Origin of the sequence: Thauera sp., assembly GCF_047601425.1 — a bacterium.
In the GTDB taxonomy this organism is placed as follows: Bacteria; Pseudomonadota; Gammaproteobacteria; order Burkholderiales; family Rhodocyclaceae; genus Thauera.
The window spans coordinates 3,113,869-3,171,539 of the sequence record NZ_JASGJL010000001.1; the positions used below are offsets into that span (position 1 = coordinate 3,113,869).

At 63.7% G+C, this 57,671-nt stretch carries 47 protein-coding genes and 2 pseudogenes (2 of these 49 only partly in view); 14 read left to right on the forward strand and 35 right to left on the reverse strand.

Annotated features, from left to right (window positions below):
• Nucleotides 1–445: the 3' portion of a methionine biosynthesis protein MetW gene (gene metW / locus QM748_RS15090; RefSeq protein ID WP_415247730.1), read on the forward strand. 146 nt of this gene lie to the left of the window's left edge; 445 of the gene's 591 nt are visible here — the last part of the coding sequence; the start codon falls outside the window, past its left edge; it ends in the stop codon at nt 443–445.
• 121 nt (nt 446–566) lie between these two features.
• Here the strand turns inward: metW and QM748_RS15095 are convergent, their stop codons facing one another.
• Complete coding sequence (locus tag QM748_RS15095; RefSeq protein WP_415247731.1) at nt 567–884, reverse strand: hypothetical protein; 318 nt, start codon at nt 882–884, stop codon at nt 567–569.
• Nucleotides 885–1,077: 193 nt separating this feature from the next.
• Here QM748_RS15095 and QM748_RS15100 point away from each other — a divergent pair, with 193 nt between their 5' ends.
• The 3 genes and pseudogenes from QM748_RS15100 (at nt 1,078) to QM748_RS15110 (ending at nt 3,485) form a co-directional block, all read left to right on the forward strand.
• Entirely contained in the window at nt 1,078–2,607 is a 1,530-nt protein-coding gene (locus QM748_RS15100) for an AmpG family muropeptide MFS transporter (RefSeq protein ID WP_415247732.1), read from the forward strand.
• Between the two features lie 29 nt (nt 2,608–2,636).
• Nucleotides 2,637–2,759, forward strand: coding sequence for a hypothetical protein (locus tag QM748_RS15105; RefSeq protein WP_415247733.1), 123 nt, complete (start codon nt 2,637–2,639; stop codon nt 2,757–2,759).
• Nucleotides 2,756–3,485, forward strand: a pseudogene (locus tag QM748_RS15110) (uracil-DNA glycosylase family protein). The gene QM748_RS15105 and the pseudogene QM748_RS15110 overlap by 4 nt, the downstream one beginning before the upstream one ends.
• A 119-nt stretch (nt 3,486–3,604) precedes the next feature.
• Here QM748_RS15110 and QM748_RS15115 read toward each other — a convergent pair.
• The 8 genes from QM748_RS15115 to QM748_RS15150 form a co-directional block, all read right to left on the reverse strand.
• Nucleotides 3,605–5,503 carry a DUF3857 domain-containing transglutaminase family protein gene (locus QM748_RS15115; protein WP_415247734.1) on the reverse strand — a complete coding sequence of 633 codons (1,899 nt, stop codon included), beginning with the start codon at nt 5,501–5,503 and terminating at the stop codon, nt 3,605–3,607.
• Nucleotides 5,504–5,567: 64 nt separating this feature from the next.
• Nucleotides 5,568–7,658 carry a peptidase domain-containing ABC transporter gene (locus QM748_RS15120; protein ID WP_415247735.1) on the reverse strand — a complete coding sequence of 697 codons (2,091 nt, stop codon included), beginning with the start codon at nt 7,656–7,658 and terminating at the stop codon, nt 5,568–5,570.
• 2 nt (nt 7,659–7,660) lie between these two features.
• Nucleotides 7,661–8,752 (reverse strand): JmjC domain-containing protein, encoded by a 1,092-nt coding sequence (locus tag QM748_RS15125; RefSeq protein WP_415247736.1) that lies wholly within the window; start codon nt 8,750–8,752, stop codon nt 7,661–7,663.
• A gap of 137 nt (nt 8,753–8,889) precedes the next feature.
• A complete protein-coding gene (locus QM748_RS15130) occupies nt 8,890–9,231 on the reverse strand; it encodes a hypothetical protein (RefSeq protein ID WP_415247737.1) in 342 nt (113 codons plus the stop codon).
• Between the two features lie 434 nt (nt 9,232–9,665).
• Nucleotides 9,666–9,866, reverse strand: a complete 201-nt coding sequence (locus QM748_RS15135) for a response regulator transcription factor (RefSeq protein ID WP_415247738.1) — start codon at nt 9,864–9,866, stop codon at nt 9,666–9,668.
• A 34-nt stretch (nt 9,867–9,900) separates the two neighbouring features.
• On the reverse strand, nt 9,901–11,196 hold the full coding sequence (locus tag QM748_RS15140; protein ID WP_415247739.1) for an HlyD family secretion protein: 1,296 nt from the start codon (nt 11,194–11,196) through the stop codon (nt 9,901–9,903).
• A 241-nt stretch (nt 11,197–11,437) separates the two neighbouring features.
• The gene (locus QM748_RS15145) at nt 11,438–13,438 is read right to left on the reverse strand and encodes a DUF3857 domain-containing protein (protein ID WP_415247740.1); all 2,001 of its coding nucleotides are present in this window, start codon (nt 13,436–13,438) and stop codon (nt 11,438–11,440) included.
• Nucleotides 13,439–13,604: 166 nt separating this feature from the next.
• Nucleotides 13,605–13,736, reverse strand: coding sequence for a hypothetical protein (locus QM748_RS15150; RefSeq protein ID WP_415247741.1), 132 nt, complete (start codon nt 13,734–13,736; stop codon nt 13,605–13,607).
• On the opposite strand from QM748_RS15150, the gene can reads away from it, so the two are divergent.
• The 6 genes from can (at nt 13,735) to QM748_RS15180 (ending at nt 24,640) form a co-directional block, all read left to right on the forward strand.
• Nucleotides 13,735–14,382, forward strand: coding sequence for a carbonate dehydratase (can, locus tag QM748_RS15155; RefSeq protein ID WP_415247742.1), 648 nt, complete (start codon nt 13,735–13,737; stop codon nt 14,380–14,382). The genes QM748_RS15150 and can overlap by 2 nt on opposite strands.
• A 12-nt stretch (nt 14,383–14,394) precedes the next feature.
• Entirely contained in the window at nt 14,395–15,288 is an 894-nt protein-coding gene (locus tag QM748_RS15160) for an ROK family protein (protein ID WP_415247743.1), read from the forward strand.
• A gap of 227 nt (nt 15,289–15,515) precedes the next feature.
• Nucleotides 15,516–16,871: an MdtA/MuxA family multidrug efflux RND transporter periplasmic adaptor subunit gene (locus QM748_RS15165; protein WP_415247744.1), complete on the forward strand. Its 1,356-nt coding sequence runs from the start codon at nt 15,516–15,518 to the stop codon at nt 16,869–16,871.
• Between the two features lie 14 nt (nt 16,872–16,885).
• Entirely contained in the window at nt 16,886–20,011 is a 3,126-nt protein-coding gene (locus tag QM748_RS15170; protein ID WP_415247745.1) for an efflux RND transporter permease subunit, read from the forward strand.
• Nucleotides 20,008–23,097, forward strand: coding sequence for an efflux RND transporter permease subunit (locus tag QM748_RS15175; protein ID WP_415247746.1), 3,090 nt, complete (start codon nt 20,008–20,010; stop codon nt 23,095–23,097). The genes QM748_RS15170 and QM748_RS15175 overlap by 4 nt, the downstream gene beginning before the upstream one ends.
• Nucleotides 23,098–23,233: 136 nt before the next feature.
• Nucleotides 23,234–24,640: an efflux transporter outer membrane subunit gene (locus QM748_RS15180; protein ID WP_415247747.1), complete on the forward strand. Its 1,407-nt coding sequence runs from the start codon at nt 23,234–23,236 to the stop codon at nt 24,638–24,640.
• 6 nt (nt 24,641–24,646) lie between these two features.
• On the opposite strand, the gene QM748_RS15185 is transcribed toward QM748_RS15180, so the two are convergent.
• From QM748_RS15185 to QM748_RS15235, 11 genes are all read right to left on the reverse strand, one after another.
• Nucleotides 24,647–24,928, reverse strand: coding sequence for a hypothetical protein (locus tag QM748_RS15185; protein ID WP_415247748.1), 282 nt, complete (start codon nt 24,926–24,928; stop codon nt 24,647–24,649).
• A gap of 127 nt (nt 24,929–25,055) precedes the next feature.
• Nucleotides 25,056–27,233, reverse strand: a complete 2,178-nt coding sequence (locus QM748_RS15190; RefSeq protein ID WP_415247749.1) for a primosomal protein N' — start codon at nt 27,231–27,233, stop codon at nt 25,056–25,058.
• A 406-nt stretch (nt 27,234–27,639) separates the two neighbouring features.
• Nucleotides 27,640–28,710: a uroporphyrinogen decarboxylase gene (gene hemE / locus QM748_RS15195; protein ID WP_415247750.1), complete on the reverse strand. Its 1,071-nt coding sequence runs from the start codon at nt 28,708–28,710 to the stop codon at nt 27,640–27,642.
• A 99-nt stretch (nt 28,711–28,809) separates the two neighbouring features.
• Nucleotides 28,810–30,267 carry a TrkH family potassium uptake protein gene (locus QM748_RS15200; protein ID WP_415247751.1) on the reverse strand — a complete coding sequence of 486 codons (1,458 nt, stop codon included), beginning with the start codon at nt 30,265–30,267 and terminating at the stop codon, nt 28,810–28,812.
• 15 nt (nt 30,268–30,282) lie between these two features.
• The gene (gene trkA, locus QM748_RS15205) at nt 30,283–31,686 is read right to left on the reverse strand and encodes a Trk system potassium transporter TrkA (RefSeq protein ID WP_415247752.1); all 1,404 of its coding nucleotides are present in this window, start codon (nt 31,684–31,686) and stop codon (nt 30,283–30,285) included.
• Nucleotides 31,687–31,779: 93 nt separating this feature from the next.
• On the reverse strand, nt 31,780–33,027 hold the full coding sequence (locus QM748_RS15210) for a sigma-54-dependent transcriptional regulator (protein ID WP_415247753.1): 1,248 nt from the start codon (nt 33,025–33,027) through the stop codon (nt 31,780–31,782).
• 5 nt (nt 33,028–33,032) lie between these two features.
• A complete protein-coding gene (locus QM748_RS15215) occupies nt 33,033–35,153 on the reverse strand; it encodes an ATP-binding protein (protein WP_415248081.1) in 2,121 nt (706 codons plus the stop codon).
• Nucleotides 35,154–35,182: 29 nt separating this feature from the next.
• Nucleotides 35,183–35,764: a DUF4390 domain-containing protein gene (locus tag QM748_RS15220; protein WP_415247754.1), complete on the reverse strand. Its 582-nt coding sequence runs from the start codon at nt 35,762–35,764 to the stop codon at nt 35,183–35,185.
• On the reverse strand, nt 35,715–36,965 hold the full coding sequence (rsmB, locus tag QM748_RS15225; RefSeq protein WP_415247755.1) for a 16S rRNA (cytosine(967)-C(5))-methyltransferase RsmB: 1,251 nt from the start codon (nt 36,963–36,965) through the stop codon (nt 35,715–35,717). The genes QM748_RS15220 and rsmB overlap by 50 nt, the downstream gene beginning before the upstream one ends.
• Before the next feature lie 186 nt (nt 36,966–37,151).
• The gene (speE, locus tag QM748_RS15230) at nt 37,152–38,036 is read right to left on the reverse strand and encodes a polyamine aminopropyltransferase (RefSeq protein WP_415247756.1); all 885 of its coding nucleotides are present in this window, start codon (nt 38,034–38,036) and stop codon (nt 37,152–37,154) included.
• 115 nt (nt 38,037–38,151) lie between these two features.
• Nucleotides 38,152–38,922 carry a sulfite exporter TauE/SafE family protein gene (locus QM748_RS15235; RefSeq protein ID WP_415248082.1) on the reverse strand — a complete coding sequence of 257 codons (771 nt, stop codon included), beginning with the start codon at nt 38,920–38,922 and terminating at the stop codon, nt 38,152–38,154.
• A 518-nt stretch (nt 38,923–39,440) separates the two neighbouring features.
• Here QM748_RS15235 and QM748_RS15240 point away from each other — a divergent pair.
• A complete protein-coding gene (locus tag QM748_RS15240) occupies nt 39,441–40,610 on the forward strand; it encodes a carboxynorspermidine decarboxylase (protein ID WP_415247757.1) in 1,170 nt (389 codons plus the stop codon).
• A 36-nt stretch (nt 40,611–40,646) separates the two neighbouring features.
• Complete coding sequence (locus QM748_RS15245; RefSeq protein WP_415247758.1) at nt 40,647–41,906, forward strand: saccharopine dehydrogenase family protein; 1,260 nt, start codon at nt 40,647–40,649, stop codon at nt 41,904–41,906.
• 77 nt (nt 41,907–41,983) lie between these two features.
• Here the strand turns inward: QM748_RS15245 and QM748_RS15250 are convergent, their stop codons facing one another.
• Nucleotides 41,984–43,090 carry a Fic family protein gene (locus QM748_RS15250; protein ID WP_415247759.1) on the reverse strand — a complete coding sequence of 369 codons (1,107 nt, stop codon included), beginning with the start codon at nt 43,088–43,090 and terminating at the stop codon, nt 41,984–41,986.
• Nucleotides 43,091–43,452: 362 nt separating this feature from the next.
• Here QM748_RS15250 and QM748_RS15255 point away from each other — a divergent pair.
• A pseudogene (locus tag QM748_RS15255) lies at nt 43,453–43,647 on the forward strand (ATP-binding protein); the annotation flags it as partial.
• A gap of 84 nt (nt 43,648–43,731) precedes the next feature.
• Here the strand turns inward: QM748_RS15255 and QM748_RS15260 are convergent.
• The 14 genes from QM748_RS15260 to rpmH all read right to left on the reverse strand — a co-directional run bounded on the left by QM748_RS15260 (nt 43,732) and on the right by rpmH (nt 56,773).
• On the reverse strand, nt 43,732–46,830 hold the full coding sequence (locus QM748_RS15260) for a type I restriction endonuclease subunit R (protein WP_415247760.1): 3,099 nt from the start codon (nt 46,828–46,830) through the stop codon (nt 43,732–43,734).
• A complete protein-coding gene (locus QM748_RS15265; protein ID WP_415247761.1) occupies nt 46,827–47,867 on the reverse strand; it encodes a virulence RhuM family protein in 1,041 nt (346 codons plus the stop codon). The genes QM748_RS15260 and QM748_RS15265 overlap by 4 nt, the downstream gene beginning before the upstream one ends.
• A gap of 16 nt (nt 47,868–47,883) precedes the next feature.
• Nucleotides 47,884–49,011: a hypothetical protein gene (locus QM748_RS15270; RefSeq protein WP_415247762.1), complete on the reverse strand. Its 1,128-nt coding sequence runs from the start codon at nt 49,009–49,011 to the stop codon at nt 47,884–47,886.
• A 1-nt stretch (nt 49,012) separates the two neighbouring features.
• Complete coding sequence (locus QM748_RS15275; protein WP_415247763.1) at nt 49,013–50,224, reverse strand: restriction endonuclease subunit S; 1,212 nt, start codon at nt 50,222–50,224, stop codon at nt 49,013–49,015.
• On the reverse strand, nt 50,221–51,771 hold the full coding sequence (locus QM748_RS15280; protein ID WP_415247764.1) for a type I restriction-modification system subunit M: 1,551 nt from the start codon (nt 51,769–51,771) through the stop codon (nt 50,221–50,223). Before QM748_RS15280 ends, QM748_RS15275 begins: the two co-directional genes overlap by 4 nt.
• The gene (locus QM748_RS15285) at nt 51,768–52,091 is read right to left on the reverse strand and encodes a hypothetical protein (protein ID WP_415247765.1); all 324 of its coding nucleotides are present in this window, start codon (nt 52,089–52,091) and stop codon (nt 51,768–51,770) included. Before QM748_RS15285 ends, QM748_RS15280 begins: the two co-directional genes overlap by 4 nt.
• Nucleotides 52,088–52,237, reverse strand: a complete 150-nt coding sequence (locus tag QM748_RS15290) for an ATP-binding protein (protein WP_415247766.1) — start codon at nt 52,235–52,237, stop codon at nt 52,088–52,090. The genes QM748_RS15285 and QM748_RS15290 overlap by 4 nt, the downstream gene beginning before the upstream one ends.
• A gap of 28 nt (nt 52,238–52,265) precedes the next feature.
• The gene (locus QM748_RS15295; RefSeq protein ID WP_415247767.1) at nt 52,266–52,598 is read right to left on the reverse strand and encodes a helix-turn-helix domain-containing protein; all 333 of its coding nucleotides are present in this window, start codon (nt 52,596–52,598) and stop codon (nt 52,266–52,268) included.
• Between the two features lie 220 nt (nt 52,599–52,818).
• Entirely contained in the window at nt 52,819–52,950 is a 132-nt protein-coding gene (locus QM748_RS15300) for a hypothetical protein (protein ID WP_415247768.1), read from the reverse strand.
• A 106-nt stretch (nt 52,951–53,056) separates the two neighbouring features.
• A complete protein-coding gene (gene mnmE / locus QM748_RS15305; protein ID WP_415247769.1) occupies nt 53,057–54,418 on the reverse strand; it encodes a tRNA uridine-5-carboxymethylaminomethyl(34) synthesis GTPase MnmE in 1,362 nt (453 codons plus the stop codon).
• Nucleotides 54,390–56,048, reverse strand: a complete 1,659-nt coding sequence (yidC, locus tag QM748_RS15310) for a membrane protein insertase YidC (protein WP_415247770.1) — start codon at nt 56,046–56,048, stop codon at nt 54,390–54,392. The genes mnmE and yidC overlap by 29 nt, the downstream gene beginning before the upstream one ends.
• 20 nt (nt 56,049–56,068) lie before the next feature.
• Nucleotides 56,069–56,278: a membrane protein insertion efficiency factor YidD gene (gene yidD / locus QM748_RS15315; RefSeq protein WP_004350463.1), complete on the reverse strand. Its 210-nt coding sequence runs from the start codon at nt 56,276–56,278 to the stop codon at nt 56,069–56,071.
• Entirely contained in the window at nt 56,275–56,700 is a 426-nt protein-coding gene (rnpA, locus tag QM748_RS15320; protein WP_415247771.1) for a ribonuclease P protein component, read from the reverse strand. Before rnpA ends, yidD begins: the two co-directional genes overlap by 4 nt.
• A complete protein-coding gene (rpmH, locus tag QM748_RS15325; protein ID WP_002926183.1) occupies nt 56,639–56,773 on the reverse strand; it encodes a 50S ribosomal protein L34 in 135 nt (44 codons plus the stop codon). Before rpmH ends, rnpA begins: the two co-directional genes overlap by 62 nt.
• A 236-nt stretch (nt 56,774–57,009) precedes the next feature.
• On the opposite strand from rpmH, the gene dnaA reads away from it, so the two are divergent.
• Nucleotides 57,010–57,671, forward strand: the 5' end (the start) of a protein-coding gene (gene dnaA / locus QM748_RS15330) for a chromosomal replication initiator protein DnaA (protein WP_415247772.1). 865 nt of this gene lie beyond the right edge of the window; 662 of the gene's 1,527 nt are visible here — the first part of the coding sequence; its start codon is at nt 57,010–57,012; the stop codon falls past the right edge of the window.

Sequence of the window (57,671 nt, forward strand, 5' to 3'; positions counted from 1 at the left end):
CCCCGACAAGCTGCAGGCCAGCGTCCGGAACGGCATCAACGTGATCCAGATGGACCTGGAGAAAGGCCTCGTCGGCCTGGAAGACGGCTTCTTCGACCACGTCATCATGAGCCTGTCGCTGCAGGCCATGCACAACACCCAGGGCATCCTGCACGAGATGCTGCGGGTGGGCCGCGAGGCGGTGGTGAGCTTCCCGAACTTCGGCTACTGGCGCCACCGCCAGAGCATCCTGAATGGCCGCATGCCGGTGTCCGAGAGCCTGCCGCACCAGTGGTACAACACCCCCAACGTGCGCTTCTTCACCATCGCCGACTTCGACGTGCTGTGCGAGATGAACGGCATCGCGGTACGCGAGCGGCTGGCGTTCGACGAAGGCAAGCTGGTGCTGGAAGAACCGAACTTCCTCGCCAGCGTGGCGGTGTATCGGCTCGGTCGGGCCACTTAGGCGAACTACCTCTCGCGCAGCAGCGGCTTTAGCTGGGGGCGCCTAGCTGGGGGCGCCTAGCCGCGACCACCGCGGCTAGAGCCGCTCCTACGGTACGGCAGTCCCCGCCAGGTAATGGAACTCAGCCGACAGTGAAACCCGCCACGTCGACCCGGACAGCCGGGCGATCGAGCGCGGCCGCCGTCACCAGGGCGAACTTCTTCGCCCATTCGGTCGCCTGCTCGAAGCGGCTTTCGCCGCCGTACTTGGCAACATTGAGGACCATGTCCAGCACCAGCACCTTGCCCATCGGGTTGGTCGGGGTGCATTCCAGCTCCTCGAACTCCTTCGCCAGCCAGCCGCGCGCCTGATCCTTGGTCATTCCCGTCACTTCGGAATCGTGCAGCGCAAAATCGTATTCGCGATTGCCACCGAACACCACGGTCACTGTGTACGACATGAAGGACTTCCTCCTCGAAGCTGGAAATTCTGGGGCCGAACTTGGCTGAATGGCGGCATTGTTGAGGCATCCGCCCGCAGACGCAAGCAACGTATCGAATTGTGAAGACCTCCCATACCGCAGCGTATCCACCGGCGGGGCCTTGCCGATCTGCGATAATGCGCCGCTCCGCCACGCCGCCCGCCCTCGTCTCTTGCCCGCCTCCGCTCCTCCCGCTCTCGCCCGCGCCTGGCGCCTGTCCGCCATCCTGGTGCTCGGTTTCGCCTCCGGCCTGCCGCTGGCGCTGACCGGCCAGGCGATGCAGGCCTGGCTGACGGTCGACGGCGCCGATCTCGCCACCATCGGCTTCTTCGGCCTGGTCGGCGTGCCCTACACCTTCAAGTTCCTGTGGGCGCCGCTGATGGACCGCTTCGAGCCGCCCTGGCTCGGCCGCCGCCGCGGCTGGCTGGCGCTGACCCAGCTCGCGCTCGCCGCGCTGCTGTGGTGGATGGCGAGCCTGTCGCCGACCGCCACGCCCGGCCTGTTCGCCGCCGCCGCGGTGCTGGCCGCCTTCCTGTCGGCCTCGCAGGACGTGGTCGTCGACGCCTACCGCACCGACCTGCTGCCCGAGGACGAACGCGGCCTGGGCGCCTCGGTGCACGTCTTCGCCTACCGCCTGGCGATGATCCTGTCCGGCGGCATCGCGCTGATCTGGGCCGGCCAGTGGGCCTCGTGGCCGCGGGTGTACCAGACCATGTCGCTGCTGATGCTGGGCTGCGGCATCGTCTCGCTGCTGGCGCTGCCGCGGGTGTCGGCAGCGCTGAAGCCGCTCGATTCCGACCCCAGGCGCGAACTGATCGGCTTCGCCGCGATGCTGTGCGGCGTTGCCGCCGGCTACTGGATCGCCCGCCAGGCGCTGATCCTGCTCGGGCTCGACCCCAATGACGCCAACCGCTGGATCCAGTTGCTGTTCGTCCTCGCCGAGATCGCGCTGGCGCTGCCGCTGGCCTGGTGGGCCGCGCGCCGCGCCGGCTTCGAAACCCTGAACCGCTCGCTGTCGAGCTATTTCGCCCAGCAGGGCGCGGCCGCCTTCCTGGCGCTGATCATCCTGTACAAGCTCGGCGACGCCTTCGCCGGCAGCCTGACCACGCCCTTCCTGATCAAGGGCATGGGCTTCTCGCAGGAAGAGGTCGGCATCGCCAACAAGATCATCGGCATCTGGCTGACCATCCTCGGCGCCTTCATCGGCGGCCTGATCATGACCCGGCTGGCGCTGTACCGCTCGCTGCTGCTGTTCGGCGTGCTGCAGCTGGTGTCGAACTTCGGCTTCTACCTGCTGGCGCAGCTCGGCAAGGGCGCCTGGGGCGCGGTGATGGTGCCGGCCTTCGACTGGGGCATCGTCTCGCTCGACGCCCCCGCCGCGCTCGACCTGCTGCTGCTGGCGGTGATCGCCGGCGAGAACATCAGCGGCGGCATGGGCACGGTGGCCTTCGTCGCGCTGCTGATGGGCCTGTGCAACCAGCATTTCAGCGCCACCCACTACGCCATGCTGTCGGCCTTCGCCGCGGTCGGCCGCATCTACGTCAGCCCGCTGTCGGGCGTGCTGTCGCAAAGCATCGGCTGGCCGGCCTTCTTCATCTTCTCCATCGTCGTCGCCGTGCCCGGCGTGGTCATGGTGTGGTGGCTGCGCGACGCGCTCCAGCGCCTGGGGCGGCCGAAGGTCGATCCGGCCATGGACGACTGACGGCGGGCAAGGCAAGCATCGCCGCCGGCATGGCGACGCCGTATCTGCCGGAATTCCTGTTCTTCCAAATCGCCCGCCGCCCATGTCACGCCGGCACGGGCGATCCGGCTAAACTCGACCTCTCCACCGCATTCCTGCTCCAGCCGCCATGACTTCCACCGCCCCCATCCTCATCGACGCCGCTCGCAAGCTGTCGGCCGAAGTTGAACGCGATGCGCTTCTCCGCGCCCGTCACCCACGTCTACAACCCGCTCGACTACGCCTGGGAAGTGCATCGCCGCTACCTGGAACGCTACGGCGAAGGAAGAAAGCGCGTGGTCTTCGTCGGCATGAACCCCGGCCCCTTCGGCATGGCCCAGATCGGCGTGCCCTTCGGCGAAATCGCCAGCGCCCGCGACTGGCTGAAGCTGGAAGGCCCTGTCGGCCAGCCGCGCGAAACCAATCCCAAGCGCCCGGTCGAAGGTTTCGCCTGCACCCGCTCCGAAGTCAGCGGCCAACGCCTGTGGGGCCTGTTCCGCGAACGCTTCGGCACACCCGAAGCCTTCTTCGCCGAACACTTCGTCGCCAACTACTGCCCGCTGATGTTCTTCGAAGGCGGCCGCAACCTCACGCCGGACAAGATTCTCGCCGCCGAGCAGCGGCCGCTGCTGGCCGTCTGCGACGTCCATCTGCGCACGCTGGTCGAAGCCTTGCAGCCGGAATGGGTGATCGGGATTGGCAACTGGGCGGAGAAGCGCGCCATGGAAGCGCTGGGCGGCACGACGAATGTCAAGTTCGGGCGTGTGCTGCACCCGAGTCCGGCTAGTCCGGCAGCGAATCGGGGTTGGGCCGAGGCGGCGACGAAGCAGTTGGTGGAACTTGGGGTTTGGACGGGTTAAGAAGCTCAAAACTCGATTTGCGTTGTCGGCTCAGGGACGTCTGAACACACAGGTACGCCACTTGGCCAGCAACCACTCCATCAGCACCACCGACCGCTTGTTCTACGATGGACACCGCCTCAGCGCGGCGCGTAGCTCAGCGCCGCGTCATACTCGAACGCGATCTCGCGCGCCAGCGCCTGCAAGGCCGCATTGCTGGCCGGTGGGCAGACCGGGCTGGCCGTCTCCACCACCAGCTTGCGGCGGATGACGACTTCGCCCTTGCCTTCCAACGCATAGTTGGAGGTGAAGATGTAGGGCAACGCAGCATCTTCCGACACCAGGCGGCGGTTCGGCGGCAAGGCGCCAAGCTTGATGCTGTCCGGCCAGGTTATGCGCTGTTCCTCGATCATCGTTGTTGCCGGGCACATGAAGGGCGCACGCCGGGTTGAATCCATGATGGCCCTGCCGTACGCGTGAATGCCGCCGAAACCCACGCCCCGGGTGACCGAAAAATGGCCCGGCACTCTCAGGTCGAGCCCACGCGTCAGGTCGTAGCTAAGGCCGCTCTCCGCCACCTCGCCCAGTGCCAGGTTGGTAGGCCGGCGGAATTGCGCCTGCCCGTGTTCACCTGCATTGGTAAGGACTGCTGCGGCGATCTGGGCATCGGGCACGGCGGCGGCCTGGGCCATCATCGCGCGATCGATCTGTGCGGCAAAGCCGGACGAACGGATCGTGGTGTCGCCCTGCAGATGTCCATCGGCATCGACCGTCATCCGCTGCACGATGCTCGCCCCCGTATCCTGCGCCCGCACGGCCGGCGTCTGCACCACGCGGCCATCGACAACGATCAGCGCTGGCTTGGCCGCCGACTCGAAGGGCAGGAGGCCGAAATCGACGTAGCGCGCAGTCGAATCGACATAGAGATCGAGCGTCGGCAGATAAAGCAGCGCATGGTTGAACGAAGCCAGCGTGGGGTATTGCGGCAGCCAATAGCTATTGCCGGCGTTGAGCAGCACCGGCGAACTGTCGATGCCCCTGGCCCGCAGCAGCGCGGCCAACAAGGTGACGTGGTCCTTGCAGTCGCCGTAACGGCGCGACAGCACTTCGCTGGCCGCGTGCGGCACCCAGCCGCCACGGCCCATGTGGATGGCCACGTAACGGATGTTGCCCGCCACCCATTCGTACAGCGCACGCGCCTGCTCGCGTGGCGTTTCCTTGCCGGCAGTCAGCTCGTCGGCCAGCGCCTGGATTTCCGGCGTCACCGCATCACGGCCGGCGATCATGTCGCGGTAGGCGGCAGCGAAAGTGCCATAGTCGGCAACGGTGCTCACCGCCACGCGCGGGCCGTAGTCGACGGCCGCAACGCTGCCCGGCTCCGAGGGCCATGGCTGCTCGACCGACTTCAGCTTCACCGTCCACGTCACCTTGTCGCCATTGGCCTCGCGGCTGACTTCGGCATCGTGCGCATCGACGTGCAGCGGCATGTCGGCCGGCACCGTGAAGCGGATACGCGTGTCCAGCGAGCCGAAATGAGGCGAACGCCATTCCAGTGTCGAGAACTGGCCCGGAATCACCGCCTCGAGCTGCTGCGAGCGTGTGGTCGCAATTGCCTTGCTGCCAGGCTGCAGGTCGGGAAACACCAGGGTCATGCGCTTGCGATCGGTAAAGACCGCCGCCTCGGGAAAGGAATAAGCCTCCTGCAGGTGAACGTCATCCGGACGCAGCACGATCTCACGGCCATCCGGCTGCACCACCCTGGCATCGATGAACTCCGCCTTCTCGATACCGCTCTGGAATGCCATTTGCGCCTTGCCCTCTTTCTCGATGCCCTGGGCATTTTCCAGGCGCTTGACGATTTCGGCCGTGCGCACATAGGTGCCGTCGCGTGCAACTTCGTAATCGACGTGGACACGCTCGAAGACAACACCCGCGGTGTAGGGCTGGGTCGCCCACGCAGTAGGTGTCAACAGGGTCAACACGAGGGTGGCCGGCACAATGCGCGGTGAGCAGGATTTCAGCAGGAAGGAGAAGGACATGGGTCAATAAGCTCTATTGGAAAAAATACAGGACAAGAAAGTGGTCTGCATCATGCAATTACCCTCATGCAGCAAGCACCGGGCGTTCAATGCGTACATCTTCGACCACCACTCCGCCATCCAGCCGCACGATGCGATCGGCCAGCGTCACTGTTTCGGGGCGGTGCGCAATGGTAATACGCGTTGCCTTCACCTGCTGCAGGGCACGAACCACATGCTGTTCGCTATGCAGGTCGAGATGACTTGTTGCCTCGTCGAGAGCGATGATACTTGGCATCCGGTACAGCAGGCGCGCCAGCAGAAGGCGCTGTTTCTGCCCGCCGGACAATCCGCTGCCAAGCTCCGCCACAAGGGTTTCATAACCCATCGGCATTTTCATGATGGCATGGTGAATATGCGCCTTGCGCGCCGCTTCTTCGATCCGCTCCCGGTTGGCCTCGGGATCGAAACAGGCAATATTCTCCGCCAGCGTACCGGCCAACAGCCTGTCTTCCTGCATGACGACGCCCACAAGATTCCTCACCGCCGCTGGGCCGAGCTGCCGTACCGACACACCACCAATCAACACTTCACCTTCGGCCGGCCGCAACAGCCCCAGCAGCAACTTGAATACCGTCGACTTCCCGCACCCGGACTGGCCGACCATGGCAACGGATTCCCCTGCCTCGATCGTCAGCGAGAAGTTGCGCAATATCCACGGCTCGCCGTCCCCATAACGAAAGGAGACATTCCGAAACTCCACACGCACATCCGTCACGGCCGGAACGGCGACACTTGTCGTTTCGTCGGGTTCCGGCATCTCCAACGCAATATCGGCGATGCGCTCGGCGTGCAGCGACAGCATTCGCACCTCGATCGCCAAATCGATCAATCTGCTGGCCCGGCTGGTGAACTGGCTCTTGTAGGCAATGAACGCCAACAGCATGCCCAGCGACAAACCTCGGTCGAGAACGGCCAGGCCGCCGATGTAAAGCAGCAGCATGCCCTCCATGCCGAAGATCAAGGTATTAGCGCTTGAAAACGCCAATAACATGCGCTGCGTCTTTACGTCACGATTCTGGACATCGGCCACCATGTTCTGCCAGGTCGCAACCCGCAGCGGCGCAGCACCGAACAGCTTGAGCGGCAGTGCAGCCCGGATCGATTCGAGGAAGTAAGCATTTTCCTTCGCGGCAAGCACAATCCGTTCTTCCGACGCATTGCGCAGCGGTTGATAGAAAGCCCAGCGGAGCAAGCCGTAAAACAGCAAGGCCGCCAGCACCACGGCACTGAGCGTGGTGCTGTACAGAAACATCATGCCCAACGTAACGAGGGTAACGAGGCCATCGAGCACGGCCGTGATCGCGCCATTGGCCAATACGTTGCGGATCGCCCCCAAGGACTGAAAGCGTGCGGCGATGTCGCCAAGCGAGCGCTTTTCGAAGAAGCCCCAGGGCAGGCGCATCAAATGGCTGAAGAGATTGGCGGACCATTGGATGGAGAGCTGCTGGTTCAAGCGTAACCCGATCCAGCCCCGGGCCATGCGCAGAACGAAATCGAACACCATCAGCAGCCCGCCGCCAAGCACCGCGATGAGCAACAGATCGCGATCGGCGGATACCAGCGCGCCATCAACCACCCATTGCGTCACCTGTGGTATGAGCAGGCCCACGATCTCGATCGCCAGCGCCAAAACCAGGATATTGGCCAAGGCGCGCTTGAGCCCGAATATCTGCCCGGTGAGCTCTCGCAGCCGTATACGGGGCGCTTGCGCAACCGGCTTGAACGTGGTGCCGGGCGTCAGTTCCAATCCGACGCCAGTGAAGTGTGGCGACGCCGCATCCGCATCGATCACGCGCCGCCCATGGGCCGGGTCCAGAATCGTCAGACGCCGCCCTGCAACCTTGGTCAACACCACGAAATGATTCATGTCCCAATGGAGTATGCAAGGCAGGCGCAGCTTGCCGAACTCCTCGGGCTCAAGGCGCAAGGGACGACAGGAGAAACCCAGTTGCTGCGCCAAGCGCATCAACTGGGCCAATGTCGTACCCCGCATCGACACAGGGAAGCGCCGTCGCAGATCAGCCAGACGGAGATCCATCCCATGTGCTGACGCGATCATCGCCAGACATGCCAGGCCACATTCCTGGTTTTCGGCCTGTAATACGGGCTGCAAGTTCAGGCTGCCTCCGTACAGACCTGCAGCACGTCGTTGCGGCAGAGTTCAGTCACCAGCCGCCGCAGCTTGTCTCCGTCCACAGCGGGCGACTGGCCGAGAAGGTCTTTCAACCGGATGCCGGGTTTGTCCACGATATGGCGAATCAAACTGACGCCTTGCAGGTCGAGATTCAGCTTCGTACCGTTGGCGATGATGTAGCCATCCCGCAGGCCGTGCGGCGCATTGGCGCTCACCCGAAGGCCAGCATCATCACCAAGGGCCTGACATGCCGGATTGCCGAACAGGTCGATCGCCAATGGAGATTCAACACGTGTCGCACCAATGAACTCATCCATGAAACGCGCGTAATTGGCCGGGTCGTTGATGAAAGCGTCCAGATGACGCCCCACCTCGGCAAGTCGGCCCTTATCGTCTTTCCATTGGCTCATGGACTGGCGGGCAGGGAGAAAATCCTGCATGTGCCGCATTGCCCAATCCAAGTAATCCACTGTATAGGCGGGAAAGGTGCCAAGCGCCAGATGAAAGGTTTCCTCCCCGAGCGGCAAGGGGTTGTGCCACCAGCCACGAGGCAGGTAGAAGACATCGCCCGCTTCGAGAATGAAGTCCATATAAGGCTCTTTCGGACACGGGTAGAGATGCTCATAGTCCTTGCTTTGCTGGGTGTACAACGGCGCCTCGAACGAGGGCTCGTAAACGATCCAGCGTTTGCGGCCAATGAGCTGGATGGCGAATACGTCGCGGGTATCCCAATGGCAGCGGAACGAATCCCGGTCGCCGAACGCCGCATAGGCGCTGCTGACGACCTGCCGGCCGGTAAATTCCGCAACCTGTCGGGCAAACCGGCTCACCAACGGCTCATTGTTGATCTTGTTGGTAATCAGCGTGGCGCCCTTGCGCATGTAATCGTAAACGACGGGCTTGATCAACCGATGGCGGAGGGTGCCGATGTCCAGATAGCTTTCGACGTATTCGTGCTTGGGGCGGATGCCTTCATAGGAGAGTTTGAAATCGTCCGACGCCACGTCGCTCCGTTCGAAAATTTCGTTCGCATCACTCCACGTAAACATGCAACACGAAAGCGCCCCCTTCATGAGAAGGGGGCGCCTTTCCTGAAAATTCTCAATAAAAGCGGAAGCGGAAATCTCAAACTCAATACCCAATTTTCTTCACCCACATAAATTAATAAGACAACACCTCATACATCCTATGAATTACCTCCACCAAGGAATCATTTCTGATAATTAAGGCCCGCCGGATCAGGGTAATTTGTTCCAGCCTCGTTGACCATCCTCGCAGCCGATCCTGTTGAAACTCCAGTGTAGTACCCAACCAGAGTGCCAACGACTCCCTGTGAAATTGAACGTACCGCACCGCCGCCAACACCACCAGTAAATAAACCCACCACTGCTCCACCAGCAGTATACAGAATAAAATCAGAAATACTGCCTTCGCCGCTTGTCGTAGCATGACCAATGTATGAAGCAGCTGAAGTTACAGCCCCAACAACTGCACCTGCAGGCCCGAATCCTCCAGCAACCACTTCAAGGTCACGCAATGAAATCTCACGCATATCAATCCCCTACCTATAAGATCAAGTCTTTTATCAACATACCTGCCGAAAAAGAAAAACTAAGAAGCACAACAAAAACGATGGAATTCATTCTCCAAGGAAAACTAACCCCAAGGGCACGCCTAACAGCCCAGTGCAATATATACACAAAAACCCATACCCCTAACTGAATTAACACCATCATCAAGGCGTCAGACCACGAACCAATAGTCCACTTCACCCCGAGAAAATCCGCACTCCATTCACCTTGAGACGATAAAGAAAATCCATTATCCATTCCAGGGCCTATCCCTTTTTAAACTATCCACAGTATCCAACTATTCTCACACCTCAATTTCTCTCAGAACACTCAACTTGCTGGCATCCTGGATCACTGCGCAGCGCAGCTTACGATTATTGAGAACAGACGCACACCCTATGCATGTAGGATTAAATTACGATGCTTGCATCCCTACTGCGTATTTCGACGCAAGCTCTGTTCTATTCTTGGCACCCAGTTTTCGCAGTAGCGAAGACACGTGATCCCGCACCGTAAAATCGCTGATTCCCAGCCCGACCGCAATCTCCTTGTTCATTTTTCCTTGTGCGATGTGTTCGAGAACTTCCATTTCACGCACAGTAGGCTGCATGTCCATGTTTATCTCCCTGTGATCGGCCTTGTTTGTCCGCTTATTTTTCCGGCTCGGTGTTGCGGGTAATTAATTTCCCCGTGACCGAATAAATCGGCTCCAGCGCCCATTCATACAGCCGCCGGGCGTCCTGCACAATGTCGGCTTCGAGCACCATGCCCGCCCTCAGCGGGTTCTCCCGCCCTTCCGTCGAGATCGCCTGGTTGTCCAGCTCCACCGTGACGCGGTAATACAGCGCCGGGCCGGACGTTTCCGACTGGACGGCCATAGCCACGTGTTGCGGTAGTTCGGCGAGCGCGTAGGGGCTTTGCGCGACGCTGACGACAGTGCCATTAGCCATACCGTATTTCTGGTAGGGAAATGCGGCGTAGCGGATGCGCACTTGCTGCCCGACCTCGAGAAAACCAGACTTCTGCTCCGAGGCGTAAAGATGCGCAACCAGCTTGGCGGTATCGGGAATGATGCTGGCAAGCAATGCACCGGCCGAGACAATGCTGCCTTCGTGCACATGGACACCCGTCACCATTCCGGAGAAAGGCGCGGTACTGATCAGCTCACGGCGCGCATCCAGCTCGGCAAGCTCCTGGCGCAGGATGGCCAGTGTGGTCTCGGCTTCGGTCGATTGAGCCTGATGACGCGCTTTGATTTCTTCCTGTGCGGCAAAAAGTGTGGCGCGATCGCGCTCAAGCGTGGACCGCGTGCGCTGCACCGCGTGCTTCTGCTGCCGAATCGTCAACAAGTCACTTTCGGCCTGTTCAAGCTGGGCCTGGGAGACAAACCCGGACTCCGCCTGGCGGCGAATGCGTTCCCTCTGGATCTGGGCCAATTCTTCGCGCCGCGCGATAAGAACAAGCTCACGCTCGATCTGAGCGAATTCGACATCGAGCGCATCGAGACGCCGCACGGTGAGCTCGAGATCACGTGCTTGACGCTCCCGAGAGTAGGCCGCGCTGCTCCGCGCCAATTCCAGGCGCTGTTGCAGTTGATCCCTGACCAGGAGGTGCGTTGGCCCGGAACTCGTCACTTGGGCGGTGGTAAGGGTGAACAGCGCCTGATCAGCTTCGACCTGCTGACCCTCGCGGGCCTTGACTGCAGCGATCTGCCCGCCACTGGGGGCAACCAGCCTGAACAGGCCTTGCTCTGGCATCAGCAGCCCGCGTACGGTCGCCTTGCGCGTGTAGGTGCCGAAGTAGGCATAAGCCACGGCAATGGCGATCAAGGCGCCAGCCATCAGCGCAGTCAAGGTGTAACCCAGGGGCTGGTGGATCAGCACGCGCCCCATGCGTGCGCTGCCGCGTGCCTCCAGAACCTCGGGCCTGAACAACGGCTCACTCATGGGCAGCCTTCTCCAAGAACGCCCGCACAACCATTACCAGCCGATGCAGGCTCACAGAGTAAGCCCGCCATATGGGTGTCCCGGAAGAAGCAACAGGAAAAGAGGTGAAGGGCTTTCAGTAGCACAAAGCTATAAATGATATTGATTTGTATTTATATAATCGATTATCAGCCAGCACCCCTGCATAGTCAATACGCTTATGCGAATCGAGCAGCTCAATGTGAGCGCAATCCATCCAGCATCAGCGCGGCGTGTATCTCAACAGCGTGTCGTATTCGAGCGCGATTTCACGCAGCAGAGCCTGCAGGGCGGTATTGCTGGATGGCGGGCAGCTCCTGCTGGCGGGGGCCACCACCAGCTTGCGCTGGATGACGACTTCGTTGCCTTCCAGCCTGTAGTCGGACGTGAAGGTGTAAGGCAGCGCCGCATCCTCCGACACCAGGCTGCGCCCGGGCGGCAGTGCGCCAGGCCGCACCGTGTCCGGCCAGGTGATGCGCTGCTCTTCCTCCATCGTCGCTGCCAGGCAATCGAATGGCGCGCGGCGGGGGATGTCCATAACCGACCTACCGAACATCTCGATGCCGTGGAAACGCACCCCACGCTTCACCGGCAACACTCCCGGTGCACTCAGATCGAGCCCGCGTGTCAGCGTGTAGCTCAGCTCAGCCTCCAGCGGCTCGCCCGGCGACGCGCTGTCCGGCCGCCGGAGCCGGGCCTGCCCGTGCTCGCCCGCGCTGACCAGCATCGACCTGGCGATCTGATCGGCGCTCAACTGCTTCGTCCGTGCCAAGGCCCCCCGGAAGGACTGCGCCATGCCCCCTCGGAGCTGCACCGTGGTATCGCCCCGCAGCTGCCCTTGGTGATCGAGCATCATCCGCTGCATGACACGGCTGCTGGAATCCTCTGCGGACGCGACCGGCGTCTGCGCCACGCGGCCGTCGGCAACGATCAGTGCAGATTTGCCGGCCAGACGCTGCTGCAGGCGCCCGAATTCGACCAAGGGCGAGGTCGAGTCGAGGTACAGATCCAGCGCGGGCACATGGAGCATCACATGATTGAACGATTCCAGCGTGGGATATCGCGGTAGCCAGTAATTGCCATCGGCATCGAGCAGCACCAGCGAGCTGTCGATGTTCCTGGCTTTCAGCAGCGCGGCCAGCAATACGGCGTGATCCTTGCTGTCGCCCTGGCGGAGTGACAGCACGATACCCGCCGGATTCGGTACCCAGGCACCGTGGCCGAGAGGAACGGCGACGTAGCGGATGTTGCCCACCACCCAGTCGTACAGTGCCCGCGCCTGCTCACGCGGCGTCTTCAAGTCGGCGCTCAGGGAATCGGCCAGCGCCTGAATGGCGGGCGTCACCGCATCGCGGTCGGCGATCATGACACGGTAGGCGGCGGCAAACGTGGCATGGTCAGGAAAGGTACTGACCGCGATGCGCGGGCTGTAGTCCACTGCGCCGACACTGCCCAGCTCGCGTGGCCAAGGCTCGCGCACATGCATGTGCGCGGTCCACGTCGCCATGCCGCCATCGACTTCGCGTGTCATCTCGACGCCTTGTGCATCGATATACAAGGGCATGTCGGCCGGCAACCGGTAGCGGACACGCAGGTCCTCCACGCCGACATGCGGCGAACGCCACGTCAGTCGAGTGAAGTGACCGGGAACCACCGCTTGCAGCCGCTGCATGCGCACGGTCGCAATTGCACGGCTACCGGGCCGCAAATCGGGAAACACCAGTGTCTTGCGCTGGCGGTTGCTGAACATCTGCGCCGGAAACGAGGAGTAGGCCGGCTTCATCTCCACCACGTCCGGCTGCAGCACGATTTCACTGCCATCGGGCTGCACCACGCGGGCGTCGATGAATTCCGCCTCCTCGATGCCCTTCTGGAACGCCAGGTGGGCCTTGCCTTCGCGCTCGATGCCCTGGGCATTCTCGAGCCGCTTGATGATCTCGGCCGTGCGAGTGAAAGAGCCGTCGCGCGCAATTTCATAGTCAACGTAAATGCGCTCGAAGACGACGCCTTCCGAGTAAGGTTCGCTTGGCGCATCTGTACGTACCGCGGGGTCCTGCCTCATCACCTCCTCGCCGCTGGCTCCCTGCCTGGTCATTGGGGGTGTGCTCGCGCAGCCGGAAAGCGCCAGAACCAACAGCGCTACGGCCCCACCGATGACAAGGCGCTCCGGGCTTGGCGGCCAGAGCGGAGAGCGGCTGCTCGGGGGTTGTGCCTTCTTGGTCATACAATGGTTTCCTGGCGAAGAAGGGGATCGAAAAGCTGCCGGGCATTGGACGAACCAATGACCATGGACAGACTTCGACTGAAGCCGGCATGTCACTTGGCCTCTGCTTATAAAAAATACTAATTCTCATTAGCAAGGGCGATTATCATCAAGCGCTTCCGCCCAGTCAATACAGATATGCCGTTTGCCTTTCACCCTTCGCTGATGCCCCCCGGCTTGCATCCGCCAGTTGTTCCATCCCCGGGCTGTCCTTCACAATCACGCCTGTCGCGCGAACGCGCGTTTCCAGGATTTCCATGCCTCACTCCATCGAACACCTCTTCGCCGACAACAAGGCCTGGTCCGACCGCATGCAGGCGGAGGACCCCGAGTTCTTCTCCCGCCTCGTCGCCCAGCAATCACCCGAATACCTGTGGATCGGCTGTTCCGACAGCCGCGTGCCGGCGAACCAGATCATCGGCCTGGCGCCGGGCGAGGTCTTCGTACATCGCAACGTCGCCAACGTCGTCGTCCATACCGATCTGAACGCGCTGTCGGTGATCCACTATGCAGTCGAGATGCTGCGCGTGAAGCACATCCTGGTGGTCGGCCATTACGGCTGCGGCGGGGTCAAGGCGGCGCTCAACGACAACCGCACCGGCCTCACCGACAACTGGCTGCGCCACGTGCAGGACGTGCGCGACCGCCACACCGAGCGCCTGGCGCAGATCGACGACGCCGACGCCCAACTCGACCGGCTGTGCGAACTCAATGCCATCCACCAGGTGGTCAACGTATGCCAGACCTCGGTGCTGCGCGAAGCCTGGCAGCGCGGCCAGAACGTGACCGTGCATGCGTGGTGCTACAGCCTGGACAACGGCCTGGTGAACAACCTCGGCCTCAGCGCCCATAGCCGCGACGAAGCGCTGGAGTTGTACCGCAGCGCGGTCGAACGGCTGATCTGAACACGGCACGGCATGCGGATCGGCATCGACCTGGGCGGCACCAAGATCGAGCTCGTCGCCCTCGACGAGCGCGGCAGCGAACGTTTTCGCCGCCGCGTGCCGACGCCACAGGGCGACTATCCCGCCACGCTGCAGACCATTGCCAATCTGGTCGGCGAAGCCGAAGCACACACCGGCATGCGCGCGACGGTCGGCATCGGCACGCCGGGCTCGGCATCGCCGCGCAGCGGCCGCATGCGCAACGCCAATTCCACCTGCCTGAACGGCCAGCCGCTGCAGCAGGATCTCGAAGCCCTGCTCGGCCGCCCGGTGCGCATAGCTAACGACGCCAACTGCCTGGCGATGTCCGAGGCCACCGACGGCGCCGCCGCAGGAGCGGAGGTGGTGTTCGCGGTGATCCTGGGCACCGGCGTGGGCGGCGGCATCGTCGTGCACGGCGGGCTGCTGAATGGCGTGAACGGCGTTGCCGGCGAATGGGGGCACAACCCGCTGCCGCTGCCCACGGCTGACGAGCTGCCGCTGCCCGCCTGCTACTGCGGCCGCAATGGCTGCATCGAAACCTGGCTGTCCGGCCCGGGCATGGCTGCCGACCACGGCCGCCGCCATGGTGGCGGCCTCACCGCAGCCGCGATCGTGGCTGCGGCGGAGCGCGACCCCGACTGCGACGCCACGTTGCGGCGCTATGAACAACGTCTGGCACGCGCGCTGGCGAGCGTGATTAACCTGCTCGATCCGGACGTCATCGTGCTCGGCGGCGGGCTGTCGCGCATCGAACGCCTGTATGCGAACGTTCCTGCGCTGTGGACGCCCTTCGTGTTTTCCGACTTCATCTCCACACGGCTGGTACCGGCGAAACATGGCGACGCCTCGGGCGTGCGCGGGGCCGCATGGTTGTGGCCCGCCTGAAATCGGCACAGGGCCGCGGCAACGGCGCTGTGGGGCACCTTCACGCCATGGCAAGGGAATTTCACTGCAGAAATCGCGTCAACGCCGCCGTTCAGCTTGAGAGGACTTACCGCCCCTTTTATACTTGAGAACGAATCTCACTCAATTCTCCTTTTCAATTCCATTTCAGGCAATTCCGGCGTTCCGCTCCGGGAACGCCGCCGCGCAGCACGCGCTTTCCTGAATCCATGCCTTCCACTCCGTCATCCAAAGGGCGATCGCGCCTCCTGCTGCTGGCCGCCGTCGTTGCGGCAGGCGCTGCCACCTGGTACTTCCTGCGCCCCGCGGCGCAAACTGCGGCCCCTTCGGGGCCACCCCGTCCTGGCATGATGGGCTGGGGCGGCCCGGTGGCGGTCAAGACCGCAGCCGCCGAACGCGGTGAACTGGACGTGCGCCTGCGCGCGATCGGCACGGTCACGCCGCTGGCCAGCGTCACGGTGCGCAGCCGTGTAGACGGCGAACTGATCAGGCTGGCCTTCAAGGAAGGCGATCAGGTACGCAAGGGCACATTGCTGGCCGAGGTCGACCCCGCGCCCTACCGCGTCGGCCTCGCCCAGGCCGAAGGCCAGTTGCAGCAGAACCAGGCCCAGTTGAAGAACGCCGAAACCGAGCTCGCCCGCTACCGCCTGCTGTTCAAGCAGGATTCGATCGCCCGCCAGCAGGTCGAGGCCCAGGAGGCGATGGTCAATCAGCTGCGCGGCACGCTGAAATCCAACCAGGCCCAGGTCGACGATGCCCGCCTGAAGCTCGGCTGGACCCGCATCGAGGCGCCGATCGACGGCCGCGTCGGCCTGCGCAGGGTCGATGCCGGCAACCTGATTTCCAGCGGCGACAGCGAGGGCATCGTCAGCATCGTCCAGACCCGCCCGATCGCGGTGATGTTCACCGTGCCCGAGCGCGACCTGGCGACGCTGCGCGAGGAAATGGCGCGCGGCCGCACGCTGGAGGTGGAAGCCTGGGACCGCGACGACCGCAAGCCGATCGCCAGCGGCGTGCTGCGCACTTTCGACAACCAGATCGACACCACCACCGGCACGGTGCGGCTGAAGGCCGAGTTCGCCAATACCGACGACGCCCTGTTCCCGAACCAGTTCGTCAATGTCCGCCTTGCCGTGCGCAGCATCCAGGATGCGGTGACGATCCCTGCCGATGCGGTGCAGTTCGGCTCCAGGGGCAGCTACGTCTACGTCATCAACGAGGGCAAGGCCAGCATCCGTCCGGTGGCGCTGGGCGCCTCGGACGGCATCAAGGTGGTGGTGGAAGACGGCCTCGCAGGCGGCGAACAGGTCGTGCTCGAAGGGCTGGACCGCCTGCGCGAAGGCAGCAGCGTGATCCTGGCCGACAGCGACGGCAGCATGGAAGGTGGGGCACAAGCGCCCGGCGGACCCGGCGCAGGCATGCGACCGGCAGGCGGGCCTGCTGCGGGCGGCAACGCCGCCGGAGGGCCGCCCCCAGGAAGACCGTCCGCAGGTGCGCCTGCCGCAGGAACGCCTGCCGCAGGCACTCCCGGCGCTGGCGCCCCTGCCGGCCGTCCGGGCGGCTGAACGACGCTCCAGCGATGAACATCTCCCGCCCCTTCATCGAGCGGCCGGTGGCGACCACGCTGCTGATGCTCGCGCTCGTCATCTCCGGCCTGCTGTCCTGGCGGCTGCTGCCGGTGGCGGCGCTGCCCCAGGTCGATTACCCGATCATCCAGGTGTTCACCTTCCACCCGGGCGCCAGTCCCGAGGTGACGGCCCGCACCATCACCGCGCCGCTGGAACGCCGCCTGGGGCAGATCCCAGGGCTCAAGCAGATGAGCTCGACCAGTTCCGGCGGCGCCTCGGCGATCACCCTGCAGTTCGGCCTCAAGGTCGATCTGGGCGTGGCCGAGCAGGAAGTGCAGGCGGCGATCAACACCGCCGCCAACCTGCTGCCGAGCGACCTGCCGACGCCGCCGATCTACCGCAAGGTCAATCCCGCCGACGCGCCGATCGTGACGCTGGCGGTGTCCTCGGCGGCGCTGCCGCTGCCCGAGGTGTACGACATGGTCGACACCCGCATGGCGCAGAAGCTGGCGCAATTGCCGGGCGTCGGCATGGTCAGCCTGGCCGGCGGCCAGCGCCCGGCGCTGCGGGTGCAGGTCAATCCGCAGGCGCTCGCCGCCCACGGCCTGAGCATGGAGGACATCCGGACCACGCTGGTGGCGGCCAATTCCACCCAGCCCAAGGGCAGCCTGGACGGCCCGCACCGCTTCGTCATGGTCGAAGCCAACGACCAGATCAAGTCGGTCGAGGAATACCGCAATCTGATCGTCACCTGGTCGAACGGCGCACCGTTGCGCCTGGGCGACATCGCCACCATCGAACAGGGCGCGGAAGACCGCTTCCTCGCCGCCTGGGCCGGATACTGCCAGGCCAGCGATGCAGACGGCGCCTGCGCCGAACCGGTGGACGCGCCGGCCGTGCTGGTCAACATCCAGCGCCAGCCGGGCGCCAACGTCATCGAAGTGGCCGACCGCGTGCGCGAGCTGCTGCCGCAGCTCACCGCGACACTGCCGGCGGCGGTCGATGTGGCGATGCTGACCGACCGCACGCTGTCCATCCGCGCCTCGGTGCGCGACGTGCAGAAGGAGCTGGTGTTCGCCGTCGGCCTGGTGGTGCTGGTGACCTTCATGTTCCTGCGCCGCGCGAGCGCGACGCTGATTCCCAGCGTGGCGGTGCCGCTGTCGCTGGTAGGCACCTTCGGCGTGATGTATCTCGCCGGCTTCTCGGTGAACAACCTCAGCCTGATGGCGCTGACCATCGCCACCGGCTTCGTCGTCGATGACGCCATCGTGATGCTGGAGAACATCGCCCGCCACCGCGAGGCCGGCGCCTCGCCGATGCAGGCTGCGCTGAAGGGCGCCGCCGAGATCGGCTTCACGCTGGTGTCGCTGACGATCTCGCTGATCGCGGTGCTGATCCCGCTGCTGTTCATGGGCGACGTGGTCGGCCGGCTGTTCCACGAGTTCGCCGTGACGCTGGCGGTGGCGATCATGATCTCGCTGGTGGTGTCGCTGACGCTGACGCCGATGATGAGCGCGCGCATGCTCGGCGACACCGCCGGGCATGAGGAAGGCGGCAATGGCTTCCTTGACCGCGTCATCGACCGCTACGCGGTATGGCTCGACTGGGTGCTGCGCCACCAGACCGCCACCTTGCTGGTCACGCTCGGCACGCTGGCGCTGACCGCGCTGCTCTACCTCACCGTGCCCAAGGGCTTCTTCCCGGTGCAGGACAGCGGCGTGATCCAGGTCGTCACCGAGGCGCCGCAGACCGTGTCCTTCAGCGCCATGGCCGAACGCCAGCAGGCGCTGGCGCGGGTGGCGATGACCGATCCGCAGGTGCAGAGCCTGTCGTCCTTCATCGGCGTCGACGGCAGCAACACCACGCTCAACAGCGGCCGCATGCTGATCAACCTGCACCCACACGGCGAACGCGACGGCGTGGCCGAGATCATGCAGCGGCTGACGGAGCGCTTTGCCGCAGTCGAAGGCATCGAAGCCTGGATGCAGCCGGTGCAGGAGCTGTCGATCGAGGACCGCATCAGCCGCACCCAGTACCAGTTCACGCTGTCCACGCCGGACGAGGACGAACTGGCGGCCTGGGTTGACGCCATGGTGACGGCTTTGCGCCAGCGTCCGGAGCTGGCCGACGTCGCTTCCGACCTGCAGCGCGGCGGCGTGCAGGCCCGGGTCGACATCGACCGCGACGCCGCGACCCGGCTGGGCGTCAGCGCCGCGCAGGTGATCGGCGCGCTGCACACCGCCTACGGCCAGCGCCAGATCGCCACGCTGTTCACCCATGCCAACCAGTACCGCATCGTGCTCGAAGTCGATCCGCGCCACGCGGTCGGCCCCGAGGCGCTGGAACGCACCTACATCCCGACCGCCGGCGGGCCGGTGCCGCTGTCGACGGTGGCGCGGATCTCGCTGCGGCCGGCGGTGCTGGCAATCTCGCACCAGGGCCAGTTCCCTGCGGCGACCTTGTCCTTCAACCTGGCGCCGGGCGCCTCGCTCGGCGAAGCAGTGGCGGCAATCGAAGCGGTGCGCGGCGAAATCGACCTGCCGATGGCGGTGGAAATGCGCTTCCAGGGCGCGGCCGAGGCCTTCCGCGCCTCGCTCGGCAATACCTTGTGGCTGATCCTGGCGGCGGTGGTGACGATGTACATCGTGCTCGGCGTGCTGTACGAAAGCACCATCCACCCGATCACGATCCTGTCCACGCTGCCCTCGGCGACCGTCGGCGCGCTGGCCGCGCTGCACCTGTCGGGCCGGCCGCTCGACCTGGTGGCGGTGATCGGCATCGTGCTGCTGATCGGCCTGGTGAAGAAGAACGGCATCATGATGGTGGACTTCGCCCTCGACGCGCAGCGCAAGCTCGGCATGGCGCCGCAGGAGGCGATCCGTCGCGCCGCGCTGCTGCGCTTCCGCCCGATCCTGATGACCACGCTGGCGGCGCTGGTCGGCGCGCTGCCGCTGATGCTGGCCGGCGGCTCGGGTGCCGAGCTGCGCCAGCCGCTGGGCGTCGTCATGGTCGGCGGCCTGCTGGTCAGCCAGGTGCTGACGCTGTTCACCACGCCGGTGGTCTATCTGTTCTTCGACCGCCTGACCGGCGGACGCGCGGCGCAGCCTGACACGCCGGCCGCGGACGCACGCGCATGAACCTGGCGCGCGCCTTCATCCGCAGGCCAGTGGCGAGCTGCCTGCTCGCGCTCGCGCTGGTGCTGTGCGGCCTGCTCGCCTACCGGCTGCTGCCGGTGGCGCCGCTGCCGGAGGTGGAGTTTCCGTCGATCGAGGTCACCGCCAACCTGCCCGGCGCCAGCCCGGAAAGCATGGCCTCGACGGTGGCGACGCCGCTGGAGCGCGCGCTCGGCAGCATCGCCGGTGTGACCGAACTCAGCTCGTCGAGCAGCCAGGGCGCCACCCGGGTGCGGCTGCGCTTCGACCTCGACCGCGACATCAACGCCGCCGCGCGCGACGTGCAGGCGGCGATCAACGCGGTGCGCGGCCAGTTGCCGGCCGGCATGCCCGGCAACCCCAGCTACCGCAAGGTCAACTCGACGCTGTCGCCGGTGATGGTGATCGCGCTGTCCTCGCCCAGCCTGTCACCCGGCCGGCTGTACGACCTGGCGGCGACCATCCTGGCGCAGAAGATCGCCCAGATCGAAGGCGTGGGCCAGGTCAACGTCGGCGGCTCGGCGCTGCCGGCGGTGCGGGTGCAGCTCAACCCCGGCATGCTCGCCCATCACGGCATCGCGCTCGACGACATCCGCACGGCGATCTCCGCCGCCAACGCGCTGGAGCCGCTCGGCGTGCTCGAAGAAGGCGATCTGCGCTGGCGCGTCGGCACCAGCGACAGCCTGCGCACCGCCGACGACTACCGCGAACTGATCGTGCGCTACCGCGACGGCGCGGTGGTGCGGCTGGGCGACGTCGCCGCCGTCAGCGACAGCACCGAGAACCGCTACAGCAGCGGCTTCCACAACCACGACCCGGCGGTGCTGCTGCAAGTCTATCGCCAGCCCGACGCCAACATCGTCGCCACCGTTGACACCATCCGCGCGCAGATGCCGATGCTGCAGGCGCTGCTGCCGGCCGACACGACGATGCGGGTGGTGGTCGACCGCAGCCCCGGCATCCGCGCCACGCTGGCCGAAGCGCAGTTCACGCTGCTGATCGCCGCCGCGCTGGTGATCGCGGTGGTGTGGGCCTTCCTCGGCGACGGCCGCGCCGCGCTGATCCCGAGCCTGGCGGTGCCGGTGTCGCTGATCGGCGCCTTCGTCGTGATGTATTTCTACGGCTTCTCGCTCAACAACCTGTCGCTGATGGCGCTGATCGTCGCCGCCGGCCTGGTGGTGGACGACGCCATCGTCGTGCTGGAGAACATCGAGCGCCACATCGCCGACGGCATGCGCCCCTACCGCGCGGCGCTGAAAGGCGCGGGCGAAGTCGGCTTCACGCTGCTGGCGATGAACGTGTCGCTGGTGGCGGTGTTCCTGTCGGTGCTGTTCATGGGCGGCGTGGTCGAACGCCTGTTCCGCGAGTTCGTCGTCACCCTCGCCGCCGCGATCCTGGTATCGCTGGCGGTGTCGCTGACGCTGACGCCCAGCCTCTGCGCCCATCTGCTGCGGCCGCGCGAGGAACGCGGCGGCGGGCGCCTGGCCGCCTTCGGCAGCCGTGCATCAGCCGCCCTGCAGCGGGGCTACGCGGCCAGCCTGGGCTGGGCGCTGCGCCACGGCGTCATCGTGCTGCTTCTGCTGGCCGCGGTGATCGCCTGCAACGTGTATCTGTACATCGCCATTCCCAAGGGCACGCTGCCGGAACAGGACACCGGCCAGCTGCGCGGCATGGTGCGCGGCGACGACAGCTTCTCCTTCCAGTTGATGCAGCCTAAGATCGACGTTTACCGCAAGCACATCCTGTCCGACCCGGCGGTCGAGGACGTCGTCGGCACCAGCGGCGGCACCGGCGGCATCAGCAACTCCTGGCTGATGGTCAAGCTCAAGCCGCGCGCCGAGCGCGACGCCAGCGCGCGCCAGGTCATCGACCGCCTGCGCGCCAGTGCGCCCAAGGTGCCGGGCGGCATGCTGTTCATGCAGGTTGACCAGGACATCCAACTCAACCCGCCCTTCAACAGCAGCGAATACTCGGTGCTGCTGATGTCGCCCGAGACCACGCTGCTGAAGCACTGGGCGGCACGCCTGACCAAGGCGATGGAAGACCTGCCCGAACTGGTTGACGTCAATGGCTACCGCGACGAAGGCACGCAGCAACTGAGCATCGACATCGACCGCGAAGCCGCCCAGCGCCTGGGCGTGGACATGCGCATGATCGGCTCGGTGCTCAACAACTCCTTCTCGCAACGCCAGGTCGCGACGCTGTACGACAGCCTCAACCAGTACCGCGTGGTGATGGAGCTCGACCCGCGCTACACCGAGCACGCCGGTGTGCTCGACGAGCTGCAGGTCGTCACCCGGGACGGCCAGCGCGTGCCGCTGTCGGCCTTCACCCGCTACCGCCACAGCCTCAGCAACGACCGCGTGTCGCACAAGGAGCAGTACGCCGTCGAAGGCATCGACTACGCGCCGGCGCCCGGCATCGGCCCGGAACAGGCGATGCGGGCGATCGACGCCGCGGTGACGCAGTTGATGATCCCGTCCTCGCTGTTCGTCCGCCACGGCGGCACGGCCCAGACCCTGGGCCAGACCAGCCAGTCGCAGCCGCTGCTGATCCTGGCGGTGCTGGTGGCGGTGTATTTCGTCCTCGGCATCCTGTACGAAAGCACCCTGCATCCACTGACGATCCTGTCCACGCTGCCCTCGGCCGGCATCGGCGCGCTGCTGGCGCTGATGCTGTCGGGCACCGAGTTCAGCCTGATCGCGCTGCTCGGCCTGTTCCTGCTGATCGGCGTGGTAATGAAGAACGCCATCCTGATGATCGACTTCGCCATCGACGGCGAACGCCGGCTCGGCCTGTCGCCGCGCGCCTCGATCGAGCGCGCCGCGCAGTTGCGCCTGCGCCCCATCCTGATGACCAACCTCGCCGCCCTGCTCGGCGCCCTGCCGCTGCTGCTCGGCGTCGGCGAAGGCTCGGAGCTGCGCCAGCCGCTCGGCATCACCATCGTCGGCGGCCTGGCGGTCAGCCAGCTGCTGACGCTGTACACCACCCCGGTGGTCTACCTCGGCCTCGACCGCTTGCGGCTGCGCGTGCTGCGCAAACGCGCTGCGGTCGGGACGGTAACGCCATGAACAACAGCAGCCTTTCCCTCTCCAGCCGCCGCCTCTCCCCTGGCCAGGCGCCCGACAAGGGACGCCCGGCCAAAGGGAGCGGGCGTTTCGCCGTCGCTGCCTCGGACCTCTCATCCCTTCTTCCGCCCTTCCCGCCATGCGCCTGACCACGCTCTGCTCCCTCGCCGCCGCCTTCGTCCTGACCGGCTGCGCGGTCGGGCCCGACTACCGCGCGCCGGAACTGCCCGCGATGCCGCAGACCTTCAAGCACGATGCCGGCTGGCAGACGGTGCGGACTCCGCTGCTCGAAGACGGCGCCTGGTGGAAAGCCTATGGCGACGGCACGCTGGACGCCCTGATCGCCGAGCTGGACGCTTCCAACCCGGGAATGGCGCAGGCCGCCGCCCGCCTGCGCCAGGCCGAGGCCGCCCTGCGCGGCGCGCGCGCCGGCTTTTCGCCGACGGTGGGCGCCGACCTCTCGGGCCGGCGCAGCGGCACGGCCGACGGCGTGGCCACCAGCTACGACGGCGGCCTGTCGGTGAGCTGGGTGCCCGACCTGTGGGGACGGGTGCGGCGCGCGGTCGAGGCTGGTCAGGCCAACCTTGCGGGCTCGGCCGCCGACCTGGCCGCGCTGCGGCTGTCGCTGCAGGCCAGCCTGGCGCAGTCCTACATCCGCCTGCGCGTGCTCGACCTGCAGCGCGAGCTGCTGCTGCAGACCGAGGCCGCCTACACCCGCTCGCTGCAGCTCACGCAGAACCAGTACGAAGCCGGCATGATCGCGCGCGCCGACGTGGTGCAGGCCGAAAACCAGCTCGAGAACGTGCGCGCCCAGTTGCTCGAGCTGGTCGACCAGCGCGCAATGGCCGAGAACGCCATCGCCGTGCTCGCCGGCCAGCCGCCGTCCGGCTTCGGCATCGAAGCCGACGGCAGCCTGCTGACACTGCCCGCCGTGCCTTCGGCGCTGCCGGGCGAACTGCTCGTCCGCCGCCCCGATCTGGTGGTGGCCGAGCGCCGCGTCGCCGCCGCCAACGCCCGCATCGGTATTGCCCAGGCCGCGTGGCTGCCCGACCTGACCCTGGGCCTGTCCGGCGGCTACCGCTCCGGCACCTTCGCCAACCTGTTCGAAGCCCCCAACCGGGTCTGGGCGCTGGGCCCCACGCTGGCCGCGACGCTGTTCGACGGCGGCGCCCGCGCCGCGACGCTGGACGACGCCCGTGCCGCCCACGAGGCCGCCGCCGAAGCCTGGCGCGAAGCGGTGCTGGCCGCGCTGCAGGAAACCGAGGATGCCTTCGCCAGCCTGCGCGCGCTCGAAGCCCGCGCCGCGCAGCAGGCCCGCGTGGTGGAGCTGGCGGAGGAAAACGAGCGCCTGGTGACCAACCGCTATCGCGCCGGCCAGGTCTCCTTCCTCGAAGTCGTGGTGGCGCAGAACGGCACCCTCGCCGCCCGCCGCAACGCCCTCGACATCACCCGCGACAGGCTGCAGGCCAGCGTGCAGCTGGTCGCCGCGCTCGGCGGCGGATGGCAGGCGGGCGAGCCGCAGCAGGCCCCCCGCCCTGCTCCGTGATGGAGCTCAGTCCTGCGGCCCCTGACCGTTGCGCGGACGCATGCCGGCGCGCATCTCGTCCTCGGTCAGCCTGCCGTCCTTATTGACGTCGAGCGTATCGAAACGCTCGAGCAGGCGCGGGTTGTCCTTCAGCTCTTCCTTGACCAGCACGCCGTCGCCGTTGGCGTCGAAACGGGCGATGCCGCGCGGGCCATCGCCTGGCGGACGCTCGCCACGGGGCTCGGACTGGGCAAGGGCGACGGAGCACAGCCCGGCAAACAGCAGAGGAAGCAGGCGGACGGCTTTCATGAGGGGTATCTCCAGAGGCATCCCGGCGGGATGAGGCGCGTATCCTAGCGCCCGCCCTGCCGGCGCATTTGTCCGGCAGGTTTTTTCCTGTATCGCCGTGTAGCAGCCCGGCCAGCCGGGTTGCGGACTACAGTTCGAACGGATCCACGTCCAGGTGCCAGCGCAGTTCGCGCGCCGTGCGCTGGCGGTAGAGCAACGCCATCCAGTCGGCCAGGAAGGCCTGCAGCAGGCCACGCTGGTCGGCCTCGACCAGCAGCTGGACACGTTCACGGCGGGCCAGCCGCGTCATGCGCATCGGCACCGGATCGTAGATGCGCAGCCCGGCCGGGGCGCGCTCGGTGGCGAGGCGGCGGGCGTGGGCCAGGAACTCGACGGCATCATCCAGCACCGGTGCGTCGGCGCGCAGCATGGCCTGGTGGCTGAAGGGCGGGAAACCGGCGCTGCGGCGCGCCTGCAGTTCCATGCGGGCAAAGGCGTCGAAGTCGTGGCGGGCGAGCTGCTGGTAGAGCGGGTGCTCCGGGTATTCGGTCTGGATCAGCACTTCGCCGGGCAGCGCGCCCCGCCCGGCGCGGCCGCCGACCTGCATCAACTGCTGGAACAGGCGCTCGGGGGCGCGGAAATCGGCGGCATGCAGCGAGGCGTCGGCGCCGATGACACCGACCAGGGTCAGGTTCGGAAAATCGTGCCCCTTCGCCATCATCTGGGTGCCGACCAGGATGTCGGCGCCGCCTGCGGCGATGGTGTCGAGCAGCGCTTCCCATTGCTTGCGCGTGCGCGCGGCATCGCGATCGACCCGCAGCACCCGCGCCTGCGGATACAGCTCGGCCAGGCGCGCTTCGATGCGCTGCGTGCCGCGGCCGAAAGGCTTGATGTCCTGGTCGCCGCAGCTCGGACAGGCGTGCGGGATGCCGCCGTCGCAGCCGCAGTGGTGGCAGCGCAGGCGGCGGTCGGCGAGGTGCACGACGAGATTGGCCGAGCAGTGCGGGCAGCGGCTGACCCAGCCGCAGGACGGGCAGGACAGCACCGGCGCGTAGCCGCGGCGGTTGAGGAACACCAGGCTCTGCTCACCGCGTTCCAGCCGCTGCGCGATCGCCGCCTGCAGGCCGGGGCTGAGCCCTTCGTCCAGCTTCAGCCGGCGCACGTCGATGCAGCGCACCTTCGGCATTTCTGCCGCCACCGCGCGCTGCGTCAGCACCTGCAGCGCGTAGCGTTCGCTGCGGGCGTGGTACCAGGTTTCCAGCGACGGCGTGGCCGAGCCCAGCACCACCGGCACGCCGCGCTGGCGCGCGCGCCACACCGCGATGTCGCGCGCCGAATAACGCACGCCTTCCTGCTGCTTGTAGGAGGCGTCGTGTTCCTCGTCGACCAGGATCAGGCCCATCCGCGGCAGCGGCGCGAACACCGCCAGCCGGGTGCCGAGCACGATGTCGGCGTGGCCGCTCAGGGCCTGCACGAAGCCGCGCGAGCGCGCGCCGTCGGCCAGGCCGGAATGCAGGCTGACGATGCGGGCGGCGGCAAAGCGCTGGGCGACGCGCTGTTCGAGCTGCGGCGTCAGCGCGATCTCGGGCACCAGCATCAGCACCTGGCGGCCCTGCGCCAGCATGTGGGCCGCCAGGCGCAGATAGACCTCGGTCTTGCCGCTGCCGGTGACGCCGTGCAGCAGCCAGCTGCGGAAGCCCTCGCCGGCGTCCAGGATGGCCTTCACCGTGCCGTGCTGTTCCGTGGTCAGCTCCGGCAAGGCGCCGGATGCGGCACGGCTCGGGGTATCGAGCGCGGCCTCGGCCAGCCAGCCGCGGCGCAGCAGGTCACCGACCGCTTCGCCGCCCTCCCGCTCGCGCACCACGCTCCGCCGCCACGGCGGCGTATCCTGCGCCAGCGCCTGCAGCAGGGCCAGCGCCTTGCCCGGGCGCCGGCCGGCCTGCAGGGCTTCTCTGCCGGCCGGACCGATCTCGAGCAGGGGATCGTCCTCGTCGCCGCAAACGCCGTCGGCACGGCGCAGGCCGGGCGGCAGCGCGAGGGCGACGATCTCACCGATCGGCGCGTGGTAATAGCGGGCGACGAAAGCCACCAGCTCCAGCCAGTCCGGCGGCAGCGGCGGCACGTCGCGCTGGATGTGATGCACGGCCTTGAGCCGCGTCGGGTCGATGTCGGCCTCGGTCGCCAGGGCGACGATCAGGCCGTTGCGTTCGCCGCGGCCGAACGGCACCTTGACGCAACGGCCGACGTCGGCATCGGAGGCGTCCGGTGCAAGGTAATCAAACACTTGCGGCAGCGGAACCGGCAGGGCGACACGGACGATGGGCATGCGGCAGCGGTGATGATACGAAAAATCGTTGTTCTTCAGTAGCTTGTGCAATGTTCGTGAGAACGAACCGTGGAAATGCCGGGCAAGCCATTGGCGGGAAAACCGGCCTCGCGCTTGTCCACAAAACCTGTGGATAAGTTTGTGGGAAAGATGGGTGAATCGGCCTCAAACCGGCGCCAGTTCAGGCTTTCCGTCACATTGCCTTAACATTGTGCTTTTTTAATTCCCTTTGTTTTCAACAATTTATGAAAACAGTGGAATAAAACCGGAATCTGATGCCCATCCGCCCGGCGGAACGTGGCGATGTGCATAAGTCAAGCCTTCAAATGCTGATTTAGTGCTTGACAGGAAACGGCAGCCGCCTTTCGGAAAGCGGCCGCCGCGATGTTACCGGCCAGGCCTTCGATCAGCCCTGCGCGCGCAGCCTGCGGCTGTGTTCGTGCACGGTATCGACCAGCACCGTGACGTTGTCGGGCGGGGAGAACTGCGAGATGCCGTGGCCGAGGTTGAAGACGTGGCCCGGGTGATTGCCGAAGGAATCCAGCACGCGGCGGGTTTCAGCGGCCACGGTCTCGGGCGGGGCGAACAGCACGTTGGGGTCGAGATTGCCCTGCAGCGCGACCTTGTCGCCCACCAGCTGGCGGGCGCGGCCGATGTCCATGGTCCAGTCCAGGCCGACCGCGTCGGAGCCGATCGCGGCGATGGATTCCAGCCACAGGCCGCCGCCCTTGGTGAACACGATGCTGGGCACGCGCTGGCCGTCGCGCTCGCGGATCAGGCCGGACACCACCTGCTCCAGGTAGCGCAGCGAGAATTCGCGGTAGGCCGCTTCGGACAGCACGCCGCCCCAGGAGTCGAACACCATCACCGCCTGGGCGCCGGCTTCGATCTGGGCATTCAGATACTTCACCACCGCCTGCGCGGTGACGTCGAGGATGTGGTGCATCAGGTCGGGGCGGCTGTAGGCCAGGCTCTTGACCTTGCGGTAGTCGCTCGACGAGCCGCCTTCGACCATGTAGCAGGCCAGCGTCCACGGGCTGCCGGAGAAGCCGATCAGCGGCACGCTGCCGTCGAGCGCGCGGCGGATCTCGCTGACCGCGTCCATCACGTACTGCAGCTCGGCATGCGGATCGGGCGCGCTGAGGTTGCGGATCTCCCACTCGTCCTTCAGCGGACGCTCGAAGCGCGGCCCCTCGCCTTCGGCGAAGTACAGGCCGAGGCCCATCGCGTCCGGCACGGTGAGGATGTCGGAGAACAGGATCGCGGCATCGAGATCGTAGCGCGCCAGCGGCTGCAGCGTGACTTCGCAGGCCATCGCCGGGCTCTTGCACAGCTGCAGGAAGCTGCCGGCGCGCTTGCGCGTCTCGCAGTACTCCGGCAGGTAGCGGCCGGCCTGGCGCATCAGCCAGACGGGGGTGTATTCGGTGGGCTGGCGCAGCAGCGCGCGCAGGAAGGTGTCGTTCTTGAGACGGCTCACGTCGAGTCCTTTATGGCGGTCGTTCGGGCACAAGCCGCGATTATCGCCCGTTGACCGTCCGGATGGGCTTGTTGCGCGTCAAACAGGCCCGGAATCGCCTCAGCGCCGCCAGAAAGCCGGCGTCAGCACGACGAGCACGGTGAAGATCTCGAGCCGGCCGAGGATCATCGTGAACGCCAGCACCCACTTGTGGAACATCGACAGCGCCTGGTAATTGCCGCCCGGTCCGACCCCTGCCAGGCCGGGACCGGTGTTGTCGAGGCAGGCGACCACGGCGGAGAAGGCGGTCAGCAGCTCCAGCCCGGTGGCGGCAAGGATCAGCGTCAGGCAGGTGATCGACACCATGTAGGTGAAGCTGAAGCCGAGCACCGCATGAAGGATGTTCTCCGGCACCGACTGCCTGCCGATGCGCACCGGCTGCACCGCGTTGGGATGCAGCGAGCGCACGGTCTCGCGCAGCACCTGCTTGTACAGGATGATCGCCCGCATCATCTTGACGCCGCCGCCGGTCGAGCCGGAACAGGCGATGAAACTGCCGAGGAACAGCATCCAGACCTGGGCGAACATCGGCCAAGCGGAATAGTCCTCGATGACCAGACCGAGCGACGTCGAGATCGACACGACGTGGAAGGCCACGCTGCGCAGGGTGTGGAGCGGATGGTCGTGGCTCTGCCAGTACAGCAGGTAGATCGTCAGCATGACGATGCTGAAGGCCAGCACGCCGAAATAGAACGGAATCTCCGGATCGCGCGAATAGGGCCGCAGCGAACGGCGCACCAGGGCGAGATAGTGGGTGGCGTAGTTGAGGCCGGCCAGCAGGGCGAACACCATCGCCACCAGCTCGACGTTCAGGCTGGCGAAATGGCCGAGCGAAGCGTCCTTGCTCGAGAAGCCGCCCAGGCCGGTGATCGAGAAGGCATGGATCAGCGCGTCCCAGCCGCCCATGCCCGCCCCCCACAGGCTGAAGCCGCAGGCGACGGTCAGCAGCATGTAGGCCAGCCACAGGCCCTTGGCGGTCTCGGTGATGCGCGGCGTCAGGCTGGAGTCCTTCATCGGCGTCGGCACCTCGGCCTTGTAGACCTGGCGGCCGCCGATGCCGAGCAGCGGCAGGATCGCCACCACCAGCACGATGATGCCCATGCCGCCGATCCAGTGCATCTGGGTGCGCCAGACGTTGATCGAGATCGGCAGGTCGTTGACGCCGGACAGCACCGTGGCGCCAGTGGCGGTGAGGCCCGATACCGCCTCGAAGTAGGCATCGGTGAAGCTCAGCGCCGGCATGTAGCTCATCAGCGGCAGCGAACCGAACAGCGGCAGGATCGCCCAGGTGGCGACGACGAGGAAGAAGCCGTCATGCACCCGCAGGTCGCGCCGTACGCCGCGCGTGGCGAGCCACAGCAGCAGGCCGGCGGCGAAGGTGGCGAACAGCGCCTTGTCGTAGGCCAGCGCCGCGCCGTCGTCGAGCCATAGCGACACACAGAGCGGGAAACCCATCAGCAGGCCGAAGATCATGATGATCAGGCCGAGCGCATTCAGCGCAGGACGGTAGGCGCGCATGTCCGATCTGCCGTGTCAGAGGAAGTGGAAGCCCACCTGGAAGACCTTCTCGACCTTGCGCACCAGGTTCTTGTGGGTACAGAACACGATGACGTGGTCGTTTTCCTCGATCACCGTGTCGTGGTGCGGCATGATCACCTCGCGCCGCAGCAGGCGGCCGTCGTCCCGCTTCACCTCGCGCACGATGGCACCGATGGTCGCGCCCTTGGGGAAGGGAATCTCCTCGATCGTCCGCCCCACCACCTTGGAATCCTTGCGGCTGCCGTGGGCGATGATCTCCAGCGCCTCGGCGGCGCCGCGCCGCAGGCTGTGCACCGCCACGACGTCGCCGCGGCGCACGTGCGCGAGCAGGGTGCCGATCGAGGTGTGGGCGGGCGAGATGGCGATGTCGATCGGCCCGCCCTGCACCAGGTTGACGTAGCTGCGGCGGTTGATCAGCGCCAGCGTGCGGCGCGCGCCCATGCGCTTGGCGAGCGAGGCCGACATGATGTTGTCTTCCTCGTCGTTGGTCAGGGCGACGAACAGGTCGGTCTCGTCGATGCCTTCATTCTCGAGCAGCTTCTCGTCGGTCGAATCGCCGCGCAGCACCAGCGCGCGCGACAGCTGGCCGGCCAGCAGCTCGGCGCGCTCCTGCCGCGTCTCGATGATCTTGACGTGGTAGTTGTCCTCGATCGACTGCGCCAGGCGAAAGCCGATGTTGCCGCCGCCGGCGATCATGATCCGCCGCATCGGCTTGTCCGAACGCCGCAGCTCGCGCATCACCTGGCGCACATGCACGGTGGCGGCGAGGCAGAAGACTTCGTCGTCCGGCACGATGACGGTATCGCCCTGCGGGATGATCGGCACGCCGTTGCGGTAGATGGCGGCGATGCGGACCTCGACGTTTGGCAGGTGGAACTTCAGCGCCTTCAGCGGATGCCCGACCAGCGGTCCGCCTTCGAAGGCGCGCACGCAGATCAGGCTGAGCACGCCGCCGGCGAACTCCAGCACCTGCAGGGCTTCGGGAAAGGCGATCAGGCGCTCGATGTAGTCGGTGACGACCTGCTCGGGGCAGATCGAAAAGTTGACGGCGAAATTGTCCTCGTCGAGCAGCTCGGGGTAGTCGACGTAGTCGGTCGAGCGCAGCCGCGCGATGCGCGTCGGCAGGTTGAACAGCGCCTTGGCGATGCGGCAGGCGCAAAGATTGGTCTGGTCGGACTGGGTGACGGCGATCAGCAGGTCGGCATCATCGGCACCGGCTTCGCGCAGCACCCTGGGGGATGCTGCATTGCCACAAACAGTACGTACCTCGAGCCGGTCGCGCAGTACCCCGAGGCTGTCGGGACTGGTGTTGACGACGGTGATGTCGTTGGCTTCGGAAGCCAGGTTTTCCGCCACCGAGGCGCCGACCTGGCCGGCACCGAGAATGATGATCTTCACCGAACGCTTCCGCAGTACGTATCGGAGAGGATTCTACGCTGCCCTGCACAATCGCGGAACAGGATTGTTGCGGTGCAACAATCCTGTAATGACTCAGCTCTCCTCGTGCCGGCGCCCCGCCTGCAGGCCGAGCTGCTTGAGCTTGCGGTAGAGATGGGTGCGCTCCAGCCCGGTCTTCTCGGCCAGGCGCGTCATGTTGCCGGCTTCCAGCCGCAGGTGGTGCTCGAAGTACAGGCGCTCGAAAGCTTCGCGCGCCTCGCGCAAGGGCTGGTCGAAGGACACGCCGATCGAGCTGGCCGCAGCGTCCGGCGGCAGCAGGCGGCGCACTTCTCCGGCGCCGATCTCCTCTTCCAGCGTGCCGAGCGCAAGCGATTTCACCGCTGCGCGCAGTTCGGCATAGCCGCCCGGCCACTGCAGGTTGCGCACCTGGTTGAGCGCGGCGGTCGAGAAGCGGCGCAGCGGCACCTCGCCGCCTTCGACCAGGTGCAGCAGGATCTGGCTGGCGAGCTCGGGCAGGTCATCGCGTACGTCGGCGATCGACGGCGGCGCCAGGCTGACTTCGAACAGCCGCGACACCAGCGCTTCTTCCCAGCCTTCGGCCAGCAGCGCCTCGGCGTTGCGGTCGGTAGCGGCCACCAGGCGCAGGTCGTAGCGGTCGAGGCGATCGACGGCAAAAGCCAGGTTCTTCTGCTGCGCGCGCGACAGGCGCGCCAGTTCGCCGACGAACAGCACGCCGCCCTGGGTCGCCTGCAGCTGGCTGATGTCGAGCGGCACCGAGACCGCAGCGAGGTCGAGCCAGGCCGCGCGGCCATTGTTGACGCTGCGCGCGACCAGTTCGGCGAGGCTGCCCGCGCCCACCCGCAGCAACAGCAGGCGCGAGCTGCTGGCGATCTGTTCGACGCGGCGGCGCAGTTCGCGCAGCGGCACCGAACGGGTGAAGGCCGCCAAGGTCAGCGGCGCCGGCGCGCCGGGTGCGAGCGGACGCTGCAGGCCGCGCTTGACGGCCGCCAGCAGCTTCTGCAGCGCGATCGGCTTTTCCAGGTAGTCGATCGCACCAATCCGCGTCGCTTCGACCGCGGTATCGATGGTGCCGTGGCCCGACATCATCACCACCGGCATGTTGAGCTGGCCGTTCGCCGCCCATTCCTTCAGCAGCGTGATGCCATCGGTATCCGGCATCCAGATGTCGAGCAGCACGATGTCCGGCCGCCCGGCATTGCGCATCGCCCGCGCCACCGTGGCGTTCTCGGCGAGCAGGATGTCGTAGCCCTCGTCGCGCAGGATCTCCGACAGGAGCTCGCGGATGCCGATTTCGTCGTCAACGATGAGTATCTTTGCCATTGTGTTCAGTCTTCGTCATTCGTTTCGGCCGGACGCAGCCGGATGCGGATCTCCGCCCCGCCGCCATCGAGATTGCTCAGGCGGACGTCGCCGCCGTGCTCATCCACGATCTTCTTGACCATCGCCAGGCCCAGCCCGGTGCCGCGCGACTTGGTGGTGAAATAGGGCTCGAAGGCGTGCGCCAGCACTTCGGCCGGGAAGCCCGGACCGTTGTCGCGGAACAGCAGCACCACGCGCTCGCCCTCGCGCCGGGTGATCACCCTGGCCTTGCCATCCTCCACGCCGGCCAGCGCATCCTGCGCATTCTGCAGCAAGTTGTGGATGACCTGCCGAAGCTGGCTGGCGTCGCCCTGCACGCGCGGCAGATCGGCGGCAAGTTCGGGGCGGATCAGCGATGCGGCGCTCTCGTAAAGGTTGAGAATCTCCCGGATCAGCGCATTGAGGTCGATCACCGCCAGTTGGGGCGCGGGCAGGCGTGCATAGTCGCGGAAGGCGTTGACCAGGTTCTTCATCGCCTCGACCTGGTTGACGATCGTCGTCGTGCCCCGCTCCAGCATCTCGCGGCCGCCGTCGTCGAGCTTGTCGGCGAGCTTGAAGGCCAGCCGCTCGGCCGACAGCTGGATCGGCGTCAGCGGGTTCTTGATCTCGTGCGCCAGCCGCCGCGCCACCTCGCCCCAGGCTGCAGTGCGCTGCGCGGCGATCAGGTGCGAGATGTCGTCGAACACCACCACCAGGCCGCCGCCGCTGGCCTCGGGTAGGCGCGAACCATGGACCAGCAGCGTCAGCGGCGTACTGTCCTTCACCGGCAGCTCGATCTGGGTCTGCCAGTCGCCTTCGTTGGCAGCGAACCCATCGAGCAGCGCATCGCGGAAGTGCTCCAGGCGCGGCCATTCGGCCAGCGTGATGTCCTCGAAGCCTGCCAGGGCGTCGTCCAGGATCTGCGCTGCGCCATGGTTGGCTGCCCGCAGCCTGCCGTCGGGCGAAAAGGCGAGCACGCCGGTTGACAGGTTGGCGAGCACGCTTTCCAGGTAGGCACGCGCCGACTCCACCGCGGCGCGGCTGCGTTCGGCAGTCTCCCGCGCGTCTTCGAGCTGGCGCGTCATGCGGTTGAAGGACTGGGTCAGCACGCCGAGTTCATCACGCGCCGGCAGCGTCTGGCGCTGGCTGAAGTCGCCCTGCGCCACCGCCTGCGTGCCTTCGGCCAGGATCAGCAGCGGCGCCGCCAGGCGGCGGGCGATGATGAAGGCGGCGGCCACCGCCGTGAGCAACGCCAGCAGCAGCGTCATCGTCAGGGTCAGGGTATAGATGCGGTTCAGGCCCTCGCGGCCGAGCGTGAGCTGCTGGTATTCGCGATAGGCGTCCTGCACCGCCTCGGCGTGCCGACCGAATGTTTCGGGCACGGCCTGGGTCAGCTGCAGCAGATTGGGCTCGCCCGCCAGTGTGCGCAGCGGAATCTGCGTGATCACGCGAATCACCAGGCGGCCGTCGGGCTGGCTCTCGACCGCGTGGAACACGCGTACTCCGCGCGCCTGGCGCAACTGGTTGGCGCTGGGCAGGTCGGGGATCAGGCCGGCGGAAGCATCGGCCGCCATCGCCAGGATCTGGCCGTTGGCCGTCAGCACGGTGGCGCCGCCGACCGCCGACTGCTCGCGCAGGCGGTTCAGCAGCGCCGGCGAAATCCGCTCCACGCCTTCGAGTTCCAGCACCATGTCGGACGCCTTGTCGCTGACCTGGCCGACGAGATAGTCGAGCGCGTTCTGGCCGAGCGCAATGCCGCCTTCCAGCGCGGATTCCACCCGCACGTCGAACCAGGTCTGGATGCTGCGCACGACGAACTGCAGCGACACCGCATACACGACCACGCCCGGCACCACGCCCATCAGCGCGAACATCAGCACCAGGCGGTACTTGAGCCGCGAGCCGAACTGGCGCGTGCGGTACTCGCGCCACAGCTGGCGCAGCTGCACGCCGACCAGGCCGGCCAGGGCAACGACCAGCACGCCGTTGAGGGCGAACAGGTAGGGATAGCTGCTGACGAAGAGCTCGGTGTTCGAACTGGCCGAAGTCAGCAGGAAAAGCGAGATCGCGGCCAAGGCCGCCGCGATGATGAGCAGGAAGCGCTTCATCGCTGGCCCGCCACCCCAGGCAGGAAGGTTCACGTGACCCAGTCCGTACCCAGGTTCCAGTCACGGCCGCCGAGCGCCGTCACCTGGAAAGGCTTGGGCAGCTGGCTGGTGTCGAGCCTGAAGCGCAGCGCCACTTCGTGCGACTGGCCGGCGGCAAGCTGCGAGCTGTCGGCGATCTGCCAGTTGCGCACGCGCTGCATGGTACGCACGGCCGCATCGAGATCATCGAAGCTCTGGTGGAAGCTGCCGATCGACAGCCGGTAGCTGCGGGTGATGGCGTGGTAGGACAGGCGGTAGTGCAGGCTGCGGTTGACGACGACTTCGTTCAGCCAGTACCAGCGCGGCCGTTCGATGCGCAGCTCGGTGGTGAAATACAGCGACACCCCGCGCGTCACCGCATCGGCAAGGCGGGAATTGAGCTCGATGTCGATGTCGGCATTGAGCACATAACCGCCATCGCCCCGCACGATTTCCGCGCTGCGGATGCGGGCATCATCGGCGCGCGCGGCAGGCAGGAAGACGAGCAGCACCAGCAGCGTGCAGCAGACACGCAGCAGGCGCTCAAGCCTTCTTGTGCAGGCGGGCGAAATAGAAGCCGTCATGATCGGCATCGGGCAGCAACTGGCAATCTGGAAAACCGTCGATGGGATCGGATTCGGCATCGGCGTGGCGGCGGAGGAAGGCGGCAAGCTGTGCCGAGTTCTCCTGCCCGAACACCGAGCACGTGACGTAGAGCATTGTGCCACCCGGAGCCAGGGTCTGCCAAAGCGCATCGAGGATGCGGGCCTGCTGGGCGGCAAAACCGGCGATGTCCTCGTCGCGGCGCAGCCACTTGATGTCGGGGTGGCGGCGCACCACGCCGGACGCCGAGCACGGCACGTCGGCCAGGATGCGGTCGAACGGACGCCCGTCCCACCAGTCGCCCAGCCTGGCGCAGTCGGCGACCTGGATCCCTGCCTCCAGGCCCAGGCGGTCGAGGTTGGTCCGAATGCGCTGGGCACGCTGCGGGTCGAGCTCCAGCGCCAGCAGTTCGATGTCGGCCAGCTCCAGCAGATGGGCGGTCTTGCCTCCCGGCGCGGCGCAGGCGTCGAGCACACGCTCGCCGGCCCGCGGCGCCAGCAGCCGGGCCGCATGCTGGGCGCCGGCATCCTGCACCGACACCTTGCCCTCGGCAAACCCCGGCAGGCGCCCAACCGGCACCGGCTGAGCCAGCAGCAGTGTCTGGCCGCTGACGGCCCGTACCTCGATGCCGGCAGCCTCCAGTTCGGCGACGACCGCATTCACCTCCGCTCGCCGCCGGTTCACCCGCAGCGCCATCGGTGGACGCTGCCTGCCGGCTTCCAGGATGTCACGCCAGTGCTCCCGATGATCCGCCCTCACCCGCGTGATCCACCAGCGTGGGTGTGCATTGCGCGCCTCTTCGTCGGCCTCGACCCAGGTCGGCCATTGCCCGCGCTGGCGCAGAGCGTTGCGCAGCACCCCATTGACCATGCCCTTCAGTCCCGGCATCGCCACCGCCGCAGCCTGCACCGTCTGATCCACGACCGTATGCGCCTGCTCCGGCCGCTGCTCGAGCCGCGTCAGCGCGACCAGCAGCAGACCGTGAATGATCACGGCCGGCGGGGTATGCAGGAACTGCTGCAGGATGACGTCACCCGCCCCATAACCCCGCAACGTCGACCAGGCCAGGTCGCGCACCGCACCGCGAGTGGCATCCGGCCAGCCAGCATGATCCGCAGCCATACGCTCGAAGGCGTCGGTCAGGTTGCTGCCTTCCATCACGCTGGCAACGAGCTCGGCCGCGCGCAGCATGGCGTAACCGAGGCTGTCTTCGAGCAGCGTGGGACGCGGGGCGGATACAGCACGGCGCCCGGACGAAGATGAACGGCCACTTGCCAAGCTGCGAGGGCGGGATTGCGGGGGCGCCTCACGCGGGCGCCTGGGTGGGGAAGAACTCACTGGATGTCGAAGCCTTGCGGCGCACGCCGCCGGCCTTCGTCAGGCCAGCAGGGCACGCAGATGATTGGGAAGCGCGAACTGCGCGTGATGTAGCGCGCCATTGTAATGTTGAAGCTCTCCGATCAGCCGTTCCGAGATGCGGCGATCGATCTCGCCGGCGTGCACCGCGAGCGGATCGAGCCGGTCGGAGGCCGTCGCCAGCCCCCACAGGCTGCCATACAGGGGAATATGGACAAGATAAGGCCGCACGCAGGCGAACACCCGGCGCAGGCGCTGTACCAGGCTGCCGACCCGTTCGGGCTGGAAGAAAGGCGCGCCCAGATGCAGGCTCAGCACCCCGCCTTCAGCAAGCAGGGCACGGCAGGCATGGAAGAAGTCCTCGCCATACAGCGCCTCGGCCACCCCTTCCGGATCGGTCAGGTCTAGCACGATCAGGTCATAGCGGCTGGCAGCGGCCTGAGCATCGAGGGCGACGTAGCCCAGGCCATCACCAATCCGGAGATCGACGCGCGGATCATCGAGGGCACCATGGTGCACCCCATGCAGATAGCGGCGCGAGATGTTGACGACCTTCTCATCGAGTTCGACGATCTTCACATGTTCGATCGTCGGATACTTCAACAACTCCTCGGCCGAACCGCCGTCACCGCCACCGATGACCAGCGCCCGCTTCAACCCGTCATGCGCCATGCCGGGCACGTGGATCAGGTTCTCGTGGTAGAGAAACTCGTCCCGCTCCGAGCTCATGAAGCAGCCGTCGAGGCGGAACAGGCGACCGAAGCGCGGCGTTTCCCAGACCTCGTAACGCTGGAAACTTGATTCGCCAGCCTCCAGTAGACGTCCTGCCTTGATGAAGTATCCGGCGTCCTCGCTCAGCCACTCGGACAACAGCCCTTCCAGCGAAAGGGGTTTCGTATCAGCCATGCTGCTGATCTCCCATTGACCAATAGCGCTCGGTGGATTGCATCAATTCAGATGTCCGGCTGGCAGCAGGACATGAGGAGCCGGCATTACTTGTTCCACGTGAAACAAACCCCTGTCAGCGAAAGAACGTATCGTAGGCAAGCCGCGCGATCAGCACCGTCACCACGGCCAGGAACATCTTGCGCACGAAACCGGAGCCGCGCTTCAGCGCCATGCGTGAGCCGACGATCGCACCGCAGAGATTGCATAGTGCCATCACCAGACCCAGCTTCCACATCAATTCGACCGTGCTGGCGAAGTAGGTAATCGCCGCCAGATTGGTCGATACATTCAGGACTTTTGCCGACACCGAAGCACGCAGGAAATCCATGCCCAGCAAACGAATGAACAGAAAGATCAGGAAGCTGCCCGTGCCCGGCCCGAAGAAGCCATCATAGAAACCGATCACCCCACCGATGCCCAGCGCCAGCACTGCCGAACGTGCCCCATGTACCGGCTCGACGGAGACCGCCCCCAGATCCTTACGCACGAATGTGTAGAGCGCAACGAGAACAAGCAGCACCAGAATCAGCGGACGCAGCACGGCGGGATCGAGAAACGCCACGGCTTTGGCACCGAACCAGGATCCTATCAGCGCCGAGACAGCGCCTGGCCCGACTACCCGCCAGGGTATCTGCACCTTCCGCCCGTACTGGATGGCCGCACTCGCGGTGCCGACGATGCTGGAAAGCTTGTTGGTGCCAAACAGGATTGCCGGTGCAGTGTGCGGAAAAGCCGCAAGCAAGGCAGGAATCTGGATCAAGCCACCCCCGCCGACCACAGCATCCATGAAGCCGGCAAACATCGCGGCGAGGCCTAGCGCCAGGAAAAGAAATTCGGAATCCATCATTTGTTTCACGTGGAACACATCGGGGTGTCGTCAACTCGAGGAGCCGGCACACAACGCGTGACGCCCATTCTCCCCGGCATCGAGCGCCTGCGATCTTACCCGCAACGGCACGTACCACGCAGCGGATTGGGGCACCCAATCGCATCCACTGTGGATATCCTGCAGAGAGCCAATGGAAACAATGACTTGAGCCAATAAGGGCCTTCGCATAGAATGGCGCGTCCGGCACCCCCGCCGGGCCATCTGCTGGTTGGAGAGGACGCCATGTCAATAGACGCCCTATTCCAATTGGGGATCGTCTCAGTTCGCCTGAACACCTCCCAAACGGAAAACCACTCGAGACCGCGATTTTCGCAAGGGTCTGAATACTGCTTGCCCGTCGTGCGCATCAGCTGTCATCGCACGCCTCTCGATCTCAGGCCATTCACGTGCAGGCCGTGCCCGGCTCTGCACCACCGCCGAATACCCCATTGAATCTGGCCTTTCCGGCCAGTGCCTTTACGCACATCCGCAGCATGCACAGCACGCTGCGGCCCGATTCATTTGCGCCTCGCTTTGCAGAGGTGCAGTTTGGTTATTTCGACATCGTGATCCAGACACCTTACTACCTGATCGACAAATCACGCCTGCTGAAGAACATGCAGCGCATCGACGTCGTCCGCAAGCAATCGGGCGCCAAGGTCCTGCTCGCGCTCAAGTGCTTCGCGACATGGTCGGTCTTCGACCTGATGCGTGACTACATGGACGGCACCACCTCATCCTCACTGTGCGAAGTGCGGCTGGGGCACGAGAAATTCGGCGGCGAAACCCATGCCTACAGCGTGGCCTGGGCCGACCACGAAATCGACGAAGTCGTCTCCCACGCCGACAAGATCATCTTCAACAGCCTGAGCCAGTTCGAACGCCACGCCGGCCGCGCTGCCGGCAAGCCGGTCGGCCTGCGCCTGAACCCCGGCGTCAGCAGCTCCGGCTACGACCTCGCCGACCCAGCCCGTCCCTTCAGCCGCCTGGGTGAAGCCGATCCTGCGCGCGTCGCGCCCTTCATCGGCCGGATCAGCGGCTTCATGATCCACAACAACTGCGAGAACCGCGACTTCGCCCGTTTCGACGCCCTGCTCGGCGAGATCGAAACGCGCTTCGGCACCCTGCTCTCGCAGGTCGAGTGGGTAAGCCTGGGCGGCGGCATCCACTTCACCGCCGATGACTATCCGCTGGACACCTTCTGCGCCCGTCTGCGCAGCTTCTCGGAACGCTACGGCGTGCAGGTCTATCTGGAGCCGGGCGAAGCCGCGATCAGCGACAGCGCCAGCCTGGAGGTCAGCGTGCTGGACACCCTGTACAACGGCAAGCAACTGGCCGTGGTGGACGCCTCGATCGAGGCCCACATGCTCGACCTCCTGATCTACCGCCTGCAGGCCCGTGTCGAACCCAATGCAGGCCCGCACCGCTACCTGATCTACGGAAAATCCTGCCTGGCCGGCGACATCTTCGGCGAATTCGATTTCCCGCAAGCGCTCGAAATCGGCCAGCGGCTGTCGATCCGCGATGCCGCCGGCTACACGATGGTCAAGAAGAACTGGTTCAACGGTCTGACCATGCCCTCCATCGTCGTGCGCGAACTCGACGGCACGGAACGGGTGGTACGCCAGTTCGGCTACCACGACTACGCAGACAGCCTGTCCTGAGCGCAAGCCAGGCATTCCATCGCAAGGAGCTGACAGATGAAACCCAATGTCCTCATCATCGGTGCCGGCGGCGTGGCCCATGTGGTCGCGCACAAATGCGCACAGAACAACAAGCAGTTCGGCGACATCCACCTCGCCTCCCGCACGCTCGGCAAATGCCAGGCGATCATCGATTCGGTGCACGCCAAGGGCAGCCTGCAGCGCCCCGGCGTGCTGCGCGCCCATGCGCTGGATGCGCTGGACGTGCCCGCCACCGAAGCCCTGATCCGCAAAACCGGCGCACGCATCGTCATCAACGTCGGTTCGGCCTTCCTGAACATGTCGGTGCTGCAAGCCTGCCTGCACACCGGCGCAGCCTACATCGACACCGCCATCCACGAAGACCCGGCCAGGATCTGCGAAACGCCACCCTGGTACGGCAACTACGAATGGAAGCGGCGTGATGCCTGCAAGGCCGCCGGCGTCACGGCCATCCTCGGCGCCGGTTTCGACCCCGGCGTGGTCAACGCCTACGCCCGCCTGGCCTGCGACGAATACTTCGACCGCATCGACGCCATCGACATCATCGACATCAACGCCGGCCGCCACGACCGCTACTTCGCCACCAACTTCGACCCCGAGGTCAATTTCCGCGAATTCACCGGCACCGTCTGGTCGTGGCAGGACAGGCAATGGACGCCCTCGAAGATGTTCGAATACCGCAAGGACTGGAACCTGCCCGTGGTCGGCAAGCAGACCGCCTACCTCACCGGCCACGACGAACTGCACTCGCTGTCGCAAAACCTCGACGTGCCCAACATCCGCTTCTGGATGGGCTTCAGCGAGCACTACATCAACGTCTTCACCGTGCTCAAGAACATCGGCATGCTGTCCGAAAAGCCGGTGCGCACCGCCGAAGGCCAGGAAGTCGTGCCCCTCAAGGTGCTCAAGGCCGTCCTCCCCGACCCCGCCTCGCTCGCCCCCGCCTACACCGGCAAGACCTGCATCGGCAACATGGTGCGCGGCGAGAAGGACGGCAAGGAACGCACGGTATTCATCTACAACATCTGCGATCACGCAGAGAATTACCGTGAAATCGGCAGCCAGGCGATCTCCTACACCGCCGGCGTCCCCGCCGTCGCCGCCGCGCTGCTGATCGCCGACGGCACCTGGGACGTGCGCCGCATGGCCAACGTCGAAGAACTGCCGCCTCGCCCCTTCCTCGCGCTGATGGCGAAGATGGGCCTGACGACCCGGGTGCGGGAAGGTGAACGCGACGTGCTGCTGGAGGAGCAGGCGGAAACGGTGGGGGTGTAAGGACTGGAAATGGACTGCTTCGTGGATCGAGGCTGTCCTTCCGCTGAGCTATCCGGAAATTCCGGATAGCTCAGTCATCAATGTTCTCCTTGAGCCAGCAACTGCACTAACGGCACGTTGATGAAGTACAGATGCTTGCCTTGGCTATGCTCCTGCACCAAACCCACCTGTGCCAGTTGCCGAAGATAGCGCGCCGCCGTTTGCCGTGTGATACCCAAATCGCGCTGCACAAACTCGATACGCGTGTAGGGATGACGAAACAAGTTGTTGAGTAAATCCTGGGAATACAACTTTGGCAAGTTTGTGCGCATGCGGCGCTTGGTCTCGGCCATCAACTCGCGCATGCCACCCACCAGTTGCACGGCACGCCGAGCCGTCTCCGCCACCGCGCACAGCATAAATCTTACCCAGTCGTGCCACGCAGCCGCATTCGGTGTCTCGTCGCGCACTGCCTGCAACAAACGGTAGTAGTCCCCCTTGTGCTGGTTGATATAGCGCGACAAATACAAAACCGGCGTATCCAATAAACCAGCCTGCACCAGATACAGCACGCACAGAATCCGGCCAATGCGGCCATTACCGTCACTGAAAGGGTGAATACTCTCGAACTGGTGGTGAATCAGAGTCATTTTGATGATCGGGTCCAAGTCACAGACAGTTTCATCGTTGATAAAGCGTTCCAAGGCTTGCATATGCGCCAGCACGCTTGCACCGTCCTGCGGTGGCACGAACACCGTAGCCCCCGTCCTTTCATTCTTCAGTACGGTACCTCCGCTGGAACGAAAGGCTTCGCTGCTATTCTTGAGCAATTGAAACAGCCCTATCAGCGTTCCGTTGCTCAAAATGCCTTGCTGCTCCCGCATGCGTTCGAACCCGTGCATCAGCGCCTCGCGGTAGCGAGATACCTCCTTCGCTGCAGGTGACATCCATTCCGCGATGTGCAGATCAGCCTGAAACAGTTCGTCCTGGGTCGTCACGTAACTCTCGACCTCCGAACTGGCTTTGGCCTCTTGCAATGCCAAGGTATTGATCAGAATTCCCTGGTTCGGAATGCTTGCGGCACACCCCTTCAGCTCCGCCAGATGGCGGTGCGCCGTCACCAATACTTTGAGGAGTTCCGGCGTATGGAAATCCACACCCGCTGGGGGCAACTCGGGGATGACGTAGTTGCCTTGCAGGGCCATGTCAGGACTCCATTCGATTCAACACGCGAATTATGTATGAGAGCATGCTTCATGTTCTAATTTTACGTATTTTTTAACATGAAAAACAACTTATGTTAAAAAATGCTCTCACTACTCGCTCACTTCCCGATGCAGAAGTGGCGTTTTCTCCGCATGACGTTGTTTTTAAGGGAGTTTTTGAACCCCATCGACGCGCTTGGATCTATTCTTGGATCAAAAAATCAAGCGTGTCTCTTGGTAGCGGCGGATGGCCCTCCCTGGACACTTCCCGCTCTCCCATTACCGATGCGATGCATTAGCAGACGACCTGATCAGTGGCAGCGAAACCGGCCATCGACGTTCGCCAACGTCCAATGCGCTGCAATCTGTTCTTCAACGTGGTGGCCAAGCGCTACGAGCGAGGCTCAATGGTGCTCACGAGCAACCTGCCGTTCACGCAGTGGGCAAGCGCCTTCGCGGACGACCAGACGCTGACGGCGGCAATGCTGGACCGCCTACTGCATCATGCCCACATCGCCGACCGTGGCGCTGACACACAAACAACTCGCCCAAGATAATGCCGCACGGCAAAGAATCAGCCGAGAACTTGGGCATGAGCGGATCCAGATTACAGCGGTGTATCTTGGACGATAGATTACTTTTCAGATTGATCCGCCTACGCCCTTAAATTTCTCCACGAACGCAGCGATCTTCTGGAAGACGCTTTGCTTTTTCGTCAGGTATTGCGGGTTGAGTGGGCTCATCTTGGGCAAAAGCGCGTTGAGTTCAGTACCGTTTTCGCTGGCAAATTCGCGCTTGAGCGAAGTGGAGATATACCGCTTGGCCGCCTCGGGATTCAGGTTCTCGGCCTCGATCAGTTCCTGTGCCTCGTGTTGTTGCTCGGCCTGGGCAAAGCGGAAGAAAGCCTCGATCACACTGGTCTTGTCGCCCAGCCTGTCCAAGTCAGTCTGGTTTATGAAGTCCACCACCAGGCTTTCCTTGGCGCGGTTACCCAGGCTGGCACGGATTACCCGGCGCACCTCCTCGACCAAGGCCACCTTGTCCTTGGTCTTCTTGTTCTTCTCGAAGATCAATTCCAGGATGTAGTCCAGGTTGATTTCCTGCGACTTGAGCAGGTCTACCTCGAACACCACATCATCCCAGTCGATGCTGGATTTCTCTTTTTCCGCCGAGGCTTTCTCCCGGCGCAGCCAGTCGCGGATGTCGTTGTAGGTGGAACGGTAATCCTGGATTTTTCGATCGGCAGGAATGTGGATCGCCTGCAATGCAGCCAAATCGTCGTCGCTCAGGTAGCACTTCGCCTTGAAGTCCTCCACCGCCTGCGGGTCGCTCGTGTCGATGTTCTGCAAGGCTTTCAGGCTGCCGAATTCATCATAGTTTTGCAGCACGTTCTCCACGCGCAAGTATTCGCCGAACAGTTTGGCAAACGCCTTCTTGTCGGATTCCTTGAGGATGTTCGACGGGTCGGGAAAGCGCTGCTCCAGCTCACTCACCACGTCGATGAAACCGCGCCGGGCCTCGCCCGTGGCTGCGTCGGTGAAGCCATCCATGTATTCGGTGTAGCTTTTCTCCAGCACCACATTGCGGGTGTTCTTGTCGCCGAACAGGGTAATGGCATCGATGGTCGCCTGCTCCAGATCGCGGAAGGTGACGACGTTACCGAAGGTCTTGGTGGCGTCAAAAATGCGGTTGGTGCGCGAATAGGCCTGGATCAGGCCGTGGTAGCGCAGGTTCTTGTCCACGAACAAGGTATTCAGCATGGGCGCATCGAAGCCGGTCAGGAACATGCCGACCACAATCAGCAAATCGACATCCTGCTCTTTGACGCGCTTGGCCAGGTCGCGGTAGTAATTCTGAAAGCCCTTGCTGTCCACGCTGAAGCTGGTCTTGAACATCGCGTTGTAATCGGCAACGGCTGCGCTCAGGAACTCCTTCGCACTGCTGTCCATGGCCGAGACTTCAAAGCCTTCGTCCGCGATGTCGCCCACCGCGTCCTGCTCCTCGTTGGCGGCATACGAGAAGATGGTGGCGACTCTCAAAGGCTTGTCGCCGTCCTTCTGCTGGGTCTTGAAGGCTTCGTAGTAGAACTTGGCCGCATCCACGCTGCTCACGGCAAACATAGCATTAAACCCCTTGGCACCCGCTTGCAGGCGGTGGGTCTTCTGCCGGAAGTTGCTCAGGATGTACTGGGTGATTTCGCGGATGCGATCCGGGTGCAGCAAGGCCTGCCGGTTTTCCGCCGCGCTGAGCTTCTTCTCGTCCTGCTCGGTTTCGATGGCCTTGAACTGCGGACGTACATCGTTGTAGTCCACCTTGAACTTGAGCACCTTTTCGTCGCGGATGGCATCGGTGATGACGTAGGAGTGCAGTTCCCGGCCGAACACGCTGGCGGTGGTGTCCGCGCCCAGCGCGTTTTGCGGGAAGATCGGCGTGCCGGTGAAGCCGAACTGGTAAAACCTCTTGAACTTCTTCTTCAGGTTCTTCTGCGCCTCGCCAAACTGGCTGCGATGGCATTCGTCGAAGATGAAAACCACCTGCTTGCCGTAGATCGGCAGGTCGTTTTCGCTCTTCATCAGGTTGTTGAGCTTCTGGATGGTGGTGACGATGATCTTGTTGTCGTCCTTGTCCAGATTACGCTTCAGCCCGGCGGTGCTGTCCGAGCCATTCACGCTGTCAGGCGAAAAGCGCTGGTATTCCTTCATGGTCTGGTAGTCCAGATCCTTGCGATCCACCACGAAAAACACCTTGTCGATGAAATCCAACTCCGTCGCCAGGCGAGCGGCCTTGAAGCTGGTCAGGGTCTTGCCCGAACCCGTCGTGTGCCAGACATAGCCGCCACCTTCGGTACTGCTCCAGTGTTTGGCCAGCCGGGCACTCTTGATCTTCCACAAGATACGTTCGGTCGCGGCAATCTGGTAGGGCCGCATCACCAGCAGGGTATTGCCGACATCGAACACCGAATAGGTCAGAAGCACATTGAGCAAGGTGTGCTTCTGGAAGAACGTGGCGGTGAAGTCCTTCAAGTCCTTGATCGGGCTGTTGTCGGCCTGCGCCCAATTCATGGTGAAGTCGAAGCTGTTCTTGTTGCGCTGCGTGGTGTTGGCAAAGTAGCGCGTGTCGGTTCCGTTGGAGATGACGAAGAGCTGCAAATACCTGAACAGGGAATGCTCGCTGTTGAAGCTCTCCTTGCTGTAGCGGTGCACCTGATTGAAGGCTTCGCGGATGGCCACGCCACGCTTCTTCAATTCCACCTGAACGAGCGGCAGGCCGTTGACCAGCACCGTGACGTCATAGCGGTTGGCGTGGCTGCCGGTTTGCGCGAACTGCTTGACCACCTGCACCTTGTTGCGGGCGATGTTCTTCTTGTCGAGCAGGTAGATGTTCTGGATGCGGCCATCATCGAACACGAAGTCATGGATGTAGTCATCATGAATCTTGCGGGTTTTCTCGACGATGCCATCGCTGGGTTTGTCCAGCCAGCTTTCCACAAAGCGCGTCCATTCGCCATCCGAGAATTGGGCGCTATTCAGGGTTTGTAATTGCTCACGGACATTGCCCAGCAAGCCTTGCTGTGTTTTCAGGCCGGGCAGGTATTCATAACCCTGATTGACCAGATCCTGGACGAACTCGCGCTCCAGGTCGCCTTCGCTTTGGTAGCTTTCGGCGACCTTCCACTCCTTGGCGTACCTATCAAGGACGATGAAGTTGTTCGACTCGGCGATGGTTTTGTAGTCAGTCATTTCTGTGCACCCTTCTTGTGCAACAGCTTTTTAACGGTGCGGTCGAAGTCGGATTCGATGCGCTGCTGCTTGTTGAATTTCTCGTACTCGGCAATGGCTTTGGCATCGGCATCCGTGCGCTTGACCTTGCCGTAGCCTTCCAGAATTTTGTATTCGTTGAAGGCCAGAAACTTGTTCACGCTCTCGGCAAAGCTCTCCATAGTGAAGGTGGTTCGCCGCTCGATGATGCCTTCGATGTAGTCAAAGAAGCCGGAAACCGCCCGCTCCAACTGCTTGATCTCTGCCTCGCAGAGATAGTTTTTCGCCACCGTGGCATCGGACTTCAATACCCGGCCATGCGGGGCATTCTTGTAGGTGCTCATGCCCATCAGCGGCTTGTCGGCATCGGCCTTGCTCTGAATGATTTCAGCCGCCGTATGGCCGGTGATGGCGTAATGGAACTTGTCCTGTACATGCGCATAAAACAACTGCGTGGTGACGGATTTTGGATCGTAGTCGATACTGCATTCGGCAAAAATATCGGTGATCTGCTGGTAGACGCGCCGTTCACTGGCGCGGATGGAACGCACCCGCTCCAGCAATTCTCGGAAATAGTCCTTACCGAAGTAACGGCCATTTTTCAGCCGCTCATCATCCATGGCAAAGCCCTTGATGATGTATTCCTTGATCAGCGCCGTGGCCCAGATGCGGAATTGGGTGGCCTGCGCCGAATTGACCCGGTAGCCGACCGAGATCACCGCATCAAGGTTGTAATACTTGACCTTGTGGGTCTGGGTTTTGCCTGCAATGGCGCCGTGCTCAGTGGTGTTTTCCAGAATGGAAACAACCACTTCTTCCTGCAACTCATTGCTTTCAAAGATGTTTTTCAGGTGCTTGGAGATGGCAGGCACACCAACCCCGAACAGTTCGGCCATGCGCTCCTGCGTCAGCCAGAGGGTCTCGTTACCGAGCAGCACCTCCACCTTGATTGCGCCGTTGGGCGCGGTGTAAAGCAGAAACTCGGTGGTTTGATCTTGAAAGCTGATTAGATTAGGCACGACGACCCTCTTTGATTTAGTTCTGCTGCCAATAGCTATAGTTGTCGATCAGGTTGTCCAGCAGGAATTTGACTGTCTGCTTTTCTTGCGGCGTCGGCTCGGCAACCGCTTCATTGGACAAAGTGCTATGGCTGGTGAATTGGATGATGCGATTCAAATAGGTCTGCTTGTCGTCCGGCAGTAGTTCCGACCACTGTGGGTAACCCAGGAAGCTGGCAGTTTTCTCATAGAGATTGCGCAGTAGTGTGAAGTGATAACGTTCAACCTGATTAGCGGCAATCGCCTGCTCAAGGGTTTTCCTGAGATGCAGGTGATAGGAAAAACTCTTGTTGGAATCTCCCTTCTTTTCCACAAGAGCGAAGGTGCCATCCTCAAGCCGCTCCAGTAAATAGCAGATCTTGGAGTTGAGTTCGTTGTAGACCACGTTGTAGAACAACGGGCTGTGGGTGGTGATGATGAACTTCAGATTGGGGGGACTGGTCTTGATCATCCCCGCCAGATTGACAGCCAGCTCGATCAGGTGGTTTTCGTCCAACGAACTCACCGGATCGTCGATGAATACATATTCAAGCTGGTCGAACTGTCGGGTTTCACGATCTTCCGGTTCCGCGACATTGAGCACACTGATGGCTTGATCCAGTAGCGTATAGAAGACGCTCCAGATGAAGTTGCTCTCTTCGCCTTTCGATATCTTGATATTGCCGGAGCTTTCATCATCGCCACGCTCCAGCGAAAAGGTGACTTCGGAAAAATCTTCGCTGAAATGTGGGGTCAACTTGTCGTTGGCATAGCGCTGGAAGTATCTGACGATATTTCCGTCCTGCCCCAATTCCCTGAGCAGCGCGAGCAACCAGTCGGTAAACGAATTGGGCTGAATCCGCAGCCTGGGAGCGGCATCCAGCGTCAGATCGTTGTCCCAATAGAACAAATCTTCGGTGAAAGCGCTGTAGTAGAGAATCTTGCTGCGTGACGACGCGGGCTGATCGGTGGCGCCTTCTTCGCCGTCCTCGTTCTTGGGGGCAACAAGCTGCTTGAATTCGCGGGAAAGGCGCGTTTTTCCCATGCCATTGAAGGCATAGATCAACTGCACTTTTTTGTCAGCGTCTCTCAGTTGTTTGGCAACTTCGGCGAGCGTCTTGCCCATGTTATGCGGCTTCCTCCAACTCCACGAAGTTCAACAGCTTGTCGCGGTAATGCGTGTACTGCTTGCGGCGCAGTTCGATTTCGCGAGGCAGGCCTTCGCTGATGGAGTTGGTCAGGGTGTCGAACTTATCGAGGATGGCAGCGATACGTTCTTGTTCTTCGAGTGGGGGCAAGAGCACTTTCAGATTCTTTAGAAGCCCACCAGTTACCAGAGGCTGGCCACCGCCGACGGCATATTGGTTCAAATTCATGTGAGTCAACTGATGGAATGCGAAGCGCACATTCCATTCTGGGCTTGGTCGAACGATGAGCGTATTGTCGGATACGTCGAAGTTGCCACTAACTGCATTGACTAAACCTGCATTAGCACCTACGCGAGCTACAAGAAGTGCATCTCCCGAGTAGGCCGGCTCATCCGAGTAACCAAGAAGACCCGTCGAGCCATAGACGGGATAGTCACCCTCGCTCATTCGACGCTTGTTTCTACCCGAAACAATAGTGGTTGTAATCTCACTCAAGGCTGTTATCCTTGCTTGCTTGCTTGCTTGCTTGCTTGCTTGCTTGCTTGCGCTATTCTCACGTTCGTCGAACGTGAGAAGCGCGTCGCGGTAATACTTGTATTGCCGCCGACGCGCCTCCAGCTCCGCCTCCAGCTCCGCCTCCAGCTCCGCCTCCAGCTCCGCGAAAGTATCAAGAATTTTTGCAATTTCGCGCTGGATTTCGAGTGGCGGTACCGGAATGCGAATCTTCGCAAGTGCATCACCGGAGATGCGACGGACTTTTAACCCTGTTATGTATTTTCTCTTCTGATCCTGGAACTGGGCAGATTGGAAGAAATACGATACATACTTCGGGTCGAGCGTATGGCGGTAGATGTGAGCATCTCCGCTGACCGCAATCTCGGTACTTCCTAGCCAAGCCACTGCTTTCGCTACAGCTTCGTCGTCTTCACTGGTCGTTGCAATTACAAGATTGCCAGGCTTGGCCTTTCGTAACCGTGAGGCAAACTCCTCAGTTACAAATGATTTCGTTACGGTCGTCCATGTACCGTAGTGGGTATGAATCTGGCCATAGTGAATGGCGCCAATCCCAGTCGCTACGAAATCGCTTTTTTGAAGGCCATTGCCGCGGATAAAATCGCCGACTTCGCCGAGAAATTTGAATTGCACGCCATTTTGGCAATGTAAGGCGAGGAGATCTTCAATGCGATTCATGCTTTTTTACCTTCAATATCGGCCACGATGGCATCGATCTCCGCCCGCAGCTTGTCAATCCGAGCAACGATGATTTTCAGTTCGGCATTGACCTGGGCGATGTCCACCACTTCGCGGGTGTCCTTGGTTTCCACGTAGCTACTGACCGACAGGTTGTAGTCATTGCCGGCTATCGCCTCGTAATCCACCAATTTGGCGAGGTGCGCTACGTCGGCTTTGTTGTTGAACACCTGCATAATCTGTTCGATGTGCTTGTCAGACAGTTCGTTGTTGTTGGTTTTCTTGTCGAACAGGCCGCTGGCGTCGATGAACTGGGTCTTGGCGTCGGTCTTGTGCTTGGACAGCACCAGGATGTTGACGGCGATGGTGGTGCCGAAGAACAGGTTGGGGGCCAGCGCGATCACCGTTTCCACATAGTTGTTGTCCACCAAGTATTGGCGGATTTTCTGTTCCGCCCCCCCCCGGTAGAAGATGCCGGGGAAGCAGACAATGGCGGCACGGCCCTTGCCTGAGAGGTAGTGCAGCGCGTGCAGCACGAAGGCGAAGTCGGCCTTGGACTTGGGCGCGAGCACGCCGGCCGGGGCGAAGCGGTCGTCGTTGATGAGGGTGGGGTCATCCCCGCCGATCCACTTCACCGAATACGGCGGGTTGGAGACGATGGCGTCGAAGGGCTTTTCGTCGCCGAAATGCGGGTTGCGCAGCGTGTCACCCAATTGGATGTTGAACTTGTCGTAGTTGATGTTGTGCAGGAACATGTTCATCCGCGCCAGGTTGTACGTGGTGTGGTTGATTTCCTGGCCGTAGAACCCGTCTTCGATGATGTGTTCGTCGAACTGCTTCTTGGCTTGCAGCAGCAGCGAGCCAGAGCCGCAGGCGGGGTCATAGATCTTGTTAACACTGGCCTGCTTGTGCATGGCCAGCCTTGCGATCAGCTTGGAGACGTTCTGCGGGGTGAAGAACTCGCCACCGGACTTGCCGGCGTTGGCGGCGTAGTTGGAGATGAGGAATTCGTAGGCATCGCCGAACAGGTCGATGTGGCTGGCATCGAAGCCACCGAAGTCAAGTTCAGCCACGCGTTTGAGCACGGCGGCAAGGCGGGCGTTCTTCTCCTTGACAGTATTGCCGAGGCGGTTGCTGGTGGTGTCGAAATCGGCGAACAGGCCCTTGATGTCGTGCTCGGACGGGTAGCCGCTGGCCGAGCTTTCGATGGCAGCAAAGATGCGGGCCAGATCGGTATTCAGGGTTTCGTTGCCATGGGCGCCGCCGGCCACGTTGGCGAACAACTGGCTGGGATAGATGAAATAGCCCTTGGTCTTGATGGCATCGTCCTTGATGTCAGCGGTGATGACGCTGTCAGCCAGTTTGGCGTACTGGATGCTGTCGTCACCGCCTTCGATATAGCTGGCAAAGTTCTCGCTGATGAAGCGGTAGAACAGGGTGCCAAGGACGTATTGCTTGAAGTCCCAGCCATCGACCGCGCCGCGCACGTCATTGGCGATCTGCCAGATCTGGCGTTGCAGGGCAGCGCGTTGTCGGGTGCTTGTCATGCGGTGCTTCCTGTTTCAATGGGTTTGGTTCGGGTTTGACTCAAACAGAAGATGTGAGCCAAAGAAAATATTTCGCCACGACAATGGGTTAGCCGGGATTCCAGCCGGTTTGGCGCATGGCTTTGGCGCAAACTTGGCGGATAGTCGGCGTTTTGAGCCAAATCAAGGCAGGCGATAGAGAGTCCGCTTGCTATCGCCCAATCTTGATTGCCTGTGGTCGATAGAAACCTTTGATTCATCGGGCTGGTGCCGGTGTATCGCTCAATCTCTATCGTCCATCTATCACCGATATGGAGAAATTTGTCTGATAGCCAGTTCATAACACCGCCCAATGCCGTTCGGTCAGTTCCGGCGCGGGCCGGCCCTGCGACAGCAACACCTCGGACATCTTGTCGAAGCCACTACCTTCCCGCTCCATAAGCTTGAGATCGTGAAACAGGCGGGCAAGGTGCCCTTCCTGGCTCATCGGCAGCCCCTCTTCATGCCCGCGTCCATCAATCCAGTACCACCAGGAATTCGGTCGCCAGCGCGGTCGGCTGAACGTCCCGGACATTGCGTTGCAGGGAAACCAGCCCATAGTCCGCCATCAGCCGCAGCGTGCGCGACAGGTTCGGCACCTTGCGCCCGCTGAGTTCGGCCAGTTCCGTCAGGGACTTGGGTTGCCTGTCGTGAATGAGGCGCAGCAGACGGCGGTTGTCATCGGAAAGCACAGCAGCCAGCGATGCCAGGGATGGAAACCAGATGCTTGGCATCTCGCTCCCTTGCGGGAGTGGTCTATCCGGCTGTCGGACGCCGACAATGCAACGCTTCATGATCGTGAGGTTCATAACATGTCTGTTTGACGATTGTATCAGTGCGTGATAATCATCGTTGTTAAGAATGTCTCCGTTGCGGATGGCGGTGCCCTTTTGCAGCAGAAAGGGACAAGGCAAGGGAATGGTGCCCAAGGGACAACGGCCCTGCCCGGAAAAGGAAAAGGCCCTCTCAAGCCGAAGCAGCAACGATCACCAGATTCCCCGACGGCGCCAGCCCGTCGATGTAGTCCGACTACGCCTGCAACATTTCCCGCCGCTGTTCGGCATACTCGGCGCGGTTGTAAATACCGCGCACCCCGCTGATGGTGTGGTTCAGCGCCTTTTCCACCACATCCGAAGGCCAGCCCTGTTCGTGCAGCAGCATCGAAGCCTTGTTCCCTCTTGCGCCAGATGACGCTGCGCACGTCCTCGGCGGTAATGTCCCGGATCGGCTTGCTGCCGATGCCGGCAGGATGTCCATAGGCACCACCTCACTTCCCGATACAAAACCTCGAAAAAATCACCCCCAGCAGATCATCCGCACTGAACTCCCCGGTGATCTCGCCGAGGCTTTCCTGCGCCAGGCGCAGTTCTTCGGCGAAGAGTTCGAGGGCGGCGGACTGGGTGGCGGCGGATTCGACGTGGGCGAGGGCGGCGCGCAGGGCGTGAAGGTGGCGTTCGCGGGCGAGGATGACGTCTTCGCCGTGGGCGTGCCAGCCGGCGATGCGCAGCAGTTCGGCGCGGACGAGGTCGATGCCGGTGCCGTGGCGGGCGGCGACCTGAAGGCGGACGTGGCCACTTTCGTCTTCGCTACGGCCGGCTTCGAGGCCGGCGAGGTCGATCTTGTTGGCGACGGTGATGCGTTCGGCGTCGCGCGGCAGGCGGGCGTCGATGGCCTCGGGAGCGCTGTCCGACGCGGCAGCGCTGGCGTCGACGAGGCGCAGGATGACGTCGGCGCGTTCGATTTCGCGCCAGGTGCGCTCGATGCCGATGCGTTCGACGGTGTCGGCGGTTTCGCGCAGGCCGGCGGTGTCGATGATGTGCAGCGGGATGCCCTCGATCTGGATCGTCTCGCGCAGCGCGTCGCGGGTGGTGCCGGCGATGTCGGTGACGATGGCGCGGTCTTCGCCGGCGAGCTGGTTGAGCAGGCTGGATTTACCGACGTTGGGTTCGCCGACCAGCACGACGTTGAGGCCGCTGCGCAGCAGCGCGCCCTGGCGGGCACGGTCGAGCACGCTCTCGAGCTTGTCGCGGATTTCTTCGAGGCGCGGCATCGCGCGCGCGCGTTCGAGGAATTCGATTTCTTCCTCGGGGAAGTCCAGCGTGGCTTCGACCAGCATGCGCAGGTCGATCAGCGCATCGACGATGCGGTGGATTTCTTCCGAGAAGCGACCGGACAGCGAGCGCACCGCGGAACGGGCGGCGGCGGCAGTCGAGGCTTCGATGAGGTCGGCGACGCTTTCGGCCTGGGCGAGGTCGAGCTTGCCGTTGAGGAAGGCGCGGCGGGTGAATTCGCCGGGTTCGGCGAGGCGGGCGCCGAGTTCGAGGCAGCGCGCCAGCAGCATCTGCATGACCACCGGGCCGCCGTGGCCTTGCAGTTCGAGCACATCTTCGCCGGTGAAGGAGGCGGGGCCGGGGAAATGGAGCAGGATGCCCTGGTCGATGGCCTCGCCGGCGGCATCGGTGAAGGTCGCCAGCATGGCCTTGCGCGGCTGAGGCGCGCGGCCGCAGAGCCCGGCGGCAAATTCACTCAGGCTGGCGCCCGAGACGCGAACGACACCGATGCCTCCCCGGCCCGGTGCCGTCGCGATGGCGGCAATGGTGTCAGGCTGTCTTGCTGCCGGGTTTTGCACTTTCGATCATCCGCGTGATCTGCCATTGCTGGGCGATCGACAGGATGTTGTTGACCACCCAGTACAGCACCAGGCCGGACGGGAACCACAGGAACATGAAGGTGAACACGATCGGCATCGCCATCATGACCTTGGCCTGGATCGGGTCCGGCGGCGTCGGGTTCAGCTTCATCTGGATCAGCATGGAGACGCCCATGATGATCGGCAGGATGAAGTAGGGGTCCTTCGCCGACAGATCCTGGATCCAGCCCAGCCAGGGCGCATGGCGCATCTCGACGCTGCCCAGCAGCACCCAGTACAGCGCGATGAACACCGGGATCTGCACCAGGATGGGCAGGCAGCCGCCGAGCGGGTTGATCTTCTCGGTGCGGTAGAGATTCATCATCTCCTGCTGCATCTTGGCCTTGTCGTTGCCGTACATCTCCTTCATGCGCTGCAGGCGCGGACCGAGCACACGCATCTTGGCCATCGACTTGTAGCTGGCAGCCGACAGCGGGAAGAACAGCGCCTTCAGCGCGACGGTCACCAGGATGATGGCCCAGCCCCAGTTGCCGGTCAGCTTGTGGAACCACGACAGCACCCAGAACAGCGGCGCGGCGATCACCGTCAGCCAGCCATAGTCGACCACCAGGTCGAGGCCCGGGGCGATGCCTTCGAGCTTGTCCTGCTCCTGCGGGCCGGCGTACAGGCGGGTGCCGACCGTGGCCTGCGCGCCCGGTTCGATCGCCGCCACGGGCATGATCAGGCCGGCCGAGAACATGTTGTTGCCCAACGGACGGGCGAAGTACTCACGCTGCGTGCCCTGCTCCGGCAGCCAGGCGCTGACGAAGTAGTGCTGCACCATCGCCACCCAGCCGTCGCTGGCGTTCTTGACGAACTTGGCATCACCCTCGGTGATTTCCTTGAACTGGACCTTCTGGAACTTGCCGGCGTCAGTGAAGAAGGCCGGGCCGGTGAAGGTATTCACACCGAAGGCTTCCACCTGCTCGGCGGCTTCGCCGTCGCGGGTGAGCTGGAAATAAGCATGCGGGGCGATGGCCTGGCCGCTGCCGTTGCGGATCTCGTAGCTGACGTCGATCAGGTAGCTGCCGCGCTGGAAGCGCATCACCTTGGTGACCTGCAGACCGTTCTGCTCGGGCGCCTGGAGGCGCAGTTCGACCTGATCCTCGCCGTCCTTCAGCGTCACTTCGGAAGCCGGCAGCGCGAACAGCGTCTTGTGCGTCGGCAGCCCTTCGCCGATCAGGCCGGACTGGGCGAAATACTGGTGGCGGACGGAGCCGTCGTCCAGCAGCACGAAGTTGGCCTCGCTCTCGCCAGCGGCCTGATGCTGCTTGAGCTCGAGGCGGACGATGTCGCCGCCCTCGGCGGACACCTGGGCACGCAGCAGGTCGGTTTCGACCACCACTCGCGGCGCCGAGGTAGCCGTGGCGGCAGCCTGGCCGCCGGGCACGGCGTTCTGGCCTGCGGCCAGGCCGGCCGACGGCGTCGGCACCGAGCCGTCGGCCGCTGCGCCGGCAGCAGCCGTCGCCTGGACCGCCGGAGCGGGATTGTTATGCTTGATCCAGCCTTCCCACAGCATCACCAGCGAGAAGGAGAAAACCAGGAAGAGGATGAGGCGGCGTTGATCCATCGGATTCGTTCTGTCTCAGGTCAGGGAACGGGATCATACCCGCCCGGATTGAAAGGGTGACAACGCCCCACCCGTCTTGCCGCGAGCCAGCCGCCGCGCAGCGCGCCATGGCGCTGGACGGCTTCGATCGCGTACTCGGAGCAGGTCGGATGAAAACGGCAGTTGCGCCCCAGCATGGGGCTGATCGCATAGCGGTAGAAGCGCAGCAGGGCGATCAACAGGGTTTTCATGGCCGGGGCAGCTTTTGCAGCAAGGCGAGCAGGTCCTGGTTCATCTCGGCCCGTGTCGCCTTGGCGACCGGTGCATGCAGGCGGACGACCATGTTGACCGCGGGCAAGGATTCACGATTGCGGCGAAAGATCTCGCGCGCGATGCGCTTCACCAGGTTGCGGGTGTTGGCGCGCTTGGCGAGCTTCTTGGCCACCACCACGCCCAAGCGGGCCGTGTCGAGGCCATTGGGTCGATAGTGCAGCATGTAGAAGCGCCCGCGCAGTGCCCGCCGAAAAGCAAAAACGGATGAATACTCATCCGTTTTATGCAATCTGTGAGCGCTGCGGAAACCCTGATCAGCGCCCGAGGGCAACGTCACCTCAGACGGCGAGGCGATGACGGCCCTTGGCACGACGTGCGCGGATGACCGCACGGCCGCCACGGGTCTTCATGCGGACCAGGAAACCATGGGTGCGCTTGCGACGGACGACGGAGGGCTGGTAGGTGCGTTTCATGATCGACTGCCAATGTTAGGTCAAACGCGAGAGTTAAATGGATAATCCCATGTTTGTCAATCACAATTTTTGGCCGGGCCTGTGGATAAGTCCCCTCCAGGGGGTTAGAATAGCCGGCTTCCGAGCTTCGCCGCGAAGGCAGGCGCCGACACCCGAACGTCCGGCCGCCAAGAAGCCGCCCATGCAGCATCCCCCTGCCCGTGCCCGCCAATGCGCCACCTGAGTGCATGCTGCACATGCTTGCTGTAGATACCGCCCATCAACACGAACCGAACACCCACGAACCCGCCGTGACCGAAGACTTCTGGCCTTTCTGCCTGTCGCGCCTTGAACAGGAGTTGCCGCAGCAGCAGTTCAACACCTGGATCAAGACCCTGCGGGCCGAGTCCGGCGAGGACGGCACGTTCCGGCTGATCGCCCCCAACCGCTTCGTGTTGCAATGGGTTCGCGAACGCTACCTGGGCCGCATCCACGAGCTGGGCGAGGAGCATGCCGGCAATCCGCTGCAGGTGGAGCTCCAGCTGCCGCCGGTCGGCGCTTCGCGCAACAGCCGCCCGGCCGCAAGCACCGCCGCCGCACCGGCCCGGCCTGCCGCAACCGAACCGGCAGCCGATGCCGCCCCGGCATCCGTCGCTGCTGAAGCTGCGCCCGCCCGCGCTCCGCGCGCGACCGCCGCCAGCCGCGACATCGAACCTGCGCCAGCGGCATCGTCCGCTTCCTCCGGTCTCGAACTGGCCTACGAGAAGACCCGCCTCAACCCGGATTTCACCTTCGACACCCTGGTCACCGGCCGCGCCAACGACCTCGCCCGCGCCGCGGCGATGCAGGTGTCGCAGAACCCCGGCACCTCGTACAACCCGCTGTTCGTTTACGGCGGCGTCGGCCTCGGCAAGACCCA

Excerpts from the sequence above, each read along its gene's own strand:
- QM748_RS15095 (WP_415247731.1), bottom strand. The coding sequence starts at position 884 with ATGTCGTACACAGTGACCGTGGTGTTCGGTGGCAATCGCGAATACGAT.
- QM748_RS15105 (WP_415247733.1), top strand. The coding sequence starts at position 2,637 with ATGGCGACGCCGTATCTGCCGGAATTCCTGTTCTTCCAAATCGCCCGC.
- QM748_RS15115 (WP_415247734.1), bottom strand. The coding sequence starts at position 5,503 with ATGTCCTTCTCCTTCCTGCTGAAATCCTGCTCACCGCGCATTGTGCCG.
- QM748_RS15125 (WP_415247736.1), bottom strand. The coding sequence starts at position 8,752 with ATGAAGGGGGCGCTTTCGTGTTGCATGTTTACGTGGAGTGATGCGAAC.
- QM748_RS15130 (WP_415247737.1), bottom strand. The coding sequence starts at position 9,231 with ATGCGTGAGATTTCATTGCGTGACCTTGAAGTGGTTGCTGGAGGATTC.
- QM748_RS15135 (WP_415247738.1), bottom strand. The coding sequence starts at position 9,866 with ATGGACATGCAGCCTACTGTGCGTGAAATGGAAGTTCTCGAACACATC.
- QM748_RS15140 (WP_415247739.1), bottom strand. The coding sequence starts at position 11,196 with ATGAGTGAGCCGTTGTTCAGGCCCGAGGTTCTGGAGGCACGCGGCAGC.
- QM748_RS15145 (WP_415247740.1), bottom strand. The coding sequence starts at position 13,438 with ATGACCAAGAAGGCACAACCCCCGAGCAGCCGCTCTCCGCTCTGGCCG.
- can (WP_415247742.1), top strand. The coding sequence starts at position 13,735 with ATGCCTCACTCCATCGAACACCTCTTCGCCGACAACAAGGCCTGGTCC.
- QM748_RS15150 (WP_415247741.1), bottom strand. The coding sequence starts at position 13,736 with ATGGAAATCCTGGAAACGCGCGTTCGCGCGACAGGCGTGATTGTGAAG.
- QM748_RS15160 (WP_415247743.1), top strand. The coding sequence starts at position 14,395 with ATGCGGATCGGCATCGACCTGGGCGGCACCAAGATCGAGCTCGTCGCC.
- QM748_RS15165 (WP_415247744.1), top strand. The coding sequence starts at position 15,516 with ATGCCTTCCACTCCGTCATCCAAAGGGCGATCGCGCCTCCTGCTGCTG.
- QM748_RS15170 (WP_415247745.1), top strand. The coding sequence starts at position 16,886 with ATGAACATCTCCCGCCCCTTCATCGAGCGGCCGGTGGCGACCACGCTG.
- QM748_RS15175 (WP_415247746.1), top strand. The coding sequence starts at position 20,008 with ATGAACCTGGCGCGCGCCTTCATCCGCAGGCCAGTGGCGAGCTGCCTG.
- QM748_RS15180 (WP_415247747.1), top strand. The coding sequence starts at position 23,234 with ATGCGCCTGACCACGCTCTGCTCCCTCGCCGCCGCCTTCGTCCTGACC.
- QM748_RS15185 (WP_415247748.1), bottom strand. The coding sequence starts at position 24,928 with ATGAAAGCCGTCCGCCTGCTTCCTCTGCTGTTTGCCGGGCTGTGCTCC.
- QM748_RS15190 (WP_415247749.1), bottom strand. The coding sequence starts at position 27,233 with ATGCCCATCGTCCGTGTCGCCCTGCCGGTTCCGCTGCCGCAAGTGTTT.
- QM748_RS15200 (WP_415247751.1), bottom strand. The coding sequence starts at position 30,267 with ATGCGCGCCTACCGTCCTGCGCTGAATGCGCTCGGCCTGATCATCATG.
- QM748_RS15210 (WP_415247753.1), bottom strand. The coding sequence starts at position 33,027 with ATGGCAAAGATACTCATCGTTGACGACGAAATCGGCATCCGCGAGCTC.
- QM748_RS15215 (WP_415248081.1), bottom strand. The coding sequence starts at position 35,153 with ATGAAGCGCTTCCTGCTCATCATCGCGGCGGCCTTGGCCGCGATCTCG.
- QM748_RS15220 (WP_415247754.1), bottom strand. The coding sequence starts at position 35,764 with ATGCCGATCATGACGGCTTCTATTTCGCCCGCCTGCACAAGAAGGCTT.
- rsmB (WP_415247755.1), bottom strand. The coding sequence starts at position 36,965 with ATGCTGCGCGCGGCCGAGCTCGTTGCCAGCGTGATGGAAGGCAGCAAC.
- speE (WP_415247756.1), bottom strand. The coding sequence starts at position 38,036 with ATGGCTGATACGAAACCCCTTTCGCTGGAAGGGCTGTTGTCCGAGTGG.
- QM748_RS15235 (WP_415248082.1), bottom strand. The coding sequence starts at position 38,922 with ATGGATTCCGAATTTCTTTTCCTGGCGCTAGGCCTCGCCGCGATGTTT.
- QM748_RS15240 (WP_415247757.1), top strand. The coding sequence starts at position 39,441 with ATGCACAGCACGCTGCGGCCCGATTCATTTGCGCCTCGCTTTGCAGAG.
- QM748_RS15245 (WP_415247758.1), top strand. The coding sequence starts at position 40,647 with ATGAAACCCAATGTCCTCATCATCGGTGCCGGCGGCGTGGCCCATGTG.
- QM748_RS15250 (WP_415247759.1), bottom strand. The coding sequence starts at position 43,090 with ATGGCCCTGCAAGGCAACTACGTCATCCCCGAGTTGCCCCCAGCGGGT.
- QM748_RS15260 (WP_415247760.1), bottom strand. The coding sequence starts at position 46,830 with ATGACTGACTACAAAACCATCGCCGAGTCGAACAACTTCATCGTCCTT.
- QM748_RS15270 (WP_415247762.1), bottom strand. The coding sequence starts at position 49,011 with ATGGGCAAGACGCTCGCCGAAGTTGCCAAACAACTGAGAGACGCTGAC.
- QM748_RS15275 (WP_415247763.1), bottom strand. The coding sequence starts at position 50,224 with ATGAATCGCATTGAAGATCTCCTCGCCTTACATTGCCAAAATGGCGTG.
- QM748_RS15280 (WP_415247764.1), bottom strand. The coding sequence starts at position 51,771 with ATGACAAGCACCCGACAACGCGCTGCCCTGCAACGCCAGATCTGGCAG.
- QM748_RS15285 (WP_415247765.1), bottom strand. The coding sequence starts at position 52,091 with ATGAACTGGCTATCAGACAAATTTCTCCATATCGGTGATAGATGGACG.
- QM748_RS15290 (WP_415247766.1), bottom strand. The coding sequence starts at position 52,237 with ATGAGCCAGGAAGGGCACCTTGCCCGCCTGTTTCACGATCTCAAGCTT.
- QM748_RS15295 (WP_415247767.1), bottom strand. The coding sequence starts at position 52,598 with ATGAACCTCACGATCATGAAGCGTTGCATTGTCGGCGTCCGACAGCCG.
- QM748_RS15300 (WP_415247768.1), bottom strand. The coding sequence starts at position 52,950 with ATGCTGCTGCACGAACAGGGCTGGCCTTCGGATGTGGTGGAAAAGGCG.
- yidC (WP_415247770.1), bottom strand. The coding sequence starts at position 56,048 with ATGGATCAACGCCGCCTCATCCTCTTCCTGGTTTTCTCCTTCTCGCTG.
- yidD (WP_004350463.1), bottom strand. The coding sequence starts at position 56,278 with ATGAAAACCCTGTTGATCGCCCTGCTGCGCTTCTACCGCTATGCGATC.
- rpmH (WP_002926183.1), bottom strand. The coding sequence starts at position 56,773 with ATGAAACGCACCTACCAGCCCTCCGTCGTCCGTCGCAAGCGCACCCAT.